The sequence below is a fragment of the Rahnella sp. RFA10(1/100) genome, assembly GCF_004195115.1.
In the GTDB taxonomy this organism is placed as follows: domain Bacteria; phylum Pseudomonadota; class Gammaproteobacteria; order Enterobacterales; family Enterobacteriaceae; genus Rahnella; species Rahnella perminowiae.
In genome coordinates this window covers 115343-173013 of record NZ_SEWR01000008.1, presented here as the reverse complement: position 1 = coordinate 173013, position 57671 = coordinate 115343, and the positions used below count along the sequence as shown (strand labels likewise).

General features: G+C 50.3%; 56 protein-coding genes and 3 tRNA genes (2 of these 59 running past the window's edge). 17 read left to right on the top strand and 42 right to left on the bottom strand.

From position 1 onward, the window contains the following. Positions 1–667: the end of a proline--tRNA ligase gene (gene proS, locus ETV65_RS20915; RefSeq protein WP_129954997.1), read on the top strand. It extends 1052 nt beyond the left edge of the window; 667 of the gene's 1719 nt are visible here — the last part of the coding sequence; its start codon lies off the left edge, out of view; its stop codon occupies positions 665–667. 102 nt (positions 668–769) lie between these two features. Here the strand turns inward: proS and nlpE are convergent, their stop codons facing one another. The 3 genes from nlpE to ETV65_RS20900 all read right to left on the bottom strand — a co-directional run bounded on the left by nlpE (position 770) and on the right by ETV65_RS20900 (position 2489). Further along, complete coding sequence (gene nlpE / locus ETV65_RS20910) at positions 770–1447, bottom strand: envelope stress response activation lipoprotein NlpE (protein WP_129954996.1); 678 nt, start codon at positions 1445–1447, stop codon at positions 770–772. A 65-nt stretch (positions 1448–1512) separates the two neighbouring features. Next, positions 1513–1923 (bottom strand): alternative ribosome rescue aminoacyl-tRNA hydrolase ArfB, encoded by a 411-nt coding sequence (arfB, locus tag ETV65_RS20905; RefSeq protein ID WP_129954995.1) that lies wholly within the window; start codon positions 1921–1923, stop codon positions 1513–1515. A gap of 5 nt (positions 1924–1928) precedes the next feature. Then, on the bottom strand, positions 1929–2489 hold the full coding sequence (locus ETV65_RS20900; protein ID WP_129954994.1) for a YaeQ family protein: 561 nt from the start codon (positions 2487–2489) through the stop codon (positions 1929–1931). Between the two features lie 215 nt (positions 2490–2704). Between ETV65_RS20900 and ETV65_RS20895 the strand changes: the two genes are divergently transcribed. Both ETV65_RS20895 and rof read left to right on the top strand, forming a co-directional pair. Then, a complete protein-coding gene (locus ETV65_RS20895; RefSeq protein ID WP_129954993.1) occupies positions 2705–2905 on the top strand; it encodes a YaeP family protein in 201 nt (66 codons plus the stop codon). After that, the gene (rof, locus tag ETV65_RS20890; protein ID WP_129954992.1) at positions 2892–3152 is read left to right on the top strand and encodes a Rho-binding antiterminator; all 261 of its coding nucleotides are present in this window, start codon (positions 2892–2894) and stop codon (positions 3150–3152) included. Before ETV65_RS20895 ends, rof begins: the two co-directional genes overlap by 14 nt. 66 nt (positions 3153–3218) lie before the next feature. On the opposite strand, the gene ETV65_RS20885 is transcribed toward rof, so the two are convergent. The 21 genes from ETV65_RS20885 to rpsB form a co-directional block, all read right to left on the bottom strand. Beyond that, positions 3219–3509: a cytochrome c gene (locus tag ETV65_RS20885; protein WP_238483281.1), complete on the bottom strand. Its 291-nt coding sequence runs from the start codon at positions 3507–3509 to the stop codon at positions 3219–3221. 95 nt (positions 3510–3604) lie between these two features. After that, positions 3605–4945 (bottom strand): tRNA lysidine(34) synthetase TilS, encoded by a 1341-nt coding sequence (gene tilS / locus ETV65_RS20880; RefSeq protein WP_129954990.1) that lies wholly within the window; start codon positions 4943–4945, stop codon positions 3605–3607. Positions 4946–4952: 7 nt separating this feature from the next. Then, positions 4953–5342, bottom strand: a complete 390-nt coding sequence (locus ETV65_RS20875; RefSeq protein ID WP_129954989.1) for a VOC family protein — start codon at positions 5340–5342, stop codon at positions 4953–4955. A gap of 86 nt (positions 5343–5428) precedes the next feature. After that, on the bottom strand, positions 5429–7576 hold the full coding sequence (locus ETV65_RS20870; RefSeq protein WP_129954988.1) for a lysine decarboxylase LdcC: 2148 nt from the start codon (positions 7574–7576) through the stop codon (positions 5429–5431). 189 nt (positions 7577–7765) lie between these two features. Further along, positions 7766–8725 carry an acetyl-CoA carboxylase carboxyl transferase subunit alpha gene (gene accA / locus ETV65_RS20865; RefSeq protein WP_013574209.1) on the bottom strand — a complete coding sequence of 320 codons (960 nt, stop codon included), beginning with the start codon at positions 8723–8725 and terminating at the stop codon, positions 7766–7768. Positions 8726–8737: 12 nt separating this feature from the next. After that, positions 8738–12220, bottom strand: a complete 3483-nt coding sequence (dnaE, locus tag ETV65_RS20860) for a DNA polymerase III subunit alpha (protein ID WP_129954987.1) — start codon at positions 12218–12220, stop codon at positions 8738–8740. Between the two features lie 83 nt (positions 12221–12303). Next, entirely contained in the window at positions 12304–12900 is a 597-nt protein-coding gene (rnhB, locus tag ETV65_RS20855; RefSeq protein WP_129954986.1) for a ribonuclease HII, read from the bottom strand. Next, entirely contained in the window at positions 12897–14045 is a 1149-nt protein-coding gene (gene lpxB, locus ETV65_RS20850) for a lipid-A-disaccharide synthase (protein WP_129954985.1), read from the bottom strand. The genes rnhB and lpxB overlap by 4 nt, the downstream gene beginning before the upstream one ends. Positions 14046–14063: 18 nt before the next feature. Further along, positions 14064–14852: an acyl-ACP--UDP-N-acetylglucosamine O-acyltransferase gene (gene lpxA, locus ETV65_RS20845; RefSeq protein WP_129954984.1), complete on the bottom strand. Its 789-nt coding sequence runs from the start codon at positions 14850–14852 to the stop codon at positions 14064–14066. 3 nt (positions 14853–14855) lie between these two features. Continuing rightward, complete coding sequence (fabZ, locus tag ETV65_RS20840) at positions 14856–15344, bottom strand: 3-hydroxyacyl-ACP dehydratase FabZ (RefSeq protein ID WP_120163110.1); 489 nt, start codon at positions 15342–15344, stop codon at positions 14856–14858. A 114-nt stretch (positions 15345–15458) separates the two neighbouring features. After that, on the bottom strand, positions 15459–16481 hold the full coding sequence (gene lpxD / locus ETV65_RS20835) for a UDP-3-O-(3-hydroxymyristoyl)glucosamine N-acyltransferase (protein ID WP_129954983.1): 1023 nt from the start codon (positions 16479–16481) through the stop codon (positions 15459–15461). A gap of 2 nt (positions 16482–16483) precedes the next feature. Next, positions 16484–16981: a molecular chaperone Skp gene (gene skp, locus ETV65_RS20830; RefSeq protein ID WP_129954982.1), complete on the bottom strand. Its 498-nt coding sequence runs from the start codon at positions 16979–16981 to the stop codon at positions 16484–16486. Positions 16982–17133: 152 nt separating this feature from the next. Then, positions 17134–19554, bottom strand: coding sequence for an outer membrane protein assembly factor BamA (gene bamA, locus ETV65_RS20825; RefSeq protein ID WP_129954981.1), 2421 nt, complete (start codon positions 19552–19554; stop codon positions 17134–17136). Between the two features lie 36 nt (positions 19555–19590). After that, on the bottom strand, positions 19591–20946 hold the full coding sequence (gene rseP, locus ETV65_RS20820) for a sigma E protease regulator RseP (protein ID WP_129954980.1): 1356 nt from the start codon (positions 20944–20946) through the stop codon (positions 19591–19593). Positions 20947–20989: 43 nt separating this feature from the next. Continuing rightward, positions 20990–21838: a phosphatidate cytidylyltransferase gene (gene cdsA / locus ETV65_RS20815; protein ID WP_129954979.1), complete on the bottom strand. Its 849-nt coding sequence runs from the start codon at positions 21836–21838 to the stop codon at positions 20990–20992. A gap of 9 nt (positions 21839–21847) precedes the next feature. Continuing rightward, entirely contained in the window at positions 21848–22606 is a 759-nt protein-coding gene (gene ispU / locus ETV65_RS20810; RefSeq protein WP_129954978.1) for a (2E,6E)-farnesyl-diphosphate-specific ditrans,polycis-undecaprenyl-diphosphate synthase, read from the bottom strand. Positions 22607–22883: 277 nt separating this feature from the next. Next, positions 22884–24080 (bottom strand): 1-deoxy-D-xylulose-5-phosphate reductoisomerase, encoded by a 1197-nt coding sequence (ispC, locus tag ETV65_RS20805; RefSeq protein WP_129954977.1) that lies wholly within the window; start codon positions 24078–24080, stop codon positions 22884–22886. Positions 24081–24238: 158 nt separating this feature from the next. Next, a complete protein-coding gene (frr, locus tag ETV65_RS20800) occupies positions 24239–24796 on the bottom strand; it encodes a ribosome recycling factor (protein WP_129954976.1) in 558 nt (185 codons plus the stop codon). A 108-nt stretch (positions 24797–24904) separates the two neighbouring features. Continuing rightward, complete coding sequence (pyrH, locus tag ETV65_RS20795; RefSeq protein WP_129954975.1) at positions 24905–25636, bottom strand: UMP kinase; 732 nt, start codon at positions 25634–25636, stop codon at positions 24905–24907. A gap of 159 nt (positions 25637–25795) precedes the next feature. Continuing rightward, entirely contained in the window at positions 25796–26647 is an 852-nt protein-coding gene (gene tsf / locus ETV65_RS20790; protein WP_129954974.1) for a translation elongation factor Ts, read from the bottom strand. 147 nt (positions 26648–26794) lie between these two features. Beyond that, positions 26795–27520 carry a 30S ribosomal protein S2 gene (rpsB, locus tag ETV65_RS20785; RefSeq protein WP_013574193.1) on the bottom strand — a complete coding sequence of 242 codons (726 nt, stop codon included), beginning with the start codon at positions 27518–27520 and terminating at the stop codon, positions 26795–26797. A 367-nt stretch (positions 27521–27887) separates the two neighbouring features. On the opposite strand from rpsB, the gene map reads away from it, so the two are divergent. The 4 genes from map (at position 27888) to ETV65_RS20765 (ending at position 32874) form a co-directional block, all read left to right on the top strand. After that, complete coding sequence (gene map / locus ETV65_RS20780; RefSeq protein ID WP_129954973.1) at positions 27888–28679, top strand: type I methionyl aminopeptidase; 792 nt, start codon at positions 27888–27890, stop codon at positions 28677–28679. A 109-nt stretch (positions 28680–28788) separates the two neighbouring features. After that, on the top strand, positions 28789–31479 hold the full coding sequence (gene glnD, locus ETV65_RS20775) for a bifunctional uridylyltransferase/uridylyl-removing protein GlnD (protein WP_129954972.1): 2691 nt from the start codon (positions 28789–28791) through the stop codon (positions 31477–31479). Between the two features lie 46 nt (positions 31480–31525). Beyond that, positions 31526–32350 (top strand): 2,3,4,5-tetrahydropyridine-2,6-dicarboxylate N-succinyltransferase, encoded by an 825-nt coding sequence (gene dapD / locus ETV65_RS20770; RefSeq protein ID WP_013574190.1) that lies wholly within the window; start codon positions 31526–31528, stop codon positions 32348–32350. Positions 32351–32484: 134 nt separating this feature from the next. Further along, positions 32485–32874 carry a DUF3461 family protein gene (locus ETV65_RS20765; RefSeq protein ID WP_013574189.1) on the top strand — a complete coding sequence of 130 codons (390 nt, stop codon included), beginning with the start codon at positions 32485–32487 and terminating at the stop codon, positions 32872–32874. Between the two features lie 88 nt (positions 32875–32962). Here ETV65_RS20765 and ETV65_RS20760 read toward each other — a convergent pair whose 3' ends face one another. The 3 genes from ETV65_RS20760 to ETV65_RS20750 are packed head-to-tail and all read right to left on the bottom strand — an operon-like array spanning position 32963 to position 34550. Further along, the gene (locus tag ETV65_RS20760; RefSeq protein WP_129954971.1) at positions 32963–33412 is read right to left on the bottom strand and encodes a flavodoxin; all 450 of its coding nucleotides are present in this window, start codon (positions 33410–33412) and stop codon (positions 32963–32965) included. A gap of 42 nt (positions 33413–33454) precedes the next feature. Further along, the gene (truC, locus tag ETV65_RS20755; RefSeq protein ID WP_129954970.1) at positions 33455–34234 is read right to left on the bottom strand and encodes a tRNA pseudouridine(65) synthase TruC; all 780 of its coding nucleotides are present in this window, start codon (positions 34232–34234) and stop codon (positions 33455–33457) included. A 1-nt stretch (position 34235) separates the two neighbouring features. Continuing rightward, entirely contained in the window at positions 34236–34550 is a 315-nt protein-coding gene (locus ETV65_RS20750) for a YqcC family protein (protein ID WP_129954969.1), read from the bottom strand. Between the two features lie 189 nt (positions 34551–34739). Here ETV65_RS20750 and ETV65_RS20745 point away from each other — a divergent pair, with 189 nt between their 5' ends. Continuing rightward, complete coding sequence (locus ETV65_RS20745) at positions 34740–35978, top strand: MFS transporter (RefSeq protein WP_129954968.1); 1239 nt, start codon at positions 34740–34742, stop codon at positions 35976–35978. 660 nt (positions 35979–36638) lie between these two features. On the opposite strand, the gene syd is transcribed toward ETV65_RS20745, so the two are convergent. Beyond that, entirely contained in the window at positions 36639–37190 is a 552-nt protein-coding gene (gene syd, locus ETV65_RS20740) for a SecY-interacting protein (protein ID WP_129954967.1), read from the bottom strand. 77 nt (positions 37191–37267) lie between these two features. Between syd and queF the strand changes: the two genes are divergently transcribed. The 3 genes from queF (at position 37268) to xni (ending at position 40466) form a co-directional block, all read left to right on the top strand. Beyond that, entirely contained in the window at positions 37268–38113 is an 846-nt protein-coding gene (gene queF, locus ETV65_RS20735; RefSeq protein WP_129954966.1) for an NADPH-dependent 7-cyano-7-deazaguanine reductase QueF, read from the top strand. Positions 38114–38282: 169 nt separating this feature from the next. Next, complete coding sequence (gene ppnN / locus ETV65_RS20730) at positions 38283–39647, top strand: nucleotide 5'-monophosphate nucleosidase PpnN (RefSeq protein WP_129954965.1); 1365 nt, start codon at positions 38283–38285, stop codon at positions 39645–39647. 66 nt (positions 39648–39713) lie between these two features. After that, positions 39714–40466, top strand: a complete 753-nt coding sequence (gene xni / locus ETV65_RS20725) for a flap endonuclease Xni (RefSeq protein WP_129954964.1) — start codon at positions 39714–39716, stop codon at positions 40464–40466. Positions 40467–40635: 169 nt separating this feature from the next. On the opposite strand, the gene rlmM is transcribed toward xni, so the two are convergent. From rlmM to ETV65_RS20705, 4 genes are all read right to left on the bottom strand, one after another. Beyond that, positions 40636–41742 carry a 23S rRNA (cytidine(2498)-2'-O)-methyltransferase RlmM gene (gene rlmM / locus ETV65_RS20720; protein WP_015696079.1) on the bottom strand — a complete coding sequence of 369 codons (1107 nt, stop codon included), beginning with the start codon at positions 41740–41742 and terminating at the stop codon, positions 40636–40638. Next, positions 41735–42130 (bottom strand): DUF423 domain-containing protein, encoded by a 396-nt coding sequence (locus ETV65_RS20715; protein ID WP_129954963.1) that lies wholly within the window; start codon positions 42128–42130, stop codon positions 41735–41737. Before ETV65_RS20715 ends, rlmM begins: the two co-directional genes overlap by 8 nt. A 93-nt stretch (positions 42131–42223) precedes the next feature. Further along, on the bottom strand, positions 42224–43144 hold the full coding sequence (locus ETV65_RS20710; protein WP_129954962.1) for a transcriptional regulator GcvA: 921 nt from the start codon (positions 43142–43144) through the stop codon (positions 42224–42226). A gap of 483 nt (positions 43145–43627) precedes the next feature. Next, positions 43628–43849 carry a YgdI/YgdR family lipoprotein gene (locus ETV65_RS20705; protein WP_013574177.1) on the bottom strand — a complete coding sequence of 74 codons (222 nt, stop codon included), beginning with the start codon at positions 43847–43849 and terminating at the stop codon, positions 43628–43630. A 188-nt stretch (positions 43850–44037) separates the two neighbouring features. Between ETV65_RS20705 and csdA the strand changes: the two genes are divergently transcribed. Both csdA and csdE read left to right on the top strand, forming a co-directional pair. Further along, a complete protein-coding gene (gene csdA, locus ETV65_RS20700; RefSeq protein WP_129954961.1) occupies positions 44038–45243 on the top strand; it encodes a cysteine desulfurase CsdA in 1206 nt (401 codons plus the stop codon). A gap of 21 nt (positions 45244–45264) precedes the next feature. Next, the gene (gene csdE, locus ETV65_RS20695; protein WP_129954960.1) at positions 45265–45699 is read left to right on the top strand and encodes a cysteine desulfurase sulfur acceptor subunit CsdE; all 435 of its coding nucleotides are present in this window, start codon (positions 45265–45267) and stop codon (positions 45697–45699) included. Here csdE and tcdA read toward each other — a convergent pair. Further along, positions 45687–46502 (bottom strand): tRNA cyclic N6-threonylcarbamoyladenosine(37) synthase TcdA, encoded by an 816-nt coding sequence (gene tcdA / locus ETV65_RS20690; protein ID WP_129954959.1) that lies wholly within the window; start codon positions 46500–46502, stop codon positions 45687–45689. The two genes, csdE and tcdA, sit on opposite strands and share 13 nt — an antisense overlap. Positions 46503–46562: 60 nt before the next feature. Next, positions 46563–47675, bottom strand: coding sequence for a murein transglycosylase A (gene mltA / locus ETV65_RS20685; protein WP_129954958.1), 1113 nt, complete (start codon positions 47673–47675; stop codon positions 46563–46565). A gap of 220 nt (positions 47676–47895) precedes the next feature. Here mltA and ETV65_RS20680 point away from each other — a divergent pair. From ETV65_RS20680 to ETV65_RS20670, 3 genes are all read left to right on the top strand, one after another. Next, positions 47896–47972, top strand: a tRNA-Met gene (locus ETV65_RS20680). A 62-nt stretch (positions 47973–48034) separates the two neighbouring features. Beyond that, positions 48035–48111: transfer RNA gene (locus ETV65_RS20675), tRNA-Met, on the top strand. Positions 48112–48183: 72 nt separating this feature from the next. Beyond that, positions 48184–48260, top strand: a tRNA-Met gene (locus ETV65_RS20670). 101 nt (positions 48261–48361) lie between these two features. Here the strand turns inward: ETV65_RS20670 and amiC are convergent. Then, positions 48362–49612 carry an N-acetylmuramoyl-L-alanine amidase AmiC gene (gene amiC, locus ETV65_RS20665; protein WP_129954957.1) on the bottom strand — a complete coding sequence of 417 codons (1251 nt, stop codon included), beginning with the start codon at positions 49610–49612 and terminating at the stop codon, positions 48362–48364. 229 nt (positions 49613–49841) lie between these two features. Here amiC and argA point away from each other — a divergent pair, with 229 nt between their 5' ends. Next, entirely contained in the window at positions 49842–51167 is a 1326-nt protein-coding gene (argA, locus tag ETV65_RS20660; RefSeq protein ID WP_129954956.1) for an amino-acid N-acetyltransferase, read from the top strand. A gap of 75 nt (positions 51168–51242) precedes the next feature. Here the strand turns inward: argA and ptrA are convergent, their stop codons facing one another. The 7 genes from ptrA to lgt form a co-directional block, all read right to left on the bottom strand. Next, positions 51243–54128 carry a pitrilysin gene (ptrA, locus tag ETV65_RS20655; RefSeq protein ID WP_129954955.1) on the bottom strand — a complete coding sequence of 962 codons (2886 nt, stop codon included), beginning with the start codon at positions 54126–54128 and terminating at the stop codon, positions 51243–51245. 303 nt (positions 54129–54431) lie between these two features. After that, positions 54432–54776, bottom strand: a complete 345-nt coding sequence (locus ETV65_RS20650; protein ID WP_129954954.1) for a prepilin-type N-terminal cleavage/methylation domain-containing protein — start codon at positions 54774–54776, stop codon at positions 54432–54434. Further along, positions 54769–55257, bottom strand: a complete 489-nt coding sequence (locus ETV65_RS20645; RefSeq protein WP_240782865.1) for a YgdB family protein — start codon at positions 55255–55257, stop codon at positions 54769–54771. The genes ETV65_RS20650 and ETV65_RS20645 overlap by 8 nt, the downstream gene beginning before the upstream one ends. Further along, positions 55254–55841, bottom strand: coding sequence for a prepilin peptidase-dependent protein (locus ETV65_RS20640; RefSeq protein ID WP_129954953.1), 588 nt, complete (start codon positions 55839–55841; stop codon positions 55254–55256). The genes ETV65_RS20645 and ETV65_RS20640 overlap by 4 nt, the downstream gene beginning before the upstream one ends. Beyond that, positions 55832–56326 carry a prepilin peptidase-dependent protein gene (locus ETV65_RS20635; RefSeq protein ID WP_276320345.1) on the bottom strand — a complete coding sequence of 165 codons (495 nt, stop codon included), beginning with the start codon at positions 56324–56326 and terminating at the stop codon, positions 55832–55834. The genes ETV65_RS20640 and ETV65_RS20635 overlap by 10 nt, the downstream gene beginning before the upstream one ends. 245 nt (positions 56327–56571) lie before the next feature. Next, a complete protein-coding gene (thyA, locus tag ETV65_RS20630) occupies positions 56572–57366 on the bottom strand; it encodes a thymidylate synthase (protein ID WP_129954951.1) in 795 nt (264 codons plus the stop codon). 6 nt (positions 57367–57372) lie between these two features. After that, on the bottom strand, positions 57373–57671 hold the end of the coding sequence (gene lgt / locus ETV65_RS20625) for a prolipoprotein diacylglyceryl transferase (RefSeq protein WP_129954950.1). It continues 571 nt past the right edge of the window; only the last 299 of its 870 coding nucleotides appear in the window; its start codon lies off the right edge, out of view — the gene reads right to left on this strand; the stop codon is at positions 57373–57375.

Genomic DNA, 57671 nt, shown 5'->3' with positions numbered 1-57671 from the left:
TTCCGTCGCCGCCATGAGCGATTTTAGCGCAGGTGCTAACATCGATGGTCAGCATTACTTTGGTATTAACTGGGATCGTGATGTTGCGCTGCCAGAAGTTGCCGATATCCGTAACGTCGTTGCTGGTGATCCAAGTCCGGATGGCCAGGGTACTTTAGTTATCAAACGCGGTATCGAAGTCGGTCATATCTTCCAGCTCGGAACTAAATATTCAGAAGCGATGAATGCGACCGTTCAGGGCGAAGATGGCCGTAATCAGGTAATGACCATGGGTTGTTACGGTATCGGCGTGACCCGCGTGGTCGCTGCGGCGATTGAACAGAACCATGATGACCGTGGCATTATCTGGCCGGATGCTATCGCTCCGTTCCAGGTCGCTATTTTGCCAATGAACATGCACAAATCCTTCCGCGTGAAAGATGCGGCAGAGGCATTGTATAAAGAACTGCGTTCACACGGTATCGATGTGATCCTCGACGATCGTAAAGAACGTCCGGGCGTCATGTTTGCAGATATGGAACTGATCGGTGTGCCGCATCAGGTGGTGATTGGTGATCGTAATCTGGATGCAGAAGAGCTGGAATACAAAAACCGTCGCACCGGCGAAAAGCAGATGATCAAACAAAGCGATATCATTGAATATCTGCTGAGTCAGATCCCGCGTTAAGATCGGATAACAATTGTTTGCCATAAAAAATGCCCGCTTAAGCGGGCATTTTTATTGATGCTGTTGAGCCAGGCTTTCGTTATTAAAAAACGGTGTGCGCTATTAAGGGCAGGACTTCGTGGCGTCAAATTTGACATTTTTATCTGCCACGACAGCGTTCTGCATCTGCCCTTCTTCCATTGACGGTTCCGTCATGAAATGGCCATCCATAGAAAGGAAAACCAGCTGATTCGGTGCTTTGCGTGCCGTAAGGTAGCCTTCTTCCAGTGACTGGTTTGCCGACATCGGGAACACTTTACCGGTCACACAATCTTTAAACGAGGCAACGTCTGCGCTGTATTGCATCATTCCATTCATTGCCATCGGCGTCTGAGGCAAATGTTGCTGCACCGGCTTCAATGTATAGTTGAACTGAGAAGTTATAGGCTCACCGCTCATGTCCAGCATTTCCAGATTTTCATCTTTCGGATGGAAATAACGTTTATCACCCTTGTTGCCAGTCAGCACCAATTTGTCGGCAGTCCGTGCCCAACGTCCATAACTGGCAAATACCTGATCGCCCTCTTTGCTGCCCTGATATTCCTCCTGAAGAATGTAAGTACCATCCTGTTGCAGGAATAACGACGTCTTCAAACCACTGCAATCAGCACACGGCAATACGCCGCTGTAACTCTGCTGCATAGCCTGCAAAGGTTTTTCATGATTGAAGGCGGCAGTATGACAACCGAACAATGATAACGCCCCGAGCGCCAGCACTGCACTAATAATGATTTTTTTCACAGTTTCTCCCCTACTGCTTTTTCCTGGTGCTGCGATAAAAATTGTCCTGCAACACGAATTTAGGGCTAACGTATTTTGCCCCGTAATGCTTTCGTCGCACCCTTGCGAACCTTACTTTCTACCCGGCGAATTTTAGACCCGCGGGTTGGTTTCGTCGCACGACGCGTTTTTTCTACCACCATCGCCTGGGAAATCAATGCTCCCAGCCGGGTCAAAGCCGCTTCACGATTCATCTCCTGACTCCGGTATTCCTGAGCCTTGATAATGACCCAGCCGTCGGCAGTAACAGAATGATGATTAAACGCCAGTAACCGCTCTTTATAGTATTCTGGCAAACTCGACGCTTTAATATCAAAGCGCAAATGGATGGCCGTTGATGTTTTATTGACGTTCTGGCCGCCGTTACCCTGAGCGCGAATCGCGGTTAATTCGATTTCGCTGTCGGGTATTTCCAGTTTTCCGGAAAGAATTAACACACTGCTTACCTTGCTTCTTTAACAACAGACTCTTTCCATTCAGAAAAATGAATTTCTAAATTACTCTGAGCATCAGAAAGCCAAATAGTTCCGTCCTGCAAAGTCGCCTGTAAGTTCATGGTACGGTTGCCAAAAGCGGTCAACTGATTGAGCAACTCATCTTCTAAATAACGGATATGCAGGTTCTCAAAACCTCTGACTTTCCCCTCCATTTGTGACCACCAGACTTTTGCCGCACGCTCACCATACGCGTAAAGCACGACTTCGCGCGATTGGTTACAGGCTTTTTTCAGACGCTTCTCATCGGGTAGTCCTAATTCGACCCACAGTTCGATGCCATTGTGATCATTCTTACGCCAGATTTCGGGTTCGTCCTCTGCACTTAATCCGCGGGTAAAAGTCAGTCGTTCGTCAGCATGATAAATCCATGCCAGCAGGCGCAGCATCATGCGCTGTTCTGTTTCGGAAGGATGCTGTGCCAGAGTCAGGCTGGCGTCATGAAAGAAATTACGATCCATATCAGCGATGTTGACCGCTGCTTTATAAATGGTTGCTTTTAACGCCATGGTAAACCCCTTGATAATAGACGCACAGTGTACTTGAAAGCATCCTGCCGCGACCAGTTTTCCCCCTATGGTCATCCTCAATAATGGTTTTACACAAACGATTTACCTTTACAGGCCTGCTAATAACTCACACTCTCCTGTGCTATAGTCGGTAAATACTGAGAGCTTATCTTTCTGCGCTTTCCTCAGAGGGATACGCTTTTTAGGGAGAACTTATGCAACGATACTGTGAGTTGGTACGCCGTAAATATTCTGAAATCGCCAGCGGCGATCTCGGATATGTGCCCGATGCATTGGGCTGTGTATTGAAAGCATTGGACGAAGTCGCAGCGAATGCTGACCTTCCGTCTTCCGTTAGGGATCAGGCGGCCTACGCCGCCGCTAACTTATTGGTGAGCGATTATGTCGATGAATGATGAGTACCAACCCATCAATTGTGATGACTACGATAATCTTGAGCTCGCCTGCCAGCATCATCTGGTTTTGTCGCTGAAGATGCGTAGCGGAGAAGTCGTTGAGGCAAAAGCCAACGATCTGTTAATGCGTAAAAAAGTGGAATATCTGGTGGTTGAGGTCAACGGCGAACAACGGGATCTTCGTCTGGATCACATTGAAAGCTTTAGCCATCCGGAAATTGGCACCGTTGTCGTCAGCGCTGAATAGCGATAACGATCGTCAATTTAACTCACGGGCAATCTCAGGATTGCCCGTTTGCATTTTACGATAAGCTTATTTTTGCAGCGGTGTCAGACTGGCGTAATAGGCCGACAAATCACTGATATCCTCATCAGATAATGACGAACTGAAAGCCTGCATCACACCCGCCTGCCCGCCACTTCTCTCACCTTTCTTATAAGCATGCAACGAAAGCGCCAGATAATCTTCATTTTGCCCTGCCAGATTAGGGTAAATCGAATTAACAGCTTTACCCGCTACACCGTGGCATGCCGCACAACTGGCTGATTTAGACTGCCCGTCAGTCACGTTTCCGCCTGCCAGGGCAGGTGAAGTGATTAACATTAACAGCGCGATTCCTGCCACCGTTCTTTCCCCGACTTGCATCACTATTCCCTCAGGCAAATGACCACAGCCCCAATAAAGTGCTCTTTTGTTTATTACGCAGCTGACCAGACGATCCGCCATAACGCTTCGTTATTTTCAGTAAGAGATTGGCGGGTAGTAAACCAACCCGGTGCAGCCATCAGTTGATCATTATAATAAATCAAAGGAATACGATCCCGCTCCCATGGAGGCACACCTAATTCAGACCACAATTTTTTTGCCTGACGGGCACGATCCCGCCCGACCTTTTCGATAATTCCCTGTACCTGAAATCGCACAGTGATCTTTTCATCAGCACGTGGCTGGCGGATCAAACAATCAGCCGTCTGCGCGGTAAGAACATGATCCGCAATCAGACAACCCAGACCGTCTGGCAGCACCAGTTTTTCGACCGGATCCCAACAGAGGATCTGATCTTTAAGAGGCTGGTGTTCCGGCAATACATACAGACGCTGACGGAAACGCCGGACCATCATTTTCCCCAGCACTAACTGCGCCTGCGCATCTTCGCGACTTAAAGCGACTTCGTCCCATATTCTCTGCAATTGCTCACGCGAAGGCATTCTTGCGCCACATGCTCCCAGCCAGCGTCGTAATAACGCAGAGCGCCTCACCGCCGAGACATGTCTCAGCCCGTCTACCGACAAACTGCCTTGCTGGTCAGTGAGTGTTTTCAAAGATTCACTGAGTAATTCATCCAGCAACGCTTCCTGCTCTGCGCAAAGTAACGCGCTACGGGCTGTAGCCTGAGCAAAGTGAGGCCAGCGGGCATAAAGATCAGGCAAAATATCCAGCCGCAAAAAGTTACGATCAAAGCGTGAATCCCGGTTGCTGTCGTCTTCGATCCAGGCAAGCTGATGCTGCGTGGCGTAAGCCTCAAGCTGGTTACGACTTAGATCAAGTAAAGGCCGTAACAAACGATATCCCTGAGCCGAACTGCCCGCGCTCATCGCCGAGAGACCAGCAGGCCCGCTCCCACGTTTAAGCGCCAGCATAAAGGTTTCGCATTGGTCATTCAGGTGCTGTGCTGTCAGTAGCACTTCACCGGCCGTCAGGCTTTCAGAGAATGCCTGATAGCGTGCCGTTCGTGCCGCCGCTTCGATCCCACCATCCTGCGCATTGACCTGCACTTTAATCACGGAGAAAGGGATATCTCGCTGCAGACAAAATGTCTGGCAGTGCGCGACCCAGTCATCAGCAAACTGGCTTAATCCGTGATGGATATGCAATGCACGCAGCCTGATGTCCGGCAACGCGTTGTCGCGTAATTCTGCCAGGCCAGCGAGCAGCACGGAAGAATCCAGCCCGCCACTGAACGCCACGCAAAGTTTTCGTGCATCACCGATTTTATTGTGCAGGTGTTGTAAAAGAAATGTCGCCGGTTTTGAATTCATAAGATTATCAGGGTTCGTACAGTTCCAGCGGCAAGCCATCAGGATCGTTGAAGAAAGTGAATTTTTTACCGGTGTGAGGATCGGTTCTCACGGGCTCACAGATAATACCCGCTTCGGTAAGTGCGGAAACGGACTGGTCAATATTTTCAACGCTGAACGCCAGATGACGTAATCCGCATGCCTCAGGATGACTTGGCCGGGCGGGCGGATGCGGGAAGCTGAATAGCTCAATGGTGTATTGACCCTGGAGCGCAAGATCGGCTTTCCAGGAATCGCGTTCCTCACGGTAAAACTCACCCAGCAACGTGAACCCGAGAATGTCACAATAGAAGTGTTTGCTGGCCTGATAATCAGCGCCAATGATGGCGATGTGGTGGATCTGGCGAAGGTTAAGCATAGTCATGTCCTGTTGATTTATGATCTGCACGTTACTCAGCGCATCCGGACACGTCAATAAAAAGCCCTCCTGAAGAGGGCAGTTTGCTAGCTGGCTTCCGGAAGCTTTAAGACTTTGACCAGATATCGTCCGTCTTCTGTGAGCCGCGTTCCATGAATATCGGTTTCAAAGCCGGGATAACGCTCGCCTATCGAGCAAAGCATGATCAGGAAATCGAGCACGGCGCGGCTTTCTTCCGTGATCACCTCTCCCGGCATCACCACCGGTACTCCCGGCGGATAAGGCAGGATCATGTTTGCTGATACTTTGCCGACCAGTTCGTCAATGTCGCATTCATCAACATGGCCACGAACCTGATGCTGGAACATTTCGTAGGGCGTCATTTTCATTTCCGGCAGCACATCAAACGCCTCCAGCATTAAGCGTGGCAAATCGTGACGAACAATCAGTTTATGGATCCCTTGCGCCAGATCCTGAATACGCATGTTGCGATAAAAATCAGGATCTTCCGCATATAAATCCGGCAGCATATTTTTAATGCGCAGGTTAAGATCATAACTGCGCTTAAAATCCGTCAGGCCGCGCATCAGACTCATAGATTTGGTTTTATCAATGCCGATACTGAACAGGAAAAGCAGATTGTACGGGCCTGTTTTTTCAACAACTACCCCACGTTCATCCAGGAATTTGGCTACCAGCGCCGCCGGGATCCCCTCCTCTTCCAGCTTACCTGTTTCATCCATGCCTGGTGTCAGGATCGTCACTTTGATCGGATCCAGAAACATATGATCGGCATCTGCGTGCGCAAAACCATGCCAGTTCTGATCAGGATTTAATGGCCAGCACTCGGCCTCATCAATATGCTCAGGCTGCCAGATATCAAAGAACCAACCCTCAGTTTCTTCGCGTAACCGCTGGATCTCTTTACGGAAATGTAGTGCACGTTCAACCGAACGGTTAATGAGACGTCGTCCTGGATTACCACGCAACATCGCGGCGGCCGTTTCTGCGGAAGCCACAATGCCATAATTAGGCGATGTTGTAGTGTGCATCATATAAGCTTCATTAAAGGTGCTTTCATTGTAATCGCCCTTAATGTGAATCATTGAGGCCTGCGAGAAAGCTGCCAGTAATTTGTGCGTTGATTGTGTTTCGTAAATGACTTTCCCCGGAATGCGCTCGCCGCTCATTCCGCTTTTACCGTCATAAATCGGATGAAAATTAGTGTATGGCACCCATGCGGAATCGAAATGAATCGACGGAACATCCAGTGTGCTTTTGATGTAATCTGTGTTGTACAGCAAGCCGTCGTAGGTAGAGTTAGTGATCACGGCGTGGACAGGCCAGGTAGCGCCCGCGGTCTGCGCAATTTTCTCTTCGATACTTTCGCGGGTGAATTCACGCTTAGGAATTCCGCCAAGAATGCCATACGCGTTGCGATTGGGCCGCAAATAAACCGGTACGATATTGGTCATCATCATCAGATGGGCGAGCGATTTATGACAGTTGCGGTCAATCAGTACCGTACTGCCCGCCGGTGCCGCATACATTCCGACGATTTTATTGGCTGTTGAAGTGCCATTAGTAACAATATAACTTTGCTCGGCACCGAAAGTACGGGCGATATATTCCTCCGCCTCGAGATGCGGCCCCGTGTGGTCAAGCAGGGAGCCAAGCTCCGTCACAGAAATCGACACATCGGCTTTCAGTGTTTTGGCCCCGAAGAAATCATAGAACAACGTTCCGACAGGGCTTTTTAAAAACGCTGTACCGGCCATATGTCCGGGCGTACAAAAAGTATATTTCCCTTCTTCAACATATGTAAATAGCGCTTTAGTCAGCGGTGGCGTAATGGTATCGATGTATTCATCAGTGTACTGGCGGATGCGTTTGGCAATATCCTCAGCCGCACTCAGGGCATATTCAAAGAAATAGAGCACCATGCGCATTTCATTAACGTCCACATCAAGCGTTGAATGCGTATTGATGAAAGCGTACAGCGGCAGATATTCATTCAGCTCATTAATGGCTGTACACAGCTCTTCACTGTGCTGATCCCAGTCAAAAATTGCGCCGCAAATACGGGCATTATTTTCGATGAGTTTGAGCAGATCTGCGCGGTCACGTGGATAAATGACCTGAAAACCAAGAAGCGTCAGCGCACTATCCAGTTCACGGATCGGCTCGTCTTTGTAGTAAGCCCCTTCCGGGCGCATGATAGCGATAATATTCATCTGACAAATCCTTCTGTTGTTTATTCTCTCAGGTAATTATAGAAACACGGTTAGTACCTGCTGTGTACCCTTTACCGATGCGTTTACAGTGAATGGAGGAATATTTAAGAATGCTGGAAAGATCCAGCGATGAAAACGGACAATAAAAAAGGCCACGCTTTGCGTGGCCTTTTGAAATAACGAACAAAATCAGCAGTAGCCGTAAGTCATCAGACGCTGATAACGACGGTTACGCAGTTCTTCTGTACTCAGAACATCAAGATCACTGAGGTCAGCTTCCAGCTGTGCGCGCAGGGAAGCCGCCATTGCTTCTACGTTACGGTGAGCGCCGCCCAATGGTTCAGGGATAACGGAGTCGATCAGTTTCAGTTCTTTCAGACGCGGTGCAATGATGCCCATCGCTTCCGCAGCAAGAGGGGCTTTATCCGCGCTCTTCCACAGAATTGACGCACAACCTTCCGGTGAGATAACCGAATAGGTGCTGTATTGCAGCATGTTAACTTTATCGCCCACGCCGATAGCCAGTGCGCCACCGGAACCGCCCTCACCAATAACGGTACAGATAACCGGGACGTTCAGACGAGACATTTCGCGCAGGTTACGGGCGATCGCTTCAGACTGACCACGTTCTTCAGCACCCACGCCCGGATATGCACCCGGCGTGTCGATAAAGGTGATAATTGGCAGTTTGAAACGCTCAGCCATTTCCATCAGACGTAACGCTTTGCGATACCCCTCGGGAGCGGGCATACCGAAGTTACGACGAATTTTCTCTTTCGTTTCACGGCCTTTCTGATGACCAATGATCATCACAGCACGTTCACCCAAACGGGCGATACCGCCAACGATAGCTTTATCGTCTGCGAATGCACGATCACCCGCCAGTTCATCAAAATCAGTGAAGATATGTTTGATGTAATCGAGCGTATAAGGGCGACGAGGATGGCGTGCCAGTTGGGCAATTTGCCAGGCACCCAGATCAGAGAAAATCTTACGAGTCAGTTCAACGCTTTTCTCGCGCAAGCGTGCAACTTCTTCGTCCAGATTAATATCTAATTTTTCGTCTTGACGGCTGACTGCAGTCAGCGAGTCAATTTTCGCTTCCAGTTCCGCAATCGGCTGTTCAAAATCAAGAAAATTCAGACTCATAGCATTCCTATTTTAGTCAAATTCCAGTTCCACCTGCTCTGTACCGACCAGGCCTCGCAAATCCAGCAATAGTTTGTCCGTTGGCGTAACACGCCATGACGCCCCGAATCGTAGCCGGGCTCTTGCGTTTTCTCGTTGGTAATACAGATGCACTGGTATCGTCCCCGATCGATGAGGTTCCAACGATTGGCGGAGACGGTTCAAAAGCTGGTCATCAATTTGCCTGTCAGTCAGCGAGATAGCAAGACCGCGAGCATATTTTTCCCGTGCTTCACTGATGTCCATTATATCGCGGGCCATCATTTTAAGCCCGCCACTGAAGTCATCAAAGCTGACCTGTCCTGTGGCGATAAGGATACGGTCTTTTTCCAATAAATGCTGGAATTTTTCCAATGCTTCAGTGAACAACATGACTTCAAGACGACCCGAACGGTCGTCAAGTGTACAGATCCCAATACGGTTACCCCGCTTGGTGACCATCACGCGTGCAGCAAGGACAAGCCCGACCGCGACGGTCATTTTGCCCCGTTCCGTCGGGTGCATATCTTTCAAACGCTGGCCACCGCCATAACGTTCAATTTCTTTCAAATATTGGGTAATAGGATGGCCGGTCAGATACAGACCGAGCGTCTCACGTTCGCCATCCAGAACCGTTTGTTCCGGCCATGGCATTACATTCGCGTAAGATTTCTCAACCTGCTCAGGTGCTTCTGCCAGCACACCAAACATATCAACCTGACCAATTGCCTCAGCTTTAGCATGTTGATCTGCGGCTTTCAGTGCGTCGCTTAAGGAACTCATCAGCGCGGCACGATGGGGTCCCAGACGGTCAAACGCCCCGGACATAATCAGCTTTTCGAGGATACGTTTATTAAGCTTTTTGACGTCAGCACGCGCGCAAAGATCAAACAGTTCTTTGAAATAGCCACCTTCGTTACGCGCTTCAATAATGGCTTCAATCGGGCCTTCACCCACGCCTTTAATCGCGCCGATGCCGTAAACAATTTCGCCTTCATCGTTGACGTGGAAATGATAAAGGCCGCTGTTGATATCAGGCGGCAAAATTTTCAGCCCCATACGCCAGCATTCATCCACCAGTCCGACCACCTTTTCGGTGTTATCCATATCAGCCGTCATTACCGCTGCCATGAATTCCGCCGGATAGTGCGCTTTCAGCCACAGCGTCTGATACGACACTAAAGCATAAGCCGCTGAGTGAGATTTGTTAAAACCGTAACCGGCAAATTTCTCTACCAGATCGAAGATTTTAATCGCCAGTTCGCCGTCAATACCGCGAGATTTGGCCCCTTCTTCAAAGCCACCACGCTGTTTGGCCATCTCCACCGGGTTTTTCTTACCCATCGCACGGCGGAGCATGTCTGCGCCACCCAGTGAGTAACCGGCCAGAACCTGCGCAATCTGCATAACCTGTTCCTGATACAGGATAATGCCGTAGGTCGGCTCCAGCACAGGTTTCAGCGATTCATGCTGCCACTGGATATCCGGGTAGGAAATCTCTTCGCGACCGTGTTTGCGGTCAATAAAGTTATCCACCATGCCGGACTGCAACGGGCCCGGGCGGAACAGCGCCACCAGTGCGATCATATCTTCAAAGCTGTCAGGCTTCAGACGTTTGATCAAATCCTTCATACCACGTGATTCAAGCTGGAATACCGCCGTGGTTTCCGAGCGTTGCAGCATGTCGAAGCTTTTTTTGTCATCCAGCGGGATGGCCGCAATGTCCAGCGGTGCCTCACCGGCTTTCGCCCGGCGGGCGTTGATCATCTCCAGTGCCCAGTCGATGATGGTCAGCGTGCGCAGGCCGAGGAAGTCGAATTTCACCAGTCCTGCGTATTCCACGTCATTTTTATCGAACTGCGTGACCGGATGGTTACCTTCGGCATCGCAATACAGTGGCGCAAAGTCGGTAATTTTGGTGGGCGCAATCACCACACCACCGGCATGTTTACCGGCGTTACGGGTGACACCTTCAAGCTGACGCGCCATGTCGATTAGCGACTTAACTTCTTCGTCAGCTTCGTAGATCTCTGGTAATTGCGGCTCAGCGGCAAATGCTTTTTCAAGCGTCATCCCAGGATCAGGGGGCACCAGTTTGGAAATGCGGTCAACGAAACCATAAGGATGACCCAGAACCCGGCCCACATCGCGGATTACCGCTTTGGCCGCCATCGTACCGAAAGTGATGATCTGCGAGACCGCTTCGCGGCCATACATTTCTGACACGTGATCGATGACACGGTCGCGTTTTTCCATGCAGAAGTCGACGTCAAAGTCGGGCATGGAAACACGTTCAGGATTAAGGAAACGTTCGAACAGCAGGTCAAACTCGAGCGGATCCAGATCGGTGATTTTCAGGGCATACGCCACGAGAGAACCTGCACCGGAACCACGCCCCGGCCCGACAGGCACGCTGTTGTCTTTCGACCACTGGATGAATTCCATTACGATCAGGAAGTAACCGGGGAAACCCATCTGGTTAATAACTTTAAGTTCGATGTCCAGACGCTCATCATATTCAGGGCGTCTTTGTGCGCGCACTTGCGGATCCGGGAATAAAAACTCAAGGCGTTCTTCCAGTCCGATTTTTGATTTTTCGACCAGAAAATCTTCGGTGGTCATATCACCGGTCGGGAACTGCGGCAAAAAATACTCACCCAGACGGATGGTCACATTACAACGTTTGGCGATTTCCACACTGTTTTGCAGCGCTTCAGGCACATCCTCAAACAGCTCGCACATCTCATCTTCGCTGCGCATATATTGCTGAGATGTGTAATTTCGCGGACGTTTAGGGTCATCGAGCGTAAAGCCATCGTGGATCGCGACACGAATCTCATGAGCATCAAAATCACCCGGCACCATAAAGCGTACATCGTTGGTTGCCACTACTGGCAAACCACGTTCGGTCGCCAGGGCGACTGCCGCATGCAGATAGTTTTCTTCGTCTGCACGGCCGGTGCGGATCAATTCGAGATAATAGCGATCGGGGAAATACTGCTGATAGAAATCCAGGCACTGGCTGACTTGCAGATCATTTCCGCGGATCAGAAACTTACCGACATCACCCATTCTCGCGCCGGAGAGCAGGATCAGACCTTCATTCAGTTCTGCCAGCCATTCGAGATCAACGATCGGGCCGGCGGCGCCGTAACCGCGCTGATACGCTCTGGAAATTAATAACGTCAGGTTCTGGTAGCCCTGATTATTCATCGCCAGAACCGTCAGCTGTGCCAGTTCATCACCCAGGATTTCGCTTTGGACATTCACATCTGCACCGATAATCGGTTTTATGCCCGCGCCGTGTGCCGCGCCGTAAAACTTAACCAGTCCGCACAAGTTAGTGAAATCGGTAATCGCCAGAGCAGGCATGCCGAGTGACGCTGCGCATTTCACCAGCGGGCCTACCTTCGCAAGCCCATCCACCATGGAATAGTCGCTATGTACACGCAGATGAATAAAACGAGGTTCGGCCATATCCAGAGTCCAGAAATGAGTGAATTAAGGGTTTGTGTGCCTGTCTTTTTTAGCAATAAAAACGGGCAGGGACAAATGATACGTTATGCCAGCCCGAGCGCGCGTTTCACCGGAGAGAAACTTCGACGGTGGTGTGTAGTGGCTCCAAGACGGGCAAGACTTTCAAGGTGCACCGGCGTCGGATAGCCCTTGTGCTTCGCAAAACCATATTCGGGGAACTGAAGATCCAGTTCAACCATTTCACGGTCGCGGGTGACTTTAGCCAGAATAGAGGCGGCGCTGATTTCAGCGACTTTACTGTCCCCTTTTACTACCGCCTGGGAGGCCATCGGAAGTGCAGGACAACGGTTACCATCAATCAGCACCATATCAGGCGTGATGCATAAACCGGCAACAGCTCTTTGCATGGCCAGCATGGTGGCATGCAAAATATTCAGTTCATCGATTTCATGAGGCTCAGCGCGCCCGAGACTCCAGGCCAGTGCTTTCTCTTTGATTTCGATATATAACGCCTCGCGGCGTTTTTCGGAGAGTTTTTTTGAATCTGCCAGCCCGGTAATCGGATTCGCGGGATCAAGAATCACGGCAGCGGTGACAACGGCACCGACTAACGGGCCGCGCCCTACTTCATCCACGCCGGCGATACAAACGGCTTGTGGATAGATAAATACATCGTTCATCGGTTTGCCAGCTCCATGACAGCCTGAGCAGCCTGTTCATCTGCGTCACGACGAATACTTTCATGTAATTCAAGGAATGTCTCACGCAGTGCCTGACTTTTCTCCCCCCCTGCCAGTAACGGCAGCAAGGCGGCGGAAAGCTTGTCCGGCACACATTCAGTTTGCAGTAATTCGGTGACAATTTCCCGTCGTGCCAGCAGGTTTGGCAACGAAACATAGGGCGTTTTCACCAGACGCTCAGCCAGCCAGAAAGTGAAAGGCTTCATACGGTAACCCACCACCATCGGACATTTGGCCAGCATACATTCAAGCGCTGCTGTTCCTGATGCCAGCAAAGCAGCATCACTGGCAATCATCGCTTCCCGACCTTTGCCATCCAGTAAATGCGCAGGTAAGTCAGGCGCAATCTCAGCCTTAATTCGCTCAAACTGCCCGCGACGTTTGGCATTGACCAACGGCACTACGATGTGTAAATCAGGATAGGTTTGCCGCAGCTGTAAGGCTGTTTTCAGAAAATCCGCGCTGAGCATTTCTACTTCTGCATGGCGGCTTCCCGGCAATAACGCCAGACAGTGCACATCCTCTGGAATACCGAGTGACAAACGTGCAGCCTGTTTGTCCGGATGCAACGGCATTGCATCGGCCATCGTATGACCAATGAAACGACAAGGAACATTGAATTTGTCATAAAACGCTTTTTCAAAAGGCAGAAATGCCAAAACCAGATCAGTGGCTTTCCCGATTTTGAAAACGCGCTTTTGGCGCCAGGCCCAGACAGACGGGCTGACATAATGAATAGTGCGGATACCGCGCTGCTTCAAACGACCTTCCAGCGTGATGTTGAAATCCGGGGCATCGATGCCCACAAATACATCAGGTTTCAGCTCGCTAAAGCGTTTGGTCAGATCTTTGCGGATTTTCAACAGACGTGGCAGTCGTTCAAGAACTTCTACCACGCCCATCACCGCCAGTTCTTCCATTTCGTACCAGGCTTCGCATCCTTCCGCCTGCATCAGCGGACCCGCGACCCCAACAAAACGGGTATCAGGATGATGCTTCTTCAAGGCTCGAATCAGTCCGGCGCCAAGAATATCACCGGACGTTTCACCGGCCACCAGGCCAATTGTCAGAACAGGCTTTTGCATTGTTTTCCGTAGCGCAGATCAGCGAATAATGCCACGCGTTGAACGCGCAAAGAAGTCACTGAATGGTTTAGCTTTCGGGAATTCAGCCGCGATAGCAGCGATTTCCGGTTGTGCTTCTTCCAGTGTTTTACCACTGCGATACAGTAACTTATAAGCATTACGGATAGCATGCAGATCGGCTTTTTCGAAACCACGGCGCTTAAGCCCTTCGATATTGATGCCGAAAGGTGTCGCATGGTTACCTTGCGCAATGACAAACGGAGGAACGTCCTGAGCCACCCCGGAACATCCCCCAACCATCACATGCTCACCGATAATACAGAACTGATGTACCGCCGTCATACCGCCAATGATCGCAAAATCATCCACCTCAACGTGACCACCCAGGGTCGCGTTGTTCGCCAAAATACAGCGATTTCCAATGACACAATCATGGGCAATATGTGCGTTAACCATCAAAAGGTTATCACTGCCCACTTTTGTCAGACCACCGCCCTGAACAGTACCACGATGAATGGTAACGCTCTCACGAATATTGTTGCGATCGCCAACTTCAACGCGTGTTGGTTCACCGGCATATTTCAGATCCTGGTTAATTTCACCAATAGAAACAAACTGAAAAATGCGGTTATCGCGACCAATTTTGGTCACGCCATTAAGAACTACGTGTGATTTAAGCTCGGTACCTTCACCAATTTCTACCTGAGACCCCACGTAGCAGAAAGGACCGATATGAACTCCGGCACCAATAATGGCACCGTCTTCAACAATAGCGCTTGGATGAATAAAGGCGGTATTATCAATCATGTATTAAGACTCCCGGCGACGGGCGCACATCATTGATGCCTCGCAAGCGATCTCACCATCGACTTTCGCGACACCTTTGAAACGAGCAACGCCACGACGCTCTTTAATGAATTCAACTTCCAGAACCATCTGGTCACCCGGCAAGACCGGACGTTTAAAGCGTGCATCGTCGATTGCTGCAAAATAATACAGTTCGCCAGGCTCCAGTTTCCCCACGCTTTTAAACGCCAGAATGCCAGTAGCCTGAGCCATCGCTTCCAGAATCAAAACGCCAGGGAAAATCGGTTTGCCTGGAAAGTGGCCCTGGAAGAACGGTTCATTAAAAGAAACGTTTTTCACAGCGCGCAAAAATTTCCCTTTTTCAAAATCCAACACGCGATCAACCAGCAAGAACGGGTAACGGTGTGGCAGTAAATCCAGTATCTCTTCAATACGCAGAGTATGAGTGTCAGTAGTCAAAATACTCTTCCTGTCTATAAAAACTGATGGCATCAATAACACGGCCTGCCAGACCCTAAAAGAAGGTCATCAGGCAGGCCGCAAATAGGAACGTATGTCGCAGGTTCACTCAACGAAGGGAACACAAAGCAGCACCGTAGGTGGTAATTAATCTTTTTCGATTTTACGCTCGACAGCTTTCAGGCGCTTATTCATCTCGTCGATATTCATTACCAATGCAGCCGTCTTACGCCAAACTTTATTCGGCTGTAATGGGATACCGGAGGAGTATACCCCAGGTTCAGTGATTGGTCGCATTACCATTCCCATTCCCGTCACTACAGCCTGATCACAAATCTCCATGTGACCATTGATAACACTGGCTCCGCCGATCTGGCAGTAGCGCCCAATTTTCAGGCTACCGGCCATAATAACACCGCCAGCAACTGCCGTATTGTCTCCAATCACGACGTTGTGTGCAATCTGACATTGGTTATCAATGATAACGCCATTGCTAATGATGGTGTCGTCGAGTGCACCACGGTCAATCGTGGTACAGGCACCGATTTCAACGCGGTCACCGATAATGACAGTACCCAGCTGTGGAATTTTGACCCAGTTGCCACGATCGTTGGCATAACCAAAACCATCAGCACCGATCACGGTACCTGACTGAATCAGACACTGCTCACCGATTTCAACGCGGTGATAAATAGAAACATTGGCCCACAACCGTGTGCCTGCGCCGATTTTTGCCTCTTTACCGATAAAGCAACCTGCACCGATGACAACGTTGTCACCCAATACAACGCCTGATTCGATGACTGCATTTGCGCCAACCGAGACATTCTTACCTAGTGTTGCACTGTCTGAAATCACCGCACTCGCTGCGATATCCTGTGCCGGTGCTGGCGTGGTATCCAGCAATTGCGCCATCCGGGCGTACGTCAGGTAAGGGTTTTTAACCACTAATGCCGCTGTAGGGCAAAATGGCAGATCCGCTTCGGTCAACACTACGGCACCTGCATTGCAGGAAGCCAACTGTTCACGGTAACGGCTGTTTGATAAAAACGTGATTTGCTCAGAGTGTGCGGAATGCATTGAAGCAACGCCGGTGATGGCAATTTCGCCATCACCGTGCAATTGTGCATCCAACTGCTGTGCGAGATCAGCCAGTCGAATTGAAGACATGTTTATTTAACCTGTTTCAGCACATCAGCAGTAATGTCTTTGCTATTGTCAGCATATGCAATGGCATTAGCATCGATAACAACGTCATAACCTTCTTTACTTGCTACAGTTTTCACAGCGTCCTGAATACGGCTCAGAATTTTGTTACGTTCTTCGCCCTGACGACGACGGTTGTCTTGATCGAATTGCTGCGCTTTAGCAGAGAACGCTTCACGCTGAGCCATCACGTCTTTTTCAAGTTTAGAACGTTCACTGGCTTTCATTGTAGAGCCATCACGTTGCAGACGTTGCATTTTGGTTTGCAGATCACGTTCCTGAGATTGCAAATCTGTCGCACGGCTTTTGAACTCGTTTTCCAGTTGCTTTGCTACAGCTTCACGCGCAGGCATTTGTTGGAAAATACTTGCTACGTTAACGATAGCAATTTTATCAGCAGCCTGAACGCTAGCTGAAGAAGCCATAACTAAACCGAGGCCTGCGGCATATAACCACTTTTTCACTATAAACTCCTTCCATCACCCGTTGTGCCATGTGGCACATTAAATTACACAAAACACCTGATACGAAAACAATACACGGGCCGAAACCCGTGTATGAGATTTTTCATCAGGCCATTGCGATTCCGCTGAACAACTTCTGCCCTGACAGAACGTTACCAGGTTTTACCAATGTTAAACTGGAACTGTTCTGCCTTATCGCCTTCATATTTCTTGACCGGTTGTGCGTAGGAGAACACCAATGGTCCTAGTGGAGACATCCACTGCAACGCAAGACCTGAAGAAACACGAATATTACCTGGTTTACTGTAATCAGGAACACCAGCTGCCAATGTCTGCGGCGTATTTTCCCAACCTGTATCCCACACAGTACCGCTGTCCACGAACAGGGAAGTACGCAATGAGTTAGCGTATTTCTCACTAACAAATGGAGTAGGAACAATCAATTCCGCACTCAATACTGCCATTGCGTTACCACCAACTGCGTCGTTTGAATTATCAATCGGACAGCCACTGTAAGACGTATTAGCCGTAGTACACTTGTAATATGCCGCTTTAGGACCAATGGTATTCGATTGGAAACCACGAACACTGCTTGAACCGCCAGCATAGAAGTTGTCGTAGAACGGAACTTCTTTACCCCCAAGACCATCTGCGTAACCTGCACGCGCACGGCCCATCAGCACCCAATCACGGTCCTGATTCAGTGGCATATAACTGGTTGAATCAAATGTAATTTTGTAGTATTCGTTATCAGAACCAGGGACAGTCACTTTACCGTTCAGGCTGGCTTTCGTCCCGGATGTCGGGAAGTAGCCGCGGTCGAGATTGTTATAACCCCAGCCGAGATTGGCAAAGAAGTCATTCGCACTGAAGTCAGCATCCGCATTGTCACTGGTGGTCACCGGCGGTTTTAGCCCGACAGAGTTCAGATAACGGAACATGGCGATCTGTGGCTCCATATTGGACAGATCGTTATGGACGTAATCTATCCCTAACCGCAATGAGTTGTTCTCATTGATTGGGAAACCAAGATTACCGCCAATACCGTAACTTCTGTTGGTATAGCTGGAGAGGTCTGCATCATCTGCTTTAAAGTCGTTATAGAAGATGCGGCCGCCCAGACTTACACCATCGACCGTGAAGTAAGGGTCAGTGATAGTGAATTCTGCATATGTCTGGTAGTCATTTTTAGTCCCGCTGATGCCAACGGAATTACCTGTACCCAGCCAGTTATCCTGCTGGACGCCTACCTGGAAGCTGACACCACTCTCAGTACCGTAACCCACACCAAAGTTAAAGCTACCTGTGTTACGTTCTTTCACTTTGTAGACGACATCAACCTGATCAGGGGAACCTGGAACACGCTGTGTATCTACATCCACGGTTTCGAAGTAGCCCAGACGGTTCAGACGCTCTTTACCTTTATCGACCAGATCGTTGCCCAACCAGGCTCCTTCCATCTGACGCATTTCACGGCGAAGTACGCTGTCCTTACTGGTGTCATTGCCTTCAAACCGGATATGACGAACGTAGAAACGGTTTCCCGCATCAACGTTGATATGCAGTTTGACGGTTTTGTCTGCATCATTAATTTCTGGCTGAGTCGTCACACGAGGATAAGCATAGCCATAACGACCCAGCATCTGCTTAATGTCGTTTTCCATTTTGGTGACTTTGGCGCCGTTATACAACTCGCCCTTATCAATTTTAGTCAGGCTTTGAACTTCTGCCGAGTGACCGGCCATGCTGCCCGTTACTTCAACGCCAGAAAGTTTGTATTGCTCACCTTCTGTAATGTTGAGCGTAATATAGATGCCTTTTTTGTCCGGCGTCAGGCTGACCTGAGTCGAATCAATGTTGAAACGGGCATAACCGCGATCCAGATAAAAACTGCGCAAGGTTTCAAGGTCACCCGCGAGTTTTTGTTTCTGATATTTACGGTCACCGACTACGTTCCACCATGGCACTTCATCACGCAGTTGGAAGCGTGAAATCAGATCATCGGTTGTGAAGGCATGGTTACCCACAATGTTGATCTGCTGAATTTTCGCAGAAACACCTTCGGTGAAGACCAGCTTCAGATCAACACGGTTACGTGGCAATGGGGTCACAACCGCTTTTACCGATGCACTGTATTTACCGACGCTGTAATAGAAGTCTTCGAGACCTTTCTCGATGCTACCGATGGTTGTACGGTCAAGAGCTTCGCCAACACGGACGCCAGAGGCCTCCAGGTTTTGCTTGAGCATGTCATCTTTCACCGATTTGTTACCGGAGAAAGTAATGCTGGCAATGGTTGGACGTTCTTTGACCTGAACAATCAGAGAATTACCATCGCGCAGGACACGAACGTCCTCAAAGTTGCCAGTGGCAAACAAAGCACGGATGGTATTACTGATATCATCGTCAGTCACCGTATCACCGACGCGAACCGGCATATTGAGTAACGCCGCACCGACGGCAACTCGCTGCAGGCCTTCGAAATGAATATCTTTCACTACGAAACCGTCTGCACCGTATACGGTGGCGCTGCCAAACAGCAGCGACGCTATGAGCAACTTTTTGATCGCCATCGTTGTTATGCGTTCTTCCTAACCTAATCTCCGGTCTTAAAGACGGGAGAAATCATTGAAAAGTGCAAGCCCCATCAACAACACCAGCAAAACTGAACCAATGCGGTAACTGAAGTCCTGAACTCGCTCGGAAACTGGCCCACCCTTAAGCTTTTCTATTGCGAGAAACAGCAGGTGTCCACCATCTAATACCGGTAATGGGAAGAGGTTGATGATCCCCAGATTGACGCTAATGAGCGCCAAAAACGTGAGATAAGACACCAAACCATATTCAGCTGACATTCCTGCGCCCTGTGCGATGGAGATTGGGCCACTCAGATTGTTCAGCTTCACATCTCCGGTAATTAACTTACCCAGCATGCTCACAGTGAGTTTCATCAGTTGCCAGGTTTTATCCCCGGCTTCATAAAACGCCACAAACGGACCATACTGACGGATAGTTTTATACTCATCAGGCAGCGGTATCACCTTCGGTACCACACCAGCAAAACCCTGTATTTTGCCTTTGCCTGCGGACTTCGTGTCCGGCGTCAGTGTTAACGTGACAGGATTTCCTGCCCTTTCAACCTCCAGCGCGATGGGTTTACCCGGATTGTCCCTTACCTGGATGACAAAAGACTGCCAACTTTCCAGAATCTGACCATCGACTTTAACGATCCTGTCCCCGGCTTGCAAACCCGCCTTTTGAGCGGCTGAATCTGGCTGCACCTCCTGCAGAACAGATTCTATCTGCGGCCCTCTCGGAATCATACCCAGAGATACCACGGGATCCTGCTTTTCAGGATCAAAGTGCCATTGACGCAGATCCAGGGTTTTCTCAACGACCTGGGACGAGCCAAATTGCGCCACGCCAACCGTCGTTTGATCATCACCAATTTCGCCCATTAACGCCATGCGAACTGAATCCCAATCAGGCGTTTCGATACCAGCAACAGATTTTAGTTCCATTCCGGGCGAAATATTGGATTGTGCGGCAACTGAATTGACAGTGACATTTGCCACGACAGGACGCACGCTCGGCACGCCGATGACGAAAACCAGCCAGTAAGCAAAAACCGCAAAAATGAAATTAGCGACAGGTCCGGCACTGATGATAGCAGCACGTTGCCAGATTTTTTTGTTATTGAAAGATTGGTGACGAAATTCAGGCGCGACTGCCTCGACACGCTCGTCGAGCATCTTAACGTAGCCCCCGAGCGGAATGATGGCCAGAACATACTCGGTCCCCTGACGGTCAGTACGGCGCCATAGCGCACGTCCAAACCCGACAGAAAAACGTTCAACACGGACACCACAACGACGAGCAACCCAGAAGTGGCCGAACTCGTGCACGGTGATAAGCACCCCCAATGCGACGATAAAGGCGGCCAGGCTCCAGAGTATGTTCATCATATGTCTAACTATTCCTTAGAAAACTTCTACCGTCATGGACGGATTAATACACTAACAGCATCAGACAGGCGAATACAGGGACTGCAGCCGTCAGGCTGTCGATACGGTCCAGTATACCGCCATGACCCGGGATCATATGACCACTGTCTTTGATACCTGCCTCGCGTTTGAACATACTTTCCGTCAGGTCGCCCAGCACAGACGCCAGTGCAGCCACAACGGAACAAATTAATAAGGTTGAAGGTACCACATCAAGAGGCGCATAGCGGCCAAATAGCCAGGCTATCAGGGCTGAAGTCAGAAGACCGCCAGTAAACCCTTCCCAGGTTTTTCCCGGGGATACTTTAGGAGCAAGCTTATGCTTACCCAGTAATTTACCAAACAGGTAAGCACCGGAGTCTGCCCCCCAGACCAGTAGCATCACATATAACAACCACCATGCGCCAGTATGATGATTTTCCGCATAACCGTATTGGCGCAGTGCGACCATCCCCCAAAAGAAAGGCACAATGGTCAGTATGCCAAAGACCAAACGCAGCACACGAGAGTGGCGCCAGAAGGCTGCCGAAGCCGGATACCCAACCACCAGCACCAGGGCCAGACACCACCAGGCAAGCGCTGCCCATAAGGAGCCTGCGACTTGCAACAAATGCACGCTTTGCTGGTAAGCCGGAATGCTCAGCATCATCGCCGCCAGCAGAAAACCACATAATATAGCCAGCCATATGCGCTGATTACGGCTTGCAAAACCGGCCAGTTGTCCCCACTCCCACGCAGCCAACATGCACACAACTAACGTCACGATGGCAAAACCGACAGGCGGTAACAAAAAGAGTGCTGCAATAACAATCGGTATTAAAATCAGAGCTGTGATAATGCGATACTTCAGCAAATGTTCTCCCTAGGACGCATCAGCGCCGATAGGTGTAGTCCCTCCGAAGCGGCGCTCGCGATGGGCAAAAGCCGTCAGCGCACCTTCAAAGGTATTTTCATCAAAATCAGGCCAGAGGACATCGGTAAAATAGAGCTCCGCGTAAGCAATTTGCCACAGCAAAAAGTTACTGATCCTATGTTCCCCACCGGTTCTGATCACCAAATCGACAGGTGCCAGTTCACTCATACAGACCGCTGAATTCAGCAATTCTTCGGTAATCTGTTCTGCCCGCAGTGTGCCCGCTTCAACCTGACCCGCCAGCGTTTTAACGCCTTGAATAATATCCCATCGGCCACCATAGTTCGCAGCAATGTTCAGGGTAAGTCCGTCGTTATTTTGAGTAAGTGTTTCTGAACGACGAATGCGTTCCTGCAGACGAGCACTAAAGCGACTGACATCGCCAATGACCCGAAGCCTGACATTATGTTTATGCAGGCTTTTAATTTCACTGTCTAATGCACGGACAAACAACTCCATCAATGCAGAGACTTCCTGAGCCGGACGATTCCAGTTTTCACTGCTAAAGGCATAAAGCGTGAGTGCATCGAGATGATGACTGGCAGCAAAACTCACCGCTTTGCGCACCGACTTCACTCCCGCTTTATGACCGAACACCCTCATTTTACCCTGACGTTTTGCCCAGCGTCCGTTACCGTCCATGATAATGGCAACATGGCGAGGCTGAGCGCAATACATATCAGACATCTGTTGATTTTCGAGGGACATAACGCGTACTCATTTCCTTTTATCAGAACACAACGGCTTTCTGGCTGGCATAACATTCTTCTGGCTGACGCCCGCTGGCGGCCTACCTTTCTGTCGCTGATGCGACTACACGCGCAAAAAAGCCGTGTCTCCCTTGCAGGCACGGCTTACACAGACAGATCACCGATTCCACCTTTAACATTCAGGCTCTGAAAAGCCAAATCTACTGTCAGTGTGGCGCAGACTATACCATTTCAATGTGATGCTAACAAACTGCTGCATAAGTACAAAAATAGCCTTAGAGCGCAAATCTATGAAGTTTCTCACACGCACTGGCTCTCGCCTGTGCGTCGATCTCCAACACTTCCTCAACAGAATCAGGTTCAGCACTCACTATCTGCTCCATCACCTGTCGATTCAGGAAAGCAATGTCGGTAAAACGAATCTTGCCATTGAGGAACGCAGCCACTGAAATTTCATTTGCGGCATTCAGTGCCGTCGTTGCTGCCTGACCGGTGTTGCTGGCTTCAATAGCGAGTTGCAAACAAGGATAACGGATGTAATCCGGTGCACTGAAAGTCATCGCACCCATATTACAAAAATCCAGCGCTTCGACTTCGGTTGTGACCCTGTGCGGATACGCCATCGCATGCGCAATCGGGGTGCGCATATCCGGTGAGCCCAACTGAGCCAGCACGCTACCATCGCAATAACGCACCATGGAATGGATCACAGATTGCGGATGAATAATCACTTCCATTTCAGCCGCAGAGGCATTAAATAACCAGCGGGCTTCAATATATTCCAGCCCTTTGTTCATCATGGTGGCTGAGTCGACGGAAATTTTACGTCCCATAGACCAGTTAGGATGTGCACAAGCCTGATCCGGTGTGACATCACGGAATTTATCCAACGGCAATTCGCGGAACGGGCCACCGGATCCGGTTAAAATAATGCGAGAGATCCCATGGCTTTCGAGGGAAGCATATCCCAGTTGTTTCTGAACAGATTCAGGCAAACTCTGGAAAATCGCGTTGTGCTCACTGTCGATAGGCAATAGCTGAGACTGACTCTGGCGGACTGCGTCCATAAAAATGCGCCCGCAGGTCACCAGCGATTCTTTATTCGCCAGAAGTACCTGTTTACCTGCGCGCACAGCGGCGAGTGTCGGTAACAAGCCCGCTGCACCCACTATAGCCGACAGCACCTGATCCACATCATCAAGAGCAGCCAGTTCAGCCGCAGCATCAGAGCCAGAAAGCACCTCAGTACGGCTTGCGTGTTCTGCCAGAATGGCTCTCAGCGCGCGGGCAGACGGTTCATCCGCCATCGAAGCGTATTCAGGGTGAAACTCGAGACACTGCTGCGCCATAACGTCAACATTACGCCCTGCAACCAGTGCTTTAACGGAAAAATCGTCAGGATTAGACCGGACAACGGAAAGCGTGCTGGTGCCGACAGACCCTGTCGAACCAAGAATAGTCATTTTTTTCATGAAAATGCCCGGAATAGCGCTCGTAAATTTGGAAAGTGCACAGTCTGAAACCTCTTATCTGGCTTGTCTATGAGATTGTGCGAACCAGTAAAAAATTTAAAGCCTGCTAAAAAACAAAGCGCCGCAATTGCGGCGCTTTAGGAGAGACTTAAACCGGATTAAAATTCCATTAACTCGGTTTCTTTCTCGCTCAAAGCAACGTCGATTTTCTTGATGAAAATATCAGTCAGTTTCTGAATATCGTCCTGAGAACGACGGTCTTCATCTTCACTGATTTCTTTATCTTTCAACAATGCTTTGGTTTTATCGTTCGCATCACGGCGGACGTTACGTACGGAGACACGGCCCTGCTCTGCTTCGCCACGCACGACCTTGATGAGATCCTTACGACGTTCCTCTGTCAGTGCAGGCAATGGAACACGGATTGTCGCACCCGCAGAAGACGGGTTGAGGCCCAAATCAGAAGTCATGATCGCTTTTTCAACAGCAGCGCTGATGGAGCGATCGAATACAGAGATTGCCAGAGTACGGGAATCTTCCACCGTCACCTGGGCCAGTTGACGCAGAGGCGTTGCTGAACCGTAGTATTCCACCATGATGCCATCCAGGATGCCCGGAGATGCACGGCCGGTACGGATTTTGCTGATATGGGTTTTGAATGCTTCAACGCATTTTTCCATACGAATTTCAGCGTCTTTTTTGATTTCGTTAATCACGTTGTGAACCTTTGAAAGCTGATTACCTGGCAGACCATAACATCAGTATAGTCCGTGAATACTCATGCCAGCAGAGACTGGCTGAACGTAATGTTCAATTGTGAAGGATCATTCCGCTTTAGAAATCAGCGTTCCTTCATTTTCACCCATCACCACGCGACGCAGTGCGCCAGGCTTATTCATGTTGAAGACGCGAATTGGCAGATTGTGATCGCGGGCCAGCGTAAAGGCAGCCAGATCCATTACTTTCAATTCCTGTTCCAGCACTTCCTGATAGGTCAGTGTTTCGTAAAGTGTCGCATCCGGGTTTTTCACCGGATCAGCTGAATACACACCGTCAACTTTGGTGGCTTTTAATACCACATCAGCTTCGATTTCAATACCGCGCAGACACGCGGCTGAGTCAGTGGTAAAGAAAGGATTGCCGGTACCGGCAGAGAAAATTACCACGCGGTTATGACGCAGCAAGCTGATGGCCTCAGCCCAGCTGTAATTATCACACACACCGTTCAAAGGGATCGCAGACATCAGGCGTGCGTTAACATAGGCACGGTGTAATGCATCACGCATTGCCAGGCCATTCATGACAGTTGCCAGCATACCCATATGGTCGCCTACAACACGATTCATGCCCGCCTGTGCCAGACCCGCGCCACGGAATAGGTTACCGCCGCCGATCACAACACCTACCTGAATGCCGAGTTCGACCAGCTCTTTCACTTCCTGAGCCATGCGATCTAATACACTCGCGTCGATACCAAAACCTTCACTACCCTGCAGGGCTTCGCCACTGAGTTTGAGCAGGATACGTTGATAAACGGGTTTCGCATTGGTAGCCATGGTGTCTGTCCTAGAAGCAATGTGTCTTAATGGATAGTCGGTTTTTACATCATAGCGTTGTCTGAATGACTTCACGCACAATGTAATAGGAATTTGGGGCTGGATAAAACGGAACCGCCCTTTCGTAGCGGTTCCATTTTAGGGTGTATCAGATACTGATTAAGACTGTTTAGTCATTGCTGCAACTTCAGCAGCAAAGTCAGTCTCAACTTTCTCGATACCTTCGCCCACTTCAAAGCGGATGAAGTTAATCACGTCAGCATTGTGTTCTTTCAGAACCTGACCCACAGTTTTGCTTGGGTCGATAACGAAAGGCTGACCTGTCAGAGAAACTTCGCCGGTGAATTTCTTCATGCGGCCTTCAACCATTTTCTCTGCAATTTCTTTCGGTTTGCCAGACTGCATCGCGATGTCCAGCTGAACCTGATACTCTTTTTCTACCACTTCAGCAGACACGTCCTCAGGCTTAACGAATTCTGGTTTGCTTGCTGCAACGTGCATAGCAATTTGCTTAACCAGTTCTTCATCAGCGCCTTTAGCCGCAATCAGAACACCGATACGTGCGCCGTGCAGGTAGCTGCCCAGCACATCGCCTTCAAGAATTTGAACGCGACGAATGTTGATGTTCTCACCGATTTTAGCAACCAGCTGAATACGCTCTTCTTCGAACTGAGCTTTCAGGACTTCAACGTCAGTCACTTTGCCTGCAACAGCAGCGTCCAGCACTTTGTCAGCAAAAGCCTGGAAACCAGCATCTTTAGCCACGAAGTCAGTCTGGCAGTTAACTTCCAGAATCACGCCGAAGTTGCCTTCGATTTTGGTTTTGATCACGCCGTCAGCAGCTACGTTGCCTGCTTTTTTCGCCGCTTTGATCGCGCCAGATTTACGCATGTTTTCAATTGCCAGCTCGATGTCGCCGTTAGCTTCAACCAGAGCTTTCTTACAATCCATCATGCCAGCGCCAGTACGTTCGCGCAGTTCTTTTACCAGGGCAGCGGTAATATCAGCCATTGTATTTTCCTCGATTATCTCAGTGCAAAAAGGGTTTTTGCGGTGAGATATTTCTCGCATTTAAGATAAGCAAAGGGGGCCAATAAAGGCCCCCTAACCAACATATTTCAATACCTGGTTAATAAGGGCTCTGCTGAGCTTGCCTTATTATTCAGCTTCTACGAAGCTTTCTTCTGCCTGAACAGCCAGATCTTGCGAACGGCCTTCACGGACAGTGGCAGCAACAGCGCTCAGGTACAGATTTACTGCACGGATTGCGTCATCGTTACCTGGGATAACAAAGTCAACGCCATCCGGATCGGAGTTGGTATCAACAATGGAGAATACCGGGATACCCAGGTTGTTAGCTTCTTTGATTGCAATGTGTTCGTGATCAGCATCGATTACAAACAGAGCATCAGGAAGACCACCCATATCCTTGATACCACCCAGGCTGTTTTCCAGCTTAGCCAGTTCACGAGTACGCATCAGCGCCTCTTTCTTGGTCAGCTTCTCGAAAGTGCCGTCCTGAGACTGAATTTCCAGATCTTTCAAACGTTTGATGGACTGACGAACGGTTTTCCAGTTAGTCAGCATGCCGCCCAACCAGCGATGGTTCACGAAGAACTGGTCGCAGTTGTGTGCAGCTTCTTTTACCGCTTCGCTTGCTGCGCGTTTAGTACCAACGAACAGGATCTTACCTTTACGGGAGGAGATCTTCTGCAACTCAGCCAGAGCTTCGTTGAACATTGGAACAGTTTTCTCAAGGTTGATGATGTGAACCTTGTTACGAGCGCCGAAGATGAATGGCTTCATTTTCGGGTTCCAGTAACGGGTTTGGTGACCGAAGTGAACACCGGCCTTGAGCATATCGCGCATGGAAACAGTTGCCATGATAAAACCTCTATTAAGTAGTTGGGGTTATGCCTCCACGTATCCCATACAACCGACCCTGCAGAACGAATTCCCAAGGCACCCCGGCGTATGTGTCGATACGTGTGTGTTATTACTTACGTTAATAAGTACACAATGAGTGATTTTGGCTTTAATCCCTCAGCGTCGTAAGACTCAGAGCGGATTGCCGGCGCGCTTTATACCATAAATAACGGCCCGGCAGCAACTTTTGTTCAGCAGATTGCTTCACGGGAAATGATAGTTTGGCAGCAAATATCAGGGCTGATACCATAAGTCACAGCTTATTATTGACGACATCGGTGTAGAAATAAAGCACACCTGATGCACAGAACCCGCAGGACAACACATGGCTATTTCAATCAAAACCCCCGAAGACATCGAGAAAATGCGCGTTGCTGGCCGTCTGGCCGCAGAAGTGCTGGAAATCATTGAACCTTTCGTTAAACCGGGCGTGAGCACGGGTGAGCTGGATCGCATATGTGCCGATCATATCGTGAACCAACAACAGGCGGTTTCAGCCTGCCTGGATTACCACGGTTTCCCGAAATCTGTTTGTATCTCCGTTAATGAAGTGGTGTGCCACGGTATTCCGAGCGAAGATAAGTTTTTGAAAGAGGGTGACATCGTCAACATTGACGTTACGGTGATTAAAGACGGTTTCCACGGCGATACATCCAAAATGTTCATCGCGGGTAAACCGACGATTTTGGGCGAGCGTCTTTGCCGTATCACCCAGGAAAGCCTGTATATCGCCCTGCGCATGATCAAACCGGGTATCCGCTTGCGCACGCTGGGTAAAGAGATCCAGAAATTCGTTGAAGCCGAGAAATTCTCTGTGGTACGCGAATATTGCGGTCACGGCATTGGCGAAGGTTTTCACGAAGAACCTCAGGTGCTGCATTATGACGCAGATGACGGCGGTGTGGTGTTACAGGCTGGCATGGCCTTTACCGTTGAACCTATGGTCAATGCGGGTGATTACCGTATACGCACCATGAAAGACGGCTGGACAGTAAAAACTAAAGATCGCAGCTTGTCGGCTCAGTACGAGCATACTATTGTGGTCACAGATAACGGTTGTGAAATTATGACGCTGCGTAAGGATGACACCATCCCGGCTATCCTGACGCACGACTAAACAGTCACCCGCTCTGCGGAGAGGGTATAAATCTGTGAATCAAACCGGCGAAAGCCGGTTTTTTTATCTTTCACGTTTATTGGTCTCTCACGTGTAGGGCTGCGCACCCATGATTGAAAACTATTCGGCTGAAAAGAGCCTGCAACCGCAAACCACGCAGGATCTTATCCGCACTTACCCGCCACAGCCCGCCTCCCCTTCTGCCTATCCGGACGACGATTTAAACCGTCAGAGCCTGAAACAACATATGGAGCAGTTTCAGGTGTGGCTGGCAGATGCCTTCAATGCCGGGCAACGGGCGGAAGATCTGGTGGATGCCCGGACGCATTACATCGATCAACTTTTGCAGCGTCTGTGGACGTTCTATGGCTTCGACAATATTTGTGAAACTGCGATGGTGGCCGTCGGTGGCTACGGGCGCGGCGAATTGCATCCTTTATCAGATATTGATGTTCTGGTGCTCAGCCAGAAACGTCTCAACGATGAACAGGCGTTGCGGATCGGTGAGCTGATTACGTTGCTGTGGGACCTTAAGCTGGAAGTCGGACACAGCGTGCGTACGCTGGAAGAGTGTCTGCTGGAGGGATTAGCTGATTTAACGGTGGCCACCAACCTGATTGAATCCCGCCTGATTTGCGGCGATGTCGCGCTGTTTCTCAGTATGCAGAAACACATTTTCAGTGACGGATTCTGGCCTTCGCCAAACTTTTTCCGCGCCAAGATCGATGAACAGAATGAACGCCATCAGCGTTATCACGGTACCAGTTATAACCTTGAGCCGGATATCAAAAGCAGCCCCGGCGGACTGCGCGACATTCACACCATTTTATGGGTGGCCCGCCGCCATTTTGGTGCCACATCGTTAGATGAAATGGTGGCCTTTGGTTTCCTGACTAAAGCCGAGCGCAACGAACTGCTGGAATGTCAAAGCTTCCTGTGGCGCATCCGTTTTGCCCTGCACTTGCTGCTGCCACGCTACGACAACCGCCTGCTGTTTGATCGCCAGCAAAGTGTGGCACAGCTGTTGCAATATCAGGGGGAAGGCAATCAGCCCGTCGAACGCATGATGAAAGATTTCTACCGCATGACCCGCCGGGTCGGTGAGCTGAATCAGATGTTATTGCAGTTGTTCGATGAAGCGATTCTGGCCATCGGCCCGAATGAAAAACCACGGCCGCTTGATGAGGATTTCCAGCTGCGTGGTGACCTGATTGACCTGCGGGACAGCACCCTCTTTGACCGCCGTCCGGAAACGATCATCGGCATGTTCCACCTGATGGTGCGCCATCGCGAAATCAAAGGCATTTACTCCACCACCGTCCGCCTGTTGCGCCATGCCCGACGCCATCTCAAAGAGCCTCTGTGTATGATCCCGCAGGCACGTGAAATGTTTATGTCGATTCTGCGCCATCCAGGGGCCGTGTCACGTGCGCTGGTGCCGATGCATCGTCACAGCGTGCTGTGGGCGTATATGCCGCAATGGGGGCAAATCGTCGGACAGATGCAGTTTGACTTGTTCCACGCTTATACGGTCGATGAACATACCATTCGTGTTTTGCAAAAACTTGAAAGCTTCGCCCATGAAGAAACCCGGCCAAAGCACCCTTTATGCGTGGAATTGTATCCGCGTCTGCCACAGCCGGAGCTGTTGCTGATGGCTGCCTTGTTCCACGATATCGCCAAAGGCCGTGGCGGCGATCACTCGATCCTCGGTGCGCAGGATGTGCTGGAATTTGCCGAACTGCACGGGCTGAATTCCCGCGAAACACAGCTGGTGGCCTGGCTGGTTCGCTGTCACCTGCTAATGTCAGTGACAGCGCAACGCCGGGATATTCAGGATCCTAATGAAATTCAGCAATTTGCTGCGGAAATGCAAAGCGAAGTGCGCCTGCGCTATCTGGTCAGTCTGACCGTGGCAGATATTTGTGCCACTAACGAAACGCTGTGGAACAGCTGGAAACAGAGCCTGATACGCGAACTGTATTTTGCCACCGAAAAGCAATTGCGTCGCGGCATGCAAAACACGCCGGATCTTCGCGAACGTGTGCGTCATCACCGTCTGCAGGCGCTGGCATTGCTGCGTATGGACAATATCGATGAAGAAGCACTGCACCGGATCTGGAGCCGCTGTCGTGCAGATTATTTCCTGCGCCACTCACCCAATCAGCTGGCCTGGCACGCAAGACATCTGCTGGAACACGACTCCGCCAAACCGCTGGTGTTGGTCAGCCGTCAGGCAACGCGTGGCGGTACCGAAATATTCATCTGGAGCCCTGACCGGCCTTATCTGTTTGCCACCGTCGCCGGTGAGCTGGACAGGCGTAACCTGAGCATTCATGACGCACAGATTTTCACTAACCGCGATGGTATGGCGATGGACACCTTTATCGTGCTGGAACCGGATGGCAGTCCGCTGGCACAAGATCGTCATGAAGCGATCCGTTATGCGCTGGAACAATCCATGACGCAGGCTTATCAGCCACCCCGGACCCGGCATCCTTCGCCGAAACTGCGCCATTTCAGCGTGCAGACAGAAGTCAGTTTCCTGCCTACCCATACGGACCGCCGGACGTATATGGAACTGGTGGCGCTGGATCAGCCCGGCCTGCTGGCACGCGTCGGGGAGGTCTTCTCTGATCTCGGCCTGTCGCTGCACGGTGCGCGCATATCAACCATCGGTGAACGCGTAGAGGATTTATTTATTCTGGCAAATGGTGAGCGTCGTGCGCTGGATAATCAAACCCGCAAGGAAATCACACGCCGGTTAACTGAGGCACTCAACCCTGGCGACAAAATGTGATACAAGTACCACTATCTTTTAAAACCAATTCAGGAAAGAGAACAGGATGCAGCAACTACAAACCGTTATTGAACAAGCCTTCGAGCGCCGTGCAGATATCACCCCGGCTAACGTTGACAGCGTAACGCGCGACGCTATCACTGAAGTTATCAGCAAAATCGACAGTGGCGAATTGCGTGTTGCTGAGAAGATTGATGGCGAATGGGTGACGCATCAATGGCTGAAGAAAGCGGTACTGCTCTCGTTCAGAATCAATGACAACCAGGTTATGGAAGGCGGTGAAAGCCGTTACTTCGATAAAGTGCCGATGAAATTCGCGGACTACGATGAAGCGCGTTTTCAGCGTGAAGGCTTCCGCGTGGTCCCCCCAGCGGCAGTGCGTAAAGGCGCATTCATCGCACGTAATACAGTGCTGATGCCTTCTTACGTCAACATCGGCGCTTACGTTGATGAAGGCACCATGGTAGATACCTGGGCGACTGTCGGTTCGTGTGCACAAATCGGTAAAAACGTTCACCTGTCTGGTGGCGTGGGTATCGGCGGCGTTCTGGAGCCACTTCAGGCTAACCCGACTATCATCGAAGATAACTGCTTCATCGGCGCACGTTCAGAAATTGTTGAAGGCGTTATCGTTGAAGAAGGCTCTGTGATTTCCATGGGCGTTTACATCGGCCAGAGCACCAAAATCTATGACCGCGAAACTGGCGAAGTACATTATGGCCGCGTACCCGCAGGCTCTGTTGTTGTTTCCGGTAACCTGCCTTCAAAAGACGGTAAGTACAGCCTGTATTGCGCGGTTATCGTGAAGAAAGTAGATGCGAAAACGCTGGGCAAAACGGGTCTGAATGAGTTATTACGCACTATCGACTAAACTTGAGAAAAGCGGGTATTAATAACCCGCTTTTTTATCTTCTAAACGGCAAAGTGTGCAATTAATCAATGATTAAAGCCGCCGTTCAGTTCATCATGACACTCTGATTTATTCTCCTAAACGAAGGTGGCGCTATGTATGACAATCTGAAAAGCCTGGGCATTAATAATCCCGACGATATTGATCGTTACAGCCTGCGTCAGGAGGCCAATAACGACATTCTGAAGATCTATTTCCGCAGAGATAAAGGCGAGTTTTTTGCTAAAAGCGTGAAATTTAAATACCCGCGCCAGCGTAAAACTATCGTTGCCGATAATGCCGGCCAGGGTTATAAAGAAATTCATGAGATCAGCCCGAATCTGCGGTATGTGATTGATGAGCTGGATCAAATCTGTCAGCGTGATCAGGTCGAAGTGGATCTGAAACGTAAAATTCTTGATGACCTGCGTCATCTCGAATCCGTCGTGGCAAATAAAATTTCCGAGATTGAATCTGATCTGGAAAAACTCACCAACGGTCGCTGATAAATTCCGGTCAGAAGATGCGAATACAAAAAAGGTCAGGCTTTCGCCTGACCTTTTGAGGGTGCGGAGAACACGTCAGGGCGTGACGTTATTTAAGCAACTGTCCCCATTTTTCCACCCACGGAATCGCAACGGTTTCCGGCTCTGCAGTTTCCATCGCATCAATTTCCAGCATTTCGCCAATGCGCGACGCACCCTGCTCCTGCAATAAATCATCCAGTTTATGCCCGCCACCACAGAAATGATCGTAGCTGATATCACCCAGCGCAATCATACCGTAACGCAACTCCGGCTGATAACCGACAGTATCGCGGATGGCAACATATAACGGCGCGATATTGTCCGGTAAATCGCCCTGACCGGTAGTGGACGTCACAATCAGCACAAAATGATGGCGATAATACTGCCAGGCTTCCAGCGTGCCTTCCTCGAACAATTTCACCTCATGCCCCTGGCCTTTCAGCACGGTTTCCGCTTCTTCTGCCACCAGTAACGCATTGCCGTATACCGTACCGACAAAAATTCCGACTTCTGCCATGGGATTCACTCCTGTGTGAGGCCAATATTTCAATCAAAGGACTTAAATTTGTGGACTATCCTGACCGTAAGTTTCCGCAAACTCAACCCTTTCAAGCTGAGGGATTTTTCCCTGCCAGCCAAACTGCGTCACCACATTTTGCCAGCGATGATCCCAGCGCGCATGTAATGACAATAATTCTCCGGTCACCGGATGCGGCAGTTGCATATGGCTGGCGTGCAGCATCAGTCCTGAACAACCAAAATGCTGCGCCATGCCACGGTTTTGCTTTAAATCTCCGTGCGCGCTGTCACCGATAATCGGGTGGCGCAAATGCGACATATGGCGGCGCAACTGATGCTTGCGACCGGTTTCCGGTTTCAGTTCTACCAGGCTATAACGCGCCGTATCGTAACGACCGATAGCCACCGGCATTTCAACCTGAGCCAGGACGCGATAATGCGTGACGGCAGGCTGTGGCGCTTTATCCGGACTGGCAAATTTATCAGCGATTTTATCAAGCTCTTCCGTCAGCGCGTAATCGAGCGTACCGTCTTGCGGCACATATCCGCGAACCACCGCGTGATATACCTTGCTCATCTGATTATTTTCAAACTGCTGAGACAGCAAACGCGCCACCTCGCTGGACAGCGCCAGCAGCAACACACCGGATGTCGGCTTATCCAGCCGGTGAACCGTAAACACATGCTGACCAATCTGATCACGCAATGTTTGCATCACAAACACCGTTTCATGGCGATCCAGCCAGCTGCGGTGCACCAACATGCCCGCCGGTTTATTCAATGCGATCAGATATTCGTCCTGATACAAAATTTCCAGCATGTCAGTCTTCTATGTTCAGCAAATCGTCGAGGCGTTGCAACTGAGCCAGCAAACGTATTGCTTCAGGCATTGCCACTTCAAAATAAGGGGTGATAGCAAAACGGGTTGGCAAGGGCGCCTGGGCCTCAAGCAACGCGTACATACGGGGAACCAGTACCCATTGCAGCCATTGTTCAGCAGACAGGGTATCCACTGAAAACGGTTCTTTGCTTTCAAAGGCTTCCGCTTCCGGCGGCGTGGCATGCCACAATTTATCATCACGCATGACCTGTTCGATATCTTCTAAAATCTGGCGAACCTGGTTTTCTGTATTCATCAATGCCTCTCTTCGTTCATGGCCCCGGGCAGCCTACGCCGGGCGGCGCAAAGCATAACATTGAAGGACTGATGCCCCAACTTTCTGCATCGTATCCAATTTAACTATTCAGCCATAAGTTTTTCGTGGTAGCGATAAACGCCCGATACGGGCAAACTACCGCCACTTTTTTCTTTACAGATGTGTCCAATGTCCGCACAACACACTCAGAAAGCCCATGCAACACCCGCCAAAGCGATGCTGGCCTCCGTGACCGGGTACGCCATGGATGGTTTCGATTTACTGATCCTCGGCTTCATGCTCCCGGCCATCACTCACGAATTTAGCCTGTCGTCCTCACAAAGTGGTTCACTGGTCACCTGGACCCTGATTGGCGCCGTACTTGGCGGCGTGATTTTCGGGCCAATCAGCGATCGTTTCGGCCGCATCCGTGTACTGACCTTCACCATTGGGATGTTCTCCCTGTTCACCGGTTTATGCGCTTTCGCACAAGGCTACTGGGATTTGCTGGTCTATCGCACATTGGCCGGTGTCGGGCTGGGTGGCGAATTTGGTATTGGCATGGCGCTGATTGCAGAAGCCTGGCCCGCTGAAAAGCGTAACCGCGCCTCGGCTTACGTGGGTATGGGCTGGCAACTGGGCGTGTTAATGGCAGCCTTCCTGACGCCACTGCTGCTTGGGATTATCGGCTGGCGTGGCATGTTCCTGGTCGGTCTGCTGCCGGCACTGGCCTCTTTCCTCATACGCCGTACAATGGGCGAACCGGAAGCCTTTGTAAAAAACGCCCAGACCCGCAACGACGGCACGCTGTTTAGCCGTATCAGGCTACTGTTCCGTGATAAAGCCACCACCAAAGCCAGCATCGGCATTCTGATCTTATGTTCTGTTCAGAACTTTGGTTATTACGGTCTGATGATCTGGATGCCAAGTTATCTGTCGAAAAACTTTGGCTTCTCACTGACCAAATCTGGGCTGTGGACTGCTGTGACCGTTGTCGGTATGACCTTCGGCATCTGGCTGTTCGGCATGCTGTCCGACCGTTTCCCTCGCTGGAAAATCTTCCTGATTTATCAGATTGGCGCTGTTGTGATGGTGTTATGTTACGCGCAGTTAACTGACCCGACGCTGATGTTGTTCGCAGGTGCGCTGATGGGGATGTTCGTGAATGGCATGATTGGGGGTTACGGCGGCCTTATTTCCGATCTCTATCCGGTGCGTGTCAGGGCGACGGCGCAGAATCTGTTATTTAATCTCGGGCGCGGCGTCGGCGGTTTTGGCCCGCTGGTGATCGGAATACTTGTGGCACAGGTGTCATTTACCGCAGCAATTACGTTGCTGGCGGCGATTTATCTGCTGGATATTTTTGCCACCCTATTTCTGCTGCCGAAAAAACAAGGGCAGGATGATGTGTTAGGGGCGATTGGCTGAGTCAGTGGCTGGCGCTTCCGGCGGAATAGAAGCGTTTAACGAGGCAATATCTATATCTATCATTAAAAAGTTGGGGGCACTGTTTTCACAGTGCCCCCGGTTCGTTTTATAGCAATCCAGCTACCTCAGTGCTCCCTGCTCAATCCCTGAAAACTTTTCCTGTGGTTATCCTAACCGGCTATCCTTTGCATCGTCCCACTTTCATCCTGACGGGCTATCCTAAATCATCCTGACTAAAGTCCCTTGGTCATCTGTGACCCGCTCAGCTTCCTTTGTGAGCTCTCTTCTCCGTCCTGGAGGTGTCCCTGGTTTCGTCCTGAAACATCCTGGCATAATCCGATGCCGTCCTGACTCTTCCTGAGCCGTCCCCTTCTTTTATGAATCAGCCATCATCCTGATGTTCTGCTTCATGCTTCCTTAGTGCACAACTAGAATCGTTGATTTCGCGCTTCCGGGCAAGACAGGCTGTAAGCCAAAATCAGGCCAGGTAAGCCATGCCACAAACGATTCTGCTTTTAACTTATTGATTATAAAAATTATAAGTATTTTTATCGCAAACTTACTAAGTCAAATTAACGAGATCTCTTACAGGCTTTGTGAGAGATCTCTCACACGCTTGTGAGCCATTTATGCTCTGCGGGACGGAGTTTCAGATCATGATCAGGCGGGATAAACCGGGGTCAGCATTGTAAGGAATTCTGATAGCGATGGCGAGAGCAGCGTTCGTTTTTTACTGCCGAACTGTTCCAGCACGACATTACCGGTCACATTGCATAACGACACCATATCCAGCTCGGAATCTGTAGTCGCCAGGAAAACTGTTGGCGTCAGTTTCAGCCGCTTTTGGGTAACCAGATGCCCGATCAGATTTTCCTGCAAACGGGTGAAATCTTCCTGGCTCCAGACCTGCAACAGCGTCAGCGGATTTCCCTGCCAGCTGGCGGCCATATCCCCTGCATACTGCGTTGTGTAAAACTCATGAGCCTCAGAACGCAGTTGTAACTCCAGCGCCCGCTCCACATTTTGCAACGTCGCGTCAGGTGTAAATGTCTGCGTCAGCCAGAAAACTTTTTCATCTTCGGTTTTGATCACGCACGGCGAATCAACACCAAAAAGGGCTTCGCTGGCGGGTGGCATGCCGGTTTCCTCCTGCCAGAGTTCGACATAACGCTGAGTAAATCCTCGCAATGCTACAGAAACTTCAGACTCCATAATTCTCTCATCTTCCGGTAAGGCTGGGGTAAACTAGGGGATTATTTTCTATTGTACCTATTTCGTAAGGTGACAGCATGCCCTCATATCAGGATAACCCCGCACTGGCGCAACTGACGCTGGGCAAAAGCACGGCTTATGTCGATCAGTACGACGCCTCTTTATTGCAGGCTGTTCCGCGCAGCATGAACCGGGAGCCGCTGGGCCTCTATCCGGATAACTTACCCTTTCATGGCGCAGATATCTGGACGCTATATGAATTGTCCTGGCTGAATGCCAAAGGCCTGCCGCAGGTTGCCGTGGGTGAAATCAGTCTGAATGCCAACAGTCAGAATCTGATCGAATCCAAAAGTTTCAAACTCTATCTGAACAGTTTCAATCAGACCGTTTTCCCGGACTGGCAGGCGGTGCAGGAAACACTGACTCGTGATTTAAGTGCCTGCGCGCAAGGCGAAGCCACGGTAACCGTCAGCCGCCTGTCTGAGATTGAAGGTTCACCCGTCGGACATTTTGACGGTGTTTGCATTGATGAACAGGACATTGAAATCGACAGCTATGAGTTCAGCACCGATTATCTGGCCGGGGCCAAAGGCGACGAGATGGTTGAGGAATCGCTGGTCAGCCATTTGCTGAAATCCAATTGTCTGATCACCCATCAGCCTGACTGGGGTTCCGTTCAGATCCACTATCGTGGCCCGAAAATTGATCGTGAAGCACTACTGCGTTACCTGGTTTCTTTCCGCCATCATAACGAATTTCACGAACAGTGCGTTGAACGCATCTTCAATGATCTGCTGCGTTTCTGCCAGCCGGAAAAGCTTGCCGTTTATGCGCGCTATACACGCCGCGGCGGTCTGGACATCAATCCATGGAGATCCAACTTCCCGTTTGAACCTGCAACGGCAAGACTTGTCAGACAATAATGCGAGACGTTGCTCAAGAACTGAGCTAACGCTCTGTCAGCATTGGTAAAAGCCTGATGGCGGGGTTACTGTTAAATCGCATACGGCGCAAAAAACATGATCCGAAAATCATGCGTCGCAATCAGGTAGCAGAAAGAATCACTGCACCCGTTGGTGTCAAGGAGCAACTTTGATTACACATATCAGCCCGTTAGGCTCAATGGATTTGTTGTCACAGCTGGAAGTTGACATGCTCAAACGTACAGCGAGCAGCGACCTCTACCGTCTTTTCAGAAATTGTTCACTGGCCGTGCTTAACAGCGGCAGCCAGACTGACAGCAGTAAAGAACTTCTCGACCGTTACGAAAGCTTTGATATCAATGTGCTGCGCAGAGAGCGTGGCGTAAAACTCGAACTGGTAAACCCGCCGGAAGACGCTTTTGTTGATGGCAGGATTATCCGCTCACTCCAGGCCAATCTGTTTGCGGTCCTGCGGGATATCCTGTTCGTGAGCGGGCAAATCGACAATGCCGGTCGTTTTCAGAACCTGAATACTGAAAATTCAGCGCACCTGACCAACCTGGTGTTCTCTATCTTACGCAACGCCCGCGCCCTGCATCTGGATGAAGATCCGAACATGGTGGTGTGCTGGGGCGGACACTCAATCAATGAAATTGAATATCAGTATGCCCGCAACGTCGGCAGTCAGCTGGGTTTGCGCGAACTGAATATTTGTACCGGCTGTGGTCCGGGCGCAATGGAAGCACCGATGAAAGGTGCTGCCGTCGGCCATGCTCAACAACGCTACAAAGCGGGCCGTTTTATTGGCATGACAGAGCCGTCGATTATTGCCGCTGAGCCACCCAACCCCCTGGTCAACGAACTGATCATCATGCCGGATATCGAAAAACGGCTTGAGGCGTTCGTCCGTATTGCCCACGGGATCATTATCTTCCCGGGCGGTGTAGGTACCGCTGAGGAATTGCTGTATCTGCTGGGTATTTTGATGGATCCGGAAAATAGCGATCAGGTTTTACCGCTGATCCTCACCGGTCCGAAAGAAAGCGCCGATTACTTCCACGTTCTCGATGCCTTCATTAAAGAAACGCTGGGTGAAGAAGCCTGTAAGTTCTACACCATCATCATCGACGATCCGACAGAAGTCGCCCGCCAGATGAAACGCGCCATGCCGCTGGTGAAAGAAAACCGTCGTAACAGCGGTGATGCCTACAGTTTCAACTGGTCGATTCGCATTGCGCCCGATTTGCAGCATCCGTTCGAGCCAAACCATGAAAACATGGCGAACCTGAATCTTTATCCGAACCAGCCACCGCAGGAACTGGCCGCTGCACTGCGCCGCGCCTTCTCCGGTATTGTGGCGGGTAACGTGAAAGAATTTGGAATTCAGGCTATCGAAAAACACGGCCGCTTCAAGCTGCACGGCGATCCGGCATTAATGAAAAAAATGGACAGCCTGCTGCAAGGTTTCGTCGCACAGCACCGCATGAAATTGCCGGGCAGCGCCTATATTCCTTGCTATGAGATTTGTGCCTGATTTACCGGCCACACTTCGAAAGCAGATCTAAGGGCGACGTGAGTCGCCTTTATTATGGAGATTATCATGGCTATACATCTGCTGATTATCGATGCCCTGAACCTGATCCGCCGTATTCATGCGGTTCAGGGGTCGCCTTGTCTGATGACATGCCAGAACGCCATCGGCCAGCTGATTCAGCATACACAGCCCACACATGCCGTGGCCGTATTTGACGAAGATGACCGGGCAGACAGCTGGCGTCATCAGTGTCTGCCAGACTACAAAGCCGGGCGCTCACCGATGCCCGATAACCTGTTTGCGGAAATGCCCAGTCTGAAGGCCGGTTTTGAAGCGCAGGGGATCGCCTGCTGGCATTCTGCGGGTAATGAAGCGGACGATCTGGCGGCAACGCTTGCAGTCAAAGTGTCATCCGGTGGCCATCAGGTCACCATCGTTTCAACTGATAAAGGCTATTGCCAACTGCTGGCACCGAATATTCAGATCCGCGATTACTTTCAGAAACGCTGGCTGGATATGCCTTTTGTGCAGGATACGTTTGGCGTATTGCCTCAGCAACTCACCGATTACTGGGGTCTCGCCGGGATCAGCAGCAGTAAAATTCCGGGTGTACCGGGAATTGGCCCGAAAACAGCGGTGACATTACTGAAACAGACCGGTTCGCTGGACGAGATTTACGACAATCTGGAGGGTGTGCCGGAAAAATGGCGTAACAAGCTTGAAGAGCATCGTGAACTGGCATATGCCTGCAAACGGGTTTCGACGCTGCAAACCGACGTCGTCCTGGACGGCAACTTACAGCAACTGCGCCTGCCATAAAATGGGGGTAAAAAGGCGCTTCTTATTAAGAAACGCCATAACCAGATACTCAAAATAATTCGAGTTGCAGGAAGGCAGCAAGTAAGTGAATCCCGAATCGCTTACATGAGTAAGCGATTCGGGTGAGCACATGCAGCCAACACATCAGCAACTCGAAGTATGACGAGTATCAGCGATCACGCTCGTCGCGGCGCCCGCCAATAGCCGACCAGAAACGGCGGATATGTACGGTGACTTCTTCACGATCGTGATAAAGCTGTTTCGCAAAGATCTCGGCATTCACGCCATTTTCTTTCAGACGTTCGTCGATGCGCTCAAGAATGTTAGAGACTTCTTCGTAGCGCTTTTTCATCGGCAACTTAAGATTGAAGATTGCCTCACGACACCAGCCATTGACCAGCCAGTCACACATGAGTGCAGCCACTTTCGCCGGTTTTTCGACCATGTCACACACCAGCCAGTAATTCTTGGTACTGGTGGATTTATAACGGAAGCCGTCTTCACGCAGATGAATAACCTGACCGGTTTCCATCAGGCTTGGCGCCATCGGACCGTTGTCGACTGCCGTGACCATCATGCTGCGTTGTGTCAGCTGATAGGTCCACCCGCCCGGACAAGCCCCTAAATCGACCGCGTACATGCCACTTGCCAGGCGTTCATCCCACTCATCAGCCGGAATAAAGACATGGAAAGCCTCTTCAAGTTTCAGCGTCGAGCGGCTTGGCGCTTCGGAAGGGAACTTAAGGCGCGGGATACCCATATAAAACGGTGAATTGTTATTGCTGTAGGAATACCCCACATAACAGCACCCCGGCGCGATAAAGAACACATGCACGACCGGACGCAGCGCATTTTCTTTTTTGCCCAGAACCTTGCATTCGCGCATCGCAGAACGCAGCGGCACCGTCAGTTTGCGACAGAACTTGGTCAGCTCTTTACTTTCATTAGTATCCGGCACTTCAACGCGAAGTTCACCCCCGTTGGTGATCACGTTCTGGACCATCCCGACGATCGGAGAAACACGATCTTCCGGCGGTAAATCTTTGAGTAATTCACCTACCACAATTAACTGACGGGCAAAAATCAGCTCACGGAAAGGCAGTTCTTTAGCGATGCGGTCAGCATCATCAGGCTGATAACATTCAAATAATACATAACCGCTGTTTTCTTTGACGCGGGCAAAACCGAAGATTTCCATCTTTGCGGCTTTATCAGTAATTTCTGCTGCGCATTCTTTTTCAAAACCCTGACGGCAGTAGAGAGCAACTTTATTCATGGCGTTCGGCCTTTTTCTTCAGGCGCAATGCGCCGATCAACAACAAAATCCAACCGACCAGAAACATGGTACCGCCAATCGGAGTTACAAAAACGAATAAACGGAGGTGTGACAGCGCAAGGCAATAAAGGCTGCCGCTGAATAAAACGGTTCCCAGCGCTAAAAAGGCGCTGCTCCAGTAGAACCACACATTGCGCTGGCGTTGCATCGCAACACCCAGAATCATTATCGCAAGCGTATGTATACTTTGATAAGTTAAGCCGGTATGGATCCACGTCATTTCGGCTTCGCCAAGCGACTGGCTCAATACGTGTGCGCCAAAAGCACCGAAAGCGACGTAAATAAAACCGCTGATCGCGGCGAAAATCAACATTGCACGACTGGTCATTATGCGATACCCGTTATCGTTATTTGCCGATGAAAATCCTGATTAACCCATCTCATCAGCAGACTCACGGTTTCTATCCCCGGCGATCAGGCCTCATGCCTGATCGAAACGAAAGCGCAGTTTTTCCTGCTCGCTGGCTGCACGCGCGAGGATCCACTGACGAAAGGCGGCTATTTTACCCAGTTCTGCCTGACTGTCATGACAAACCAGATAAAAAGCATTTTTACTGATTAAAACTTCACTGAACGGACACACCAGACGTCCGGCCTCAATTTCGGTCTGCGCCATAACATTATTGACCAACGCAATACCCTGACCGTGGACGGCAGCCTGAACCACCATCGCACTGTGGCTGAAGATAGGTCCCTGCTGCACGTTCACGTGTTGTAACCCAAGCTGTTTGGTGTACGCCAGCCAGTCGCGACGGGAAGCATCGTGCAGCAAGGTATGATGGCTTAAATCGGCGGGTTCCTTCAGCGGATTATCCCCCATCAGCAATGAAGGGGAGCAGACCGGCAGTAAATATTCCGCATACAATCGCTCTGCCCGCAGCCCCGGCCAGTTACCCCGGCCGTGGAATATGGCGACGTCAACATCGTCGGCCAATTTATCTTCTTCACGGTCCACAGCCTGGATACGCACATCAATGCCCGGATAAGCTGAGTTAAAGCCAGACAACCGTGGCACCAGCCATTGAATCGCAAAACTTGGCGGCAAACTGACGGTCAGCGCGCCTTTGGCACTGCGTGCCTGAAGTTTACGCGTGGCTTCATTGAGAGCAGAAAATATCTCTTTAATATCCAGATAATAACTCTGCCCTTCTTCGCTCAGTAACAAAGAGCGATTGCGTCGGCGAAACAGCTTTAGCCCTAAAAAGTCCTCAAGTGACTTAATCTGGTGGCTAACCGCGGCTTGCGTGACAAATAATTCCTCGGCAGCCTTAGTAAAACTAAGGTGGCGCGCTGCGGCATCAAATACCCGCAAAGAGTTCAGAGGCGGTAAACGTTTTGACATAGAATGGATACTTCTTATTCGCCGGTTAGCGGGACGCCTGTCCGTAGGTTTTGGTATTAGTTTTTTTAATCCGAGACATTATAATTTGTCCGTTGAGGATGTACAGGCAAAAACCTATAGTGGCGCCACTTCCTGAGCCGGAACGAAAAGTAAATTGGTATGAGGATGCTGAGATACTTTTGGCTTGTGGTTGTGATGTTGTGTTTGCAATTGTCTGGCAATCCAGACGCGTAGCGTAAATGCTACTCACTTTTCACTTCCTGTACATTACCCTGTCTGTCCAAAGTGATTTTTTAGCACCGCAATTTGCGGTGCTTTTTTTTGCCCTTTTTACTGCAAAAGAGCCGCAAAGAAAGCACAATGCGGTACAAAGGCGAGCGCATAATGTGACAAAACCGGCCTCATCGCAAGAGGGGCCGGTTTTGTCATAAAGCAACGTGTGAGGTTACCTGAGCGACTGGCTCAAGGTATTCACGTCAGGGATCAATTCCCTTCTGCCATTTCTTTGATTTCAGATTTATTGATCTGCTGCTTGTTGCCATACGCATCGGTATAACTGATCATACCGGTATCACTGTCCGTGCTAGGTTTGCCTTCAGCAACAATGGTACGGCCATCATTGGTATGCATCACATAGTTGCTCGAACAGGCGGCAAGTGTTGTCGTCAGCAGTGCAGCTGAAATTACGGCGGCGATCTTCTTCATCTTAGACTCCTTGCAGATTAATATGCTTCAAATTCCTGGTAGGACTCCAGGCTAATGCTTCTAGTCTTCGTAATTCAGCATAACAAACCTCTGATAAATTTCCAGGTAACCATTCCTAAAATGAATAAGCGGCGGCTATTACAGATAAAACTGTATTCTTTCACTCAGGCCGAAGGATCTGATTTCGTATGACTGATTTTAACCCCCGGGATTTTCGTCAACAGTTTCCTGCGCTGTCTCAGGGACAATGTTATCTCGACAGCGCTGCCACGGCGCTGAAGCCACAGGCGGTGATCGAGGCCACCCTGAATTTCTACTCACAGGAAGGAGCCACCGTTCACCGTAGTCAGCATCATGCGGCACAAACCCTCACAGATCACTACGAGCAGGCCAGAATGCTGGTGGCACAGTGGATTAACGCCCCGCGTCCTGAAAATATCGTCTGGACGCGGGGGACCACAGAGTCCGTCAATATGGTCGCGCAAGGCTGGCTGCGCCCGCGTTTACAGCCCGGCGACGAAATTATTGTCAGTCAGGCTGAACATCACGCCAACCTTATTCCGTGGCTGATGGTAGCTGAGCAGTGTCAGGCGCAGGTGATTACGTTGCCGGTGGATGAACACGGTATTGCGGATATCACCGCCCTCTCTGCCCTGCTGAACAATAAATCCCGCCTGCTGGCACTGACGCAAATGTCCAATGTCACCGGTGGCATGCCCGATATAGCCCGCGCCATTGCGCTGGCACACGCTAACGGCACCGTCGTTCTGATCGATGGCGCGCAAGGCGTTGTTCATTGCCCGCCAGACGTACAACAACTCGATATCGACTTTTACGCCTTCTCCGGCCATAAGCTGTACGGGCCGACAGGCATCGGTGTGTTATATGGCAAAACTGAATTACTCGAGAATATGGCCCCCTGGCAAGGCGGCGGCAAAATGCTGACTCAGGCCTCCATGACCGGTTTTACCCCGCAGGCTGTTCCTCACCGCTTCGAAGCGGGTACGCCCAACATTGCCGGTGTAATCGGCATGTCAGCAGCCCTGAAATGGTTAACAACCGTTGATCTGCACGCCGCGGAGAAATATACGCAAAATCTGGCGAATCTGGCTGAAGAACAACTTAAACAGATTGACGGTTTCCGCAGCTTCCGCTGTCAAAATTCATCCGTTCTGGCATTCGATATCGCCGGTGTGCATCACAGCGATCTGGTGGCATTGCTGGCTGAACAGGCCATTGCCGTGCGCGCCGGACAGCATTGCGCCCAGCCATTGATGGACGCTCTGGGCATCAGCGGAACATTACGGGCCTCATTTGCGCCGTATAATAATGAACAGGACGTTATGCGGCTGGTCAGCGCGGTAGAATATGCCCTCGACCTGTTAGCCGGTTAATTCATTTTTTTGAGGAATACCATGTTAGCGCCACATCCTTTTGGCCATGAGATCACCGAAAACTCCCTGACCGAAAAATTCGCGTCATTCCGCCAGTGGGAAGATCGTTACCGCCAGTTAATTTTGCTGGCGAAATCTTTACCGCCGCTGGATATATCGCTGAAAACGCCCGAAAATGAGCTGAGTGGTTGCGAAAACCGTGTCTGGCTGGGCGCAGAAAAAACGGAGAATGGAACGATGCATTTCTATGGCGACAGCGAAGGGCGGATCGTTAAAGGTCTGCTGGCAGTGCTGCTGACTGCCGTGGAAGGTAAAACGCCGGCAGAGATTCTGATGCGGGATCCACTGATGCTATTTGATGTATTGGGGTTGCGTGAGCAACTCAGTACCAGCCGTTCCAGCGGACTTAATGCGCTGGCAGAAGGCGTAATTACCCTCGCCCATCAGGCTGCCTGAGCCTGACGCTGTGCTTTAGCCATCATTTTCTTCAGTACGTGGGATACCGCGACAAAACCAAACGTCGCGGTCACCATCGTCGCAGCACCGAAACCAGACGCGCAATCCATGCGTTTAACGCCTTCTGCGCTTGCCTTTGCAGCACATACTGTGCCATCAGCCTGCGGGTACATCAGCGGTTCGCTGGAAAATACACAGTCGATCCCAAGCTTACCTTTGCTGTTCTTCACCACGTTGAAATCATTTTTCAGACGTTCACGCAGTTTTGCCGCCAGCGGATCCTGAATTGTTTTCGCCAGATCCACCACGGAAATTTGGGTCGGATCAATTTGTCCGCCCGCCCCGCCTGTGGTCACCACCGGGATTTTAAAACGACGGCAATAGGCCAGCAGCGCAGCTTTAGGCCGGACGCTGTCAATAGCATCAATCACATAGCTAAAACCCTGATCAAGCATCTCAGCCACGTTATCGGGCGTAATAAAATCATCGATACAGGTGACTTTGCATTCCGGATTAATCGCCAGAATACGCTGTGCCATGATTTCCGTTTTTGCCTGCCCGACATTTTCACGCAACGCATGGATTTGACGGTTGGTATTGGTCACGCAAACATCATCCATATCAATCAAGGTGATCGCGCCAATGCCGGTGCGGGCCAGCGCTTCCGCCGCCCAGGAACCCACTCCGCCAATACCGATCACACAGACATGCGCCTGCGAGAACAACTCCAGCGATTGCTGACCATAAAGCCGGGCAGTTCCGCCAAAACGTTGCTGATAAGCGTCGGAGTAAGTAGCTGTCATGAAAAAATAAACCTCAGTGCGTTCGTAAACTTTGTCGTTTGAAATATTAACGGGTGAAAACTAGTTGGACGGCGCGTATGCCGTAAACAGCGGCTTGCCGTTCTGCGCTGATTTTAACACCCAGACGCGACCATAGTGATTATAAAATCCGGCTGAATGCCCGGCATCAGGGCCAATTCCCTGATACATATCGAAATGTTGTCCTTTAATCGCACCACCGACATCCAGTGCCACCATCAGACGCATATGATATTTACCGGTGAACTTGCCTTTATCGTTAAGCTCAGGCACTTCCGCCAGTAATGTTGTTCCTGCCGGGATCAGTGAACGGTCAGAAGCCACAGAGGCTTTGGCAATCAGCGGCACACCGCTGGCACCACGAACCGGAGCAAAAGGCTCTGGTTTGAAGAAAACGAATGACGGATTCTGCTCCAGCAATTCACGCACTTGTGCCGGTGTGTGGGTGTCCGCCCACTGGCGGATCGCCTGCATCGACATATTTTCGCGCGCCACTTCCCCACGATCAATCAACACTTTGCCGATGCTGCGGTAGGCATGGCCGTTTTTACCAGCATATCCGAAGAACATGAACGGGCGCCCGTCGCCGTAATCGACATAACCGCTGCCCTGCACTTCCATCATAAAGTTATCCATCAGGGAATTAGTCCAGGCAACCACGTAGTTATCGCTCAGTGCACCGGAATAAATTGAGGCGCGATCAGGCAGACGGCCGCGTTTTGGCGGCATACGATAAAGCGGATACTGGAATTCACCCTGACGGGTGTAGCGCGCCTGCACCACCGGCGTGTAATAGCCGGTCAGTTGCACATTACCAAAATTGTCAGCACCTTCCATCTGATACGCGCTGATGCCGTACTGGCTAAGGTTGCGGGTATCAGCCCCGGAGCGCAGCCATTGTTCGACAGCCTGGAATGTTGTGTTATTACGACCATATAAAGAAGAAGAGGCAATTTGTACCGCGGCGACCTGATTAGAGTAATCCAGCGCATTCACTGGTTTGCCTGTGGCATTCGGCTCATTCACATATTCGAGTGCATTATCCAGACGGCCATCTTTGTACTGCTGGCCCCGGTCAGTAGGTCGCGAAGAACAACCCGCCAGCACCGCTAACACCAAACCACCCAGCAGATATTTACTCCAACGTCCTTTCATTATTGCCGCGCTCTCTTACTTTCAGGAAAATGACTGGCGAAACGATAACAAACGCCCTATCAGAAAGGAATTGCCACAGCCGAAAAAAGTGTACTGAGCCAAATTGAACATCAAACGGCAATTTTGTGGATAAAAAGCCAGCAACTAAGTGCTTTATTTGAATAAATTCAAAAAAGGGTTGCACGAAATCTCATGGGGAGTATAGTTCGCCTCCATCGGACGCGGGGTGGAGCAGCCTGGTAGCTCGTCGGGCTCATAACCCGAAGGTCGTCGGTTCAAATCCGGCCCCCGCAACCAATTCGATTTCGATGCATAAAATGCTCAGTTGAATTGTACGATGAATTAAAGCAGTATACGGACGCGGGGTGGAGCAGCCTGGTAGCTCGTCGGGCTCATAACCCGAAGGTCGTCGGTTCAAATCCGGCCCCCGCAACCAATTCGAGACCGATGCATGAAGATGCTCAGTTCGGATAATGTGATGAAGTAAAGCTGTAAGAGTAGTGACGGACGCGGGGTGGAGCAGCCTGGTAGCTCGTCGGGCTCATAACCCGAAGGTCGTCGGTTCAAATCCGGCCCCCGCAACCAACTACTAAAAATCGGTTACAAACATCAGGCACCCTAACGGGTGTTTTTTTGTCTCTGAATTCCGCCAAGCGGCGGGAATAATCACCTCGCAGCCTCTCTGGTTATCCCCTCGCCAACATCCCACCTTCTGCAAAATATGCTTTGATCCCGGCCAGAATAGACTCTGCCACCTGCTGCTGAAAATGTGCAGTCCGCAATTTCTTCTCTTCACTGATGTTACTGATAAACGCCGTTTCCACCAGAATTGACGGGATATCCGGCGCTTTTAATACCGCGAACCCGGCCTGATCCACTTTATTTTTATGCAGATGATTAATCCTGCCCATACGCGTCAGCACTTCTTTGCCAAATTTCAGGCTATCGCTGATGGTTGCTGTCTGAACCAGATCAAACATCGTGTGATCCAGATAGCGGTCACCGCTTTTACTGACGCCGCCTATCAGGTCAGATTCATTCTGTGTTTGTGCGAGAAAACGTGCTGCGGAACTGGTTGCCCCTTTGGTCGACAGAGCGAAAACCGACGAGCCTTTTGCTGCACGGCTGGTAAATGCATCTGCGTGAATAGAGATAAAAAGGTCTGCCCGCAGTTTTCGTGCCTTTGCCACGCGGACTTTAAGCGGAATAAACACATCTTCATTGCGGGTCATATGCGCTTTCATATTGGGTTCACGCATAATCAGCTTCTGTAATCTGCGGCCGATCTGCAATACAACATCTTTCTCACGGGTCTTATATTTGCCAATCGCCCCCGGATCTTCACCGCCATGACCAGGATCAAGCATGATCACCAACGGCCGGCTTCGCCCCGCCTGACCATCTTTTGCCTTTTCCGGAGGTAGCGTTCTCGCCACATCTCCGCGGTTGTAATCTTCCAGTAACGCCAGCAGCGGATCGTCCTGAGCACTGATTTCACCCTCTTGCGGATAAAGATCGAGCACCAGCCGGTTATGGAATTCAGCGACCGGTTTCAGCGTGAAGACATGTGGATTGATTACATGCTTGAGCTCAAACACCAGGCGGACCGTTTTGGTATCAAACTGCCCCACCCGCGCCTGTCTGATATAAGGATCACTTTGCTGGACTTTTTCGCCCAACCCTTTTAACACACTGTTGAGATGCACATCTTCGATATCCACCACAACGCGCGGCGGATCGCTGAGCAGAAACTGCTTATATTTTAAGGGAGTGCTGGATTCAAGCGTAATTCGGGTATAAGTAGACGAGGGCCAGATACGTACAGCAATGACCTGTGAGCTGGCAGCAAAACCCACTTTACTCACGCTCAGTATCCAGGAAGCAGCTACGGTTTGCAGGAGGCGTCGTCTTCCGGGATTGTGGGTATCGTCAGTCATGCAGTCTCAAAAAGTGTCCAAAAGTAAAAAATAGCTGATAAAAAACTCATTTTACGAATTCTAACGAATCATATCCTGCATGTCATTCCTAAACATTTATTCGATTTATCAATTTGTTGTATGTTTGTGATGGGTGTTAAAACAAAAACAGAGATTTCTTACTTGCCACAGCGCCGCAAAAGAATAAAAATACAAAAATTACGAATAAAAATTCATACGAGGTTTTGCCGTGAAGGAACGTAGTACTGAACTGGTTCAGGGATTTCGCCACTCAGTTCCCTATATAAATGCTCACCGAGGCAAAACATTCGTTGTCATGCTCGGTGGGGAAGCCATTGAACATGAAAATTTTAGCAATATTGTCAACGATATCGGCCTGTTACACAGTTTAGGCATCCGTCTGGTCGTCGTTTATGGCGCCCGTCCGCAGATTGATGAGAACCTTTCTGAGCATAATTACGAGCCGATTTATCATAAGAATATTCGCGTCACGGATGCACGTGCGCTCGAACTGGTTAAGCAAGCCGCCGGGCTGCTGCAGCTCGATATCACGGCGCGGCTGTCAATGAGTCTGAATAATACGCCACTTCAGGGCGCGCATATCAATGTCGTCAGCGGCAATTTTATCATTGCTCAGCCGCTGGGCGTCGATGACGGTATTGATTACTGTCACAGTGGGCGTATCCGCCGTATTGATGAAGAAGCGATTCACCGTCAGCTCGACAGCAATGCGATTGTCTTGCTCGGTCCGGTTGCAGTTTCGGTTACCGGTGAAAGCTTCAACCTGACTTCCGAAGAAGTCGCAACACAACTGGCGATCAAACTGAAAGCAGAAAAAATGATCGGCTTCTGCTCTTCGCAAGGGGTAATCAACGAGGAAGGTAATATTATTTCCGAACTGTTTCCTAATGATGCACAGCAAAAAATTGATCAGATGGAATCCGGCGGCGATTATCTTTCCGGTACCGTTCGCTTCCTGCGCGGCGCGGTGAAGGCCTGCCGCAGCGGTGTACGTCGCAGTCACCTGATCAGTTATCAGGAAGACGGTGCACTGGTTCAGGAACTGTTTTCGCGCGACGGCATTGGCACGCAAATCGTGATGGAAAGTGCCGAACAAGTTCGGCGAGCAACCATCAACGACATCGGTGGCATTCTGGAACTTATTCGTCCGCTGGAACAACAGGGTATTCTGGTACGCCGTTCCCGCGAGCAGTTGGAAATGGAAATCGATAAATTTACCATTATCGAGCGGGATAACCTGACCATCGCCTGTGCGGCGCTTTATCCGTTTCATGATGAAGGGATTGGCGAAATGGCCTGCGTGGCGGTTCACCCGGACTACCGCAGCTCTTCACGGGGTGAAATGTTACTGCAACGCGTTGCCAGCCAGGCGAAACTCATGGGGCTGAACAGGCTGTTTGTACTGACGACCCGCAGCATTCACTGGTTCCAGGAGCGTGGTTTCAAACCAGCAGAAGTGGATGTGTTGCCGATTCAGAAACAGGAAATGTATAACTACCAGCGTCGTTCCAAAATACTGATCGCTGAGCTGTAACTCTCTCACTACCTGGCCTCAGTTATAAAAAGGACGCTTCCGCGCCCTTTTTATTTTGCTTTACACATCAGCGGGTTATTTACCCGTGTGCGGTTCCAGCGCCTGTTGCAACGTTGAGGTATCAGACCAGGTTTTAAAGCCCTCAGGCGCCGCGTATTGTGGCGACTTGCTGTCATTGCCTGAGACCTGTGACAACATCGCCAGACCATCCTGTTTTATTACGGCCTGATTGAAGTAATCCGCCAGCTGAGTTTGCGTCAGCCCGGCAATAACCCGGATAACATTCGTGCGGGTGTCAAATTGTGGATTTCCGCGGCTAAAATCATTTCCCAGACGGTCAGCTTCCTCATCTAACGTTTGCGGGTTTTGCTGCATTTCATTCACCAGCCCCTGTTTGTATTGCAGGAACTCGTCATCCTTCATTTCACGCAGACGTTTTTCGGCCTGCGGATAAAATGCCAGATAGCGCTGATACAGATAATCAGGTTGCCTGCTGTTACTTTGCAGCAGGAAACCAATCCCCCACTGTTTGCCTACCGGAATAGGAAAAGCAAACACTGCGTAACCCAGTTGTTCTTGTGTCCGAAGCTGACTGTAGAACCATGGCTGAATAATTTGTCCCAGCAAAGCACTGTACGCCATGCTCTGAACTTCATCATAACCGGTGGGGACATACACCGCTGCCAGCGCAGAGTCCGAACTTGTCCCAATACGCTGAATATTCGCTTTCAGCGGTCCGGTCACTACGGCCTGCTTGCCGCGCCACCACTGTGTCCCATGCTCACCCAACTTTTGCATGATTTGCGAAGACATCGCTTTAACCTGATCAGCCGTCATATTCCCCACGACCATCACTTCTACCGCAGCATGATGAACCAGTTGTTCACGGTAGGCGTTCACCTCTTCCAGTGTGATGGCGGAAACCAGCTTTTCACGCTCGCTGCGCTCGGTATAAGGCACCCGCGAAAGCAACTGAACCGGTTGTAACGCCAGCTCAAACGCTTTCCCTTTATCTGCTGAAGCTAAACGCTCGAGATACCATGATTTCGCCTGATCAAGCTGTTCCTGTGTCGGTTTGAAATCAGGGTAGTTATCGACCAGTGCTGCCAGTAAATCAGGCAGACACTCGGTGAAACCGGTAGCAGTAAATTGTAATCCGTTATCAGGCGATGTGCCGAACGTGATCCCACCAATGGATGCCTGATAGCTCAGCTGATCAAAAGCAACGCCGGTGAGGTAATCTGTCAGGCCATACAGCACCTGATTTTTAGCCGTGCTGAGAGACTGCTCATTGCGGAAAGAAACGGTCACATTCGCTTTAGGCTCATCAGCAAAATAGCGACTCGGCATGTAGAACACCCGCAACCCTTTATCTTCAACTAACAATTCAGGTTTCGTCGCCGTCGAATCTTTAGTGACCAGCGCAAGTGAGTCCGGAATGTACGGATTCAGCGCAGGCAGCGACAGAGAAATCCCCTGCCCCAGCGTCTTCCACTGCGAGTAGGTTTGTGCGGGAACTTTATCGATCTCATACGGCGCATTAACAAAGTAGGCCACTTTATTGTGAGGCTCATTCGGGCTGATGATCCAGTAACGTGCATTTTGCGGCGTCATTTCAGTTAGCCGTGATTCAATCGCTTTAGGATCATACTGGTCAGTAAGATACGGCGAGTCGAGAACATGCCCGACAGGTACCCGCAGCATGGTATCCACCAGCCATTCGACATAATCCATATCACGCGTCAGTGCCGGATAGCGGAAGTCGAGCGCCATAACATGTGCAATCTCATCAAAATAGGATTTCCGGATCCCCTGAGCGCGCATTTCATTGAGATAGTTGAAAATGGCGGCAATAACGGTATCGCGTTGCGCCAGCCCCTTATCCGTCAGGGAAACAGAAATATTGAATACGCCCATATTACGGTTAACCATCGGATCCGCACCTGCACTGATCCCGTCGGCATAGCCCTGCTTCTGTAACCAGTCGGATAGGGTATTCGGGCTGCGGTTACCAATAAGGTAGCTGATATAGGTATCGGTTTTACTGCGAAAATCGGCACTATTGTTATCAATGGCAAATTCAATCCGCAATTCTTTGCGCGGCTGTGCAGGAACGAAATGGATAAACTCGCCCTTTTGGTCTGCAGTTAACGTCGGGACTGTAATCGGCGGCACGGCGGCATGATGATTGGCGATCTGGCCAAAGGTTGTGGAGGCCAGTTCAGCAAGTTCAGGCAAAGGTTTATTGCTATAAATCACACCGACCATGAGGTTAGCGGAATAGTAACGCTGATAAAAAGCCGTCAGCTGGTCATGAAGCTTACTGCCCGGTTTATCTTTCAACGTATCCAGATTACCCCCTGAGAAGCGGGCTGCCGGGTGCATAGGATTTAATGTTTCTGCGCGAACTTGCGCCATCCGCATACCGTCACGCGATCGGGCCATCGTCAGTTCAGCGTTCACGGCATTACGCTCACGGTCTCCGTTGGCGGGATCTAATAGTGGTTGGCCGATAGCATCCGCCAGGCGATCTACCGCTTCTGGCAAGGCATCGTTTTCTACTTCAAGATAAAACGCGGTGCGGTAAGAAGCTGTACTGCCATTATGGCTCCCACCGTGTTTTTTAAGGAATTCAGACAGGCTTTCCGGCTGAGGATATTTCTTCGAGCCCATCAGCAACATATGCTCAGTATAATGGGCAAGGCCTAACTGAGAATCAGGATCCTCCAGCGAACCGACAGGAAGGGCCAATGCGGCGAGAGATTTGGGCGCCTGAGGGTCAGAAACCAGCAAAACGGTCATATCATTGGCCAGTCTTATTGCCTGATAGTGACGAGGGTCGTTTTGACTTTTATTGATAGCTTGTGCAAAAGGTTGCCAGTCAGCTGCACTTGAAACAACAGGTATCCCAACGCTCAATAACAACAGTACCCCGAAAACGCGGGTAACCTGTTTTAACATTGCCACTCTCCCTCAATCGAATAAACGTGCCACGCAGGCAATAAATACACGGTTCAATAACCGATGAACCTCAACACGCTGTTTTGAGCGATTGAGTCTGTTCAGACCGCGCAGAAACAGGATAGTTGTGAAAAAAAATCGAATCGGGATTTTCTTCCTGTGCTCCGTTATGTTTTAGCCACAACACTCATGGTTCCCAATAGGGGAAAAACACCCGGTTAAACCACTCTAAGCTGTTAACCCGCCATTGCAAGTAGCTTAACAGTATTTTTGCCCGGTAATATGCGGCTGACAGATGCCACTTCAGGGGGCAAAATCACATATCAAACGCTGCAATATGGCCTGATATTTTGTCGGCGTTTGAATTGCCGCAGTAACCAACTTGCAGGATTGTGCATATGAAGTGCCGTTAATCAGATATTCCCAATTTTTCGCAAAAGGCTCCGTCCCCTTCCCGGCTACAGAATAGGCTTCAAGCTGGGAGTGCGCTTCTGCCCACGCCTGTTGAACCTGCCACTGGCGCATAAAACCGTGGCTCAGTGACTGGTAATAATTCAGGAGCCCCAGAATGGAAACTGACAAGAGCAACATGGCGATCAGCGCTTCTGTGAGGCTGAAACCTTGCTGTGCTGAGCAGCTTTCATTCATTGCAGGCCTGCGCATCAGTCTCAGGACAAAAATCCAGCCATCCTTGTTTTAGTGGCGAAAAAATCAGATCTCCGCCAGCCTGCTTTTTACTACTGACTTGCTGATACTGTACAACGGGTTCATTGTCTTGAGTTAACCGGCCTTCACCACGGACCAGAAAGATATCCTCCCGAAAGGCAGGGCGGACACAGGCCCGGCCACTTCCTGAAATAATGATCCCAACCGCCACCTCCCGGCACTGCCAGTAGGGATCATGGCTGTCGCTCCATGATTGTCCTATGCCCCACGCCAATGCCGAAGCTGCATTTTCCCAGGCAACATTATAGCGATGCTGATTTGACGTCAGCGAAAGCCCGGCGGAAAGTTGCTGTTGCAGCGAATTAAGGACAATCAAGCCTAATCCCATCATCACCAGAATACTCAGGATCATGGCGCTCCCACGTTGTCTGAGTGAATCGCTTCTTTTGACTACGCTCGTCATAAAACATGGCCTGCAATCATCTCGTTAACCTGACGGTGGATAAAAGGATCTTTGCTCCAGCGGGCTTCCAGTTGCAGAGAATACAGACGGCCGGAGGCACTTTCTGCTACCTGCGTAATCGTAAATCGGGTCACGTTAACTTCAGCCGGATCAAGGAGTTTTTCCCAGCCAGAACTCCCGCAGTCATCTGTTCCGCGCTGGATTTCAATCCCCCCCTGTCGTAAACGATAACCAAAGTATTCAGATTCCGGTGAGCTGGTTTTATCCCATATTCCGTTACGGTTCAGGTCATAGATAACAATGATGCAGGAGCCAGGCGCTTCGCCGACAGCGTTACTTATGATAAAAGATTTGCCCTCACAGTTTCCGTTACAGAAACCGGCCCGACGGATATCTTTGCCGATAGCAGAAATACTCTGGCGCAACAGTTGTTCCAGCTGATAATGCCGGCCCAGACTCTGGCTTCTCTGGCGCATAAGCGGATAGATTTGTGCGGCACTGAGCATCAGCATGCTGCCAATACCCATCGCAATCATCACTTCGGGCAGCGTGAATCCCTGACAACGGGATGTGTTCACTGACATAGCCCGATACCCAGTAAAGGCTGAGTTTCACTACACATACGCAACCGCCCTCTGACGGAGAGAACGATTCGCACACTCCCTGCTGGATTTCTCAGCGTGATATGCCCGGCAAGTGCCGCATTCCGCAGGCCGTAAAAGCCCATATTTTTTTCAGGAACGTCGACTAATTCAATGCCAGCTTCATGAAGGGCGAATATTTTACCCGCCGCATTACGGCAATCAGAGGGGCGGATGCCGGTTCCCACACACCCGTTTGCGCCGGAAATCCCCCATAAAACAGCAGAACGATTGTAATTATTGGCTTCGGCCTGGACTCCGTATAAATACAAACGCAGTTGCTGAGCCGATTGTTCAAGCTTCAATGCCTGCTGGTAACTGCGCCAGCTGTGGATTCCCCATAACGTACACATGGCAATCAGAGCCACAACAACCATCATTTCGATCAGCGACATTCCCTGCTCTCCTGCCCGCTCAAATGTTTTCATACCGCCAAAATAAGCGTGTAGATTTTTATCGCCACCGGCAAAGTCATTTTTTCCAGGATGTCTTCAGAGCAATCTGTGCAATAAAATACACGCGGCAAAAAATTTGCGTGATATCTCGCAGGGATAACATCAGGATAAAAATCGGAGTGGGAATCGTCAGGGAAAGGTGTAAAAAATGCAGCAAGAAACGTGAGAAGGGATAAATTACCGCCTGACCAGGCTGTCAGGCGGCACACCACAAAAAATCAGATCGCCACAGGCGCTTTGATTGCAGGATGTGGATCGTACCCTTCAATCTCGAAATCTTCGAAGTTGTAATCAAACAGGGAGGCCGGTTTGCGCTTAATCACCAGTTTTGGCAATGCACGAGGCTCACGCGTCAGCTGCAGATGTGTCTGTTCCATATGGTTGCTGTACAGATGCGTATCGCCACCAGTCCAGACAAAGTCACCGACTTCCAGATCACACTGCTGTGCCATCATATGCACCAGCAGCGCGTAGCTGGCGATGTTAAACGGCAGACCCAGGAAGATGTCGCATGAACGCTGATACAGCTGGCAAGAGAGTTTCCCGTCGGCCACATAGAACTGAAAGAAAGCGTGGCAAGGTGCCAGCGCCATCTGATCCAGCTCACCGACATTCCATGCCGACACAATAATGCGGCGTGAATCCGGATCTTTTTTTAGCTGTTCAACCACATTTGTCAACTGGTCGATTTGCCTGCCGTCAGCCGCGCCCCAGGCACGCCATTGCTTGCCATAAACCGGACCGAGGTCACCCTTTTCGTCTGCCCACTCGTCCCAGATGCTGACATTATTTTCACGCAGGTAGGCAATATTCGTTTCGCCTTTCAGAAACCATAGAAGTTCATGAATGATGGAGCGTAAATGACAACGTTTGGTGGTGACCAGCGGAAAACCTTCCTGCAAGTTGAAACGCATCTGATGGCCAAAAATCGACAACGTGCCCGTACCGGTACGGTCGGCTTTAGGGGTGCCCTCATCGAGCACTTTCTGCATTAAATCCAGATACTGTTTCATGTTACCTCACGACAATTGTTTCTGCGGACGGCGATATGCCCAGACCATCATAATCAGGCCAATGACCACCATAGGAATGGACAGAACCTGCCCCATGCTGATGATTCCATCGAACAGGCCTAGCTGGGCATCCGGCTGACGATAGTGTTCAACGATGATGCGGAATAAGCCATATCCGATCAGGAACAAACCTGATACGGCGCCCATCGGGCGTGATTTTCGGATGAACACATTCAGAATAATAAACAGTACAACGCCTTCAAGCAGCAGTTCGTACAGTTGGGAAGGATGACGCGGCAATACGC

Coding starts and splice junctions, on each gene's coding strand:
- ETV65_RS20900 (WP_129954994.1), bottom strand. CDS start 2,489: ATGGCGTTAAAAGCAACCATTTATAAAGCAGCGGTCAACATCGCTGAT.
- ETV65_RS20895 (WP_129954993.1), top strand. CDS start 2,705: ATGCAACGATACTGTGAGTTGGTACGCCGTAAATATTCTGAAATCGCC.
- rof (WP_129954992.1), top strand. CDS start 2,892: ATGTCGATGAATGATGAGTACCAACCCATCAATTGTGATGACTACGAT.
- ETV65_RS20885 (WP_238483281.1), bottom strand. CDS start 3,509: ATGTTAATCACTTCACCTGCCCTGGCAGGCGGAAACGTGACTGACGGG.
- tilS (WP_129954990.1), bottom strand. CDS start 4,945: ATGAATTCAAAACCGGCGACATTTCTTTTACAACACCTGCACAATAAA.
- ETV65_RS20875 (WP_129954989.1), bottom strand. CDS start 5,342: ATGCTTAACCTTCGCCAGATCCACCACATCGCCATCATTGGCGCTGAT.
- ETV65_RS20870 (WP_129954988.1), bottom strand. CDS start 7,576: ATGAATATTATCGCTATCATGCGCCCGGAAGGGGCTTACTACAAAGAC.
- accA (WP_013574209.1), bottom strand. CDS start 8,725: ATGAGTCTGAATTTTCTTGATTTTGAACAGCCGATTGCGGAACTGGAA.
- dnaE (WP_129954987.1), bottom strand. CDS start 12,220: ATGGCCGAACCTCGTTTTATTCATCTGCGTGTACATAGCGACTATTCC.
- rnhB (WP_129954986.1), bottom strand. CDS start 12,900: ATGAACGATGTATTTATCTATCCACAAGCCGTTTGTATCGCCGGCGTG.
- lpxB (WP_129954985.1), bottom strand. CDS start 14,045: ATGCAAAAGCCTGTTCTGACAATTGGCCTGGTGGCCGGTGAAACGTCC.
- lpxA (WP_129954984.1), bottom strand. CDS start 14,852: ATGATTGATAATACCGCCTTTATTCATCCAAGCGCTATTGTTGAAGAC.
- fabZ (WP_120163110.1), bottom strand. CDS start 15,344: ATGCCATCAGTTTTTATAGACAGGAAGAGTATTTTGACTACTGACACT.
- lpxD (WP_129954983.1), bottom strand. CDS start 16,481: ATGTCTTCAATTCGACTGGCTGATCTCGCACAGCAGTTGGATGCACAA.
- bamA (WP_129954981.1), bottom strand. CDS start 19,554: ATGGCGATCAAAAAGTTGCTCATAGCGTCGCTGCTGTTTGGCAGCGCC.
- rseP (WP_129954980.1), bottom strand. CDS start 20,946: ATGATGAACATACTCTGGAGCCTGGCCGCCTTTATCGTCGCATTGGGG.
- ispU (WP_129954978.1), bottom strand. CDS start 22,606: ATGTCCCTCGAAAATCAACAGATGTCTGATATGTATTGCGCTCAGCCT.
- ispC (WP_129954977.1), bottom strand. CDS start 24,080: ATGAAAAAAATGACTATTCTTGGTTCGACAGGGTCTGTCGGCACCAGC.
- pyrH (WP_129954975.1), bottom strand. CDS start 25,636: ATGGCTACCAATGCGAAACCCGTTTATCAACGTATCCTGCTCAAACTC.
- tsf (WP_129954974.1), bottom strand. CDS start 26,647: ATGGCTGATATTACCGCTGCCCTGGTAAAAGAACTGCGCGAACGTACT.
- rpsB (WP_013574193.1), bottom strand. CDS start 27,520: ATGGCAACTGTTTCCATGCGCGATATGCTCAAGGCCGGTGTTCACTTC.
- map (WP_129954973.1), top strand. CDS start 27,888: ATGGCTATTTCAATCAAAACCCCCGAAGACATCGAGAAAATGCGCGTT.
- glnD (WP_129954972.1), top strand. CDS start 28,789: ATGATTGAAAACTATTCGGCTGAAAAGAGCCTGCAACCGCAAACCACG.
- dapD (WP_013574190.1), top strand. CDS start 31,526: ATGCAGCAACTACAAACCGTTATTGAACAAGCCTTCGAGCGCCGTGCA.
- ETV65_RS20765 (WP_013574189.1), top strand. CDS start 32,485: ATGTATGACAATCTGAAAAGCCTGGGCATTAATAATCCCGACGATATT.
- ETV65_RS20760 (WP_129954971.1), bottom strand. CDS start 33,412: ATGGCAGAAGTCGGAATTTTTGTCGGTACGGTATACGGCAATGCGTTA.
- truC (WP_129954970.1), bottom strand. CDS start 34,234: ATGCTGGAAATTTTGTATCAGGACGAATATCTGATCGCATTGAATAAA.
- ETV65_RS20750 (WP_129954969.1), bottom strand. CDS start 34,550: ATGAATACAGAAAACCAGGTTCGCCAGATTTTAGAAGATATCGAACAG.
- ETV65_RS20745 (WP_129954968.1), top strand. CDS start 34,740: ATGTCCGCACAACACACTCAGAAAGCCCATGCAACACCCGCCAAAGCG.
- syd (WP_129954967.1), bottom strand. CDS start 37,190: ATGGAGTCTGAAGTTTCTGTAGCATTGCGAGGATTTACTCAGCGTTAT.
- queF (WP_129954966.1), top strand. CDS start 37,268: ATGCCCTCATATCAGGATAACCCCGCACTGGCGCAACTGACGCTGGGC.
- xni (WP_129954964.1), top strand. CDS start 39,714: ATGGCTATACATCTGCTGATTATCGATGCCCTGAACCTGATCCGCCGT.
- rlmM (WP_015696079.1), bottom strand. CDS start 41,742: ATGAATAAAGTTGCTCTCTACTGCCGTCAGGGTTTTGAAAAAGAATGC.
- ETV65_RS20715 (WP_129954963.1), bottom strand. CDS start 42,130: ATGACCAGTCGTGCAATGTTGATTTTCGCCGCGATCAGCGGTTTTATT.
- ETV65_RS20710 (WP_129954962.1), bottom strand. CDS start 43,144: ATGTCAAAACGTTTACCGCCTCTGAACTCTTTGCGGGTATTTGATGCC.
- ETV65_RS20705 (WP_013574177.1), bottom strand. CDS start 43,849: ATGAAGAAGATCGCCGCCGTAATTTCAGCTGCACTGCTGACGACAACA.
- csdA (WP_129954961.1), top strand. CDS start 44,038: ATGACTGATTTTAACCCCCGGGATTTTCGTCAACAGTTTCCTGCGCTG.
- csdE (WP_129954960.1), top strand. CDS start 45,265: ATGTTAGCGCCACATCCTTTTGGCCATGAGATCACCGAAAACTCCCTG.
- tcdA (WP_129954959.1), bottom strand. CDS start 46,502: ATGACAGCTACTTACTCCGACGCTTATCAGCAACGTTTTGGCGGAACT.
- mltA (WP_129954958.1), bottom strand. CDS start 47,675: ATGAAAGGACGTTGGAGTAAATATCTGCTGGGTGGTTTGGTGTTAGCG.
- amiC (WP_129954957.1), bottom strand. CDS start 49,612: ATGACTGACGATACCCACAATCCCGGAAGACGACGCCTCCTGCAAACC.
- ptrA (WP_129954955.1), bottom strand. CDS start 54,128: ATGTTAAAACAGGTTACCCGCGTTTTCGGGGTACTGTTGTTATTGAGC.
- ETV65_RS20650 (WP_129954954.1), bottom strand. CDS start 54,776: ATGAATGAAAGCTGCTCAGCACAGCAAGGTTTCAGCCTCACAGAAGCG.
- ETV65_RS20645 (WP_240782865.1), bottom strand. CDS start 55,257: ATGACGAGCGTAGTCAAAAGAAGCGATTCACTCAGACAACGTGGGAGC.
- ETV65_RS20640 (WP_129954953.1), bottom strand. CDS start 55,841: ATGTCAGTGAACACATCCCGTTGTCAGGGATTCACGCTGCCCGAAGTG.
- ETV65_RS20635 (WP_276320345.1), bottom strand. CDS start 56,326: ATGAAAACATTTGAGCGGGCAGGAGAGCAGGGAATGTCGCTGATCGAA.
- thyA (WP_129954951.1), bottom strand. CDS start 57,366: ATGAAACAGTATCTGGATTTAATGCAGAAAGTGCTCGATGAGGGCACC.